The organism is Geodermatophilus sp. CPCC 206100, assembly GCF_048569675.1.
Lineage (GTDB): Bacteria > Actinomycetota > Actinomycetes > Mycobacteriales > Geodermatophilaceae > Geodermatophilus.
This window is the reverse complement of record NZ_JAQISV010000047.1, coordinates 1-52,356: the sequence shown is the minus strand read 5'-3', so window position 1 is coordinate 52,356 and position 52,356 is coordinate 1. Positions and strand designations below refer to the sequence as shown.

Here is a 52,356-nt window from a genome sequence, read left to right as displayed (position 1 = left end):
TCATTCCGAACCCGGAAGCTAAGCCTCTCAGCGCCGATGGTACTGCCCTGGAGACGGGGTGGGAGAGTAGGACGCCGCCGGACAACCACTCGCGAAACGGGGGTCGGAGCCACGCGCTCCGGCCCCCGTTTCCGTGTTTCCTGCACCTCTCCCGGCACCGCTGGGGGCCCTGACGCGTGTCCGGGTCCCTGCGGTCGATGCCGCAGCAGACGATCAGCACCAGGCGGTGGCGGTGCCGGTCGGTCAGCGGCGCGGGCGGGGCTCCTTCGAGGTCGCGCCGACGTTGTCGGCGAGCCAGGTGTTGAGCGCGGCGACGTCCCGCCAGCTCGCACGGACCTCCTCCAGTGCCCGGCGGTCGTGCAACCAGTCCGCCGGCTCCCAGCGCCGGCTGGCGTGCAGCGCCTTGTGGCGGAGCAGGTCGAGGCGGGCGTCGTCGGCGGAGTAGCCGGACGGCACCCGCGTGAGCCGCTCGCCCCCGATCTCCCAGCCGGCCGCGGCCAGCCGGTCCACCTCCGCCTGCAACCGGGGGCCCTGCACGTCGTCGGCGACCGCGCGGCGATAGCGGGCCACCTGGTCGGACTCGAGCCGCCAGGCGCCCCCGGCCACCATCAGCCCGTCGGCCGACACCTGCACGTACCAGGCGCCGCTGCCGCGGCCCTCAGGGTGGACGACGGCACCCTGATGGGTCTTGTACGGCGTCTTGTCGGAGGAGAACCGCACGTCCCGGTACGGGCGGAACAGCTTCGCCGGGCCGAACTCCCCGGCGAGCTCGTCCACCAGGGCCTGGAGCGGTGCCTTCACGAGACTGTCGTAGGCGTCCCGGTGGCGGGTCCAGTAGGTCTTGCTGTTGTCGGCCTCCAGGCCCTCGTAGAACACCAGGCCCTCGTCCGGGAACCCCTCGAACGTCACGCGTCCTCCTCCAGCAGCGTGTGCCAGCGCGCCTCGCGCAGCGGTGCCGTCCCCGTGTCGAGCGTGCGCACCCAGCCGTCCGGCGCCCAGCCGGCCGACTCGTAGAAGCCTGCCGAGACCCGGTCCTCGTCGAGCAGCCAGGTCTGCAGGCGGGCGACGCCGCCGGCGCGGGCCAGGTCGGCGACCGCGGCCAGCAGCCGGCTCCCGTGGCCGCGACGACCCCAGCGCGGCTCGACCAGCAGGGCGGCCACCTCGGTCGTCGGGCCGGCGGGGTGCGCTCCGGCGCCGGCGGCGACCTCCGGCGGGCCGTAGGCGGCGAAGCCGACGACGGTGTCGCGCTCCACGGCCACGAGGACGCCGTGCGCGGGCGTCGGAGGCGCGGTCACCGCGGCCAGCCAGGAGGCGGTGACGGCGTCCTCGTCCCACTCGTCGAGGACCACGGCCGGCAGGACGGCGCGGTACGCCGTCCGCCAGGTGACGGTCTGCACCCGGGCGATCGCCGCGGCGTCGGCCTCGCGCGCCGGGCGCACCGACACCTCCGCGGTACCGGGCAGGCGCGGGAACGGGGAGGTCGGGTCCACGCGGGGCAGCGTAGGGGCCGGCGCGGACCTGTCGGACCCGCCCGGCAGGATCGACTGCCGTGACCGCTCCCGTCGCCGATCGGCTGCCGGCCGGGCTGGCGCGCCGCATCGCCCTCGCCGCGCAGGGGTTCGCCGAGCCGCGGCCGAGCGGAGTCGTCGACGGCCGCCACCTGCGGCGGATGACCTCGCGCCTGGCCGTGGTGCAGATCGACTCGGTGAACGTCCTCTCCCGGTCGCACTACCTGCCCGCGTTCAGCCGGCTCGGCCCCTACCGGCGCCGGGCGCTCGACGACCTGGCCGGACGCCGGGGGGAGCTGTTCGAGTACTGGGCGCACGAGGCCTCGTTCCTGCCGGTCCGGCTGCACCCGCACCTGCGCTGGCGCATGGCCGCCGCCGAGGAGCACGCCTGGGGTTCGATGGTGCGCATCCAGCGCGAGCGGCCGGGCTACGTCGCGGAGGTCCTCGACCGCGTCCGCGAGGGCGGGCCGCTCAAGGCCAGCGACCTCGCTGAGCCGCGGCCCGACCGGCCCGGCAGCATGTGGAACTGGCACGCCGGCAAGGTGGCGCTCGAGTGGCTGTTCTACTCCGGCGTCCTCACCACCCGCGGCCGGACGGCGGGGTTCGAGCGCGTCTACGACCTCACCGAGCGGGTGCTCCCCGCAGCGGTGCTGCAGACCCCGACCCCCGAGCCGACCGACGCGGTGCGCGAGCTGGTCCGGACGGCGTCCCGCGCGCTGGGCGTGGCCACCGAGCGCGACCTGCGCGACTACTTCCGGCTCCGGCCGGCGCCCGCCCGCGCCGCGATCGCCGAGCTGGTCGAGGCCGGCGAGCTGCTGCCGGTGGAGGTCGCGGGCTGGGGCGCGCCGGCGTGGCTGCACCCCGAGGCGCGGCGTCCCCGCTGGGTCCGGGCGCGGGCACTGCTGAGCCCCTTCGACTCCCTGGTGTGGGAGCGGCCGCGGGTGGAGCGCATCTTCGGCTTCCGCTACCGGCTGGAGATCTACACCCCGGCGGCCAAGCGGGTGCACGGCTACTACGTGCTGCCGTTCCTGCTCGGCGACCGGCTGGTCGCCCGCGTCGACCTCAAGGCCGACCGGCAGGCCGGCGTGCTGCGGGTCCAGTCCGCCTCCGCCGAGGAGGGCGTAGACCGCACCGAGGTGGCGGCCGCGCTGGCCGCGGAGCTGGAGCTGATGGCCGGCTGGCTGGAGCTGGACGCGGTCGTCGTGACCGAGCGCGGTGATCTGGCCGCCGACCTGAGCGCCGCGCGGGGATGGCGGTGAGCTCCACCTACGCTGGGGCCGTTGTCAGCGAGCAGACGGAGTGGGTCGTGGGGACAGACGCAGGGCCGGTCGACACGCAGTACGAGGACCTGCTGCGCCGCGTGCTCGATCAGGGCTCGCCCAAGCAGGACCGCACCGGGACGGGCACGGTGAGCCTGTTCGGGGAACGGCTGCGCTACGACCTCTCCGAGCGCTTCCCGCTGGTCACGACCAAGCGGGTGCACTTCCCGTCGGTGGCCTACGAGCTGCTGTGGTTCCTGCGCGGCGACTCCAACGTCGCCTGGCTGCGCGACCACGGCGTCACCATCTGGGACGAGTGGGCCTCCCCCGAGGGGGAGCTGGGCCCGGTCTACGGCGTCCAGTGGCGTTCCTGGCCGACGCCCGGCGGGGAGCACGTCGACCAGATCAGCACCGTGCTGGAGACCCTGCGCACCGACCCGGACTCCCGCCGGATGATCGTGTCGGCCTGGAACGTCGCCGCCCTGCCGGACATGGCGCTGGCGCCGTGCCACGCGCTGTTCCAGTTCTACGTGGCCGACGGCCGGCTGTCCTGCCAGCTCTACCAGCGCAGCGCCGACCTCTTCCTCGGCGTGCCGTTCAACATCGCCAGCTACGCCCTGCTGACCCGCATGGTCGCCGACCAGGTGGGGCTCGCGCCCGGCGACTTCGTCTGGGTGGGCGGTGACTGCCACGTCTACAGCAACCACGTCGACCAGGTCCGCGAGCAGCTGTCCCGGGAGGTGCTGCCCTTCCCGCGGCTGGAGCTGGCGCCCGCGCCGTCGCTGTTCGACTACACCTTCGAGCACCTCACGCTGACCGACTACCGCCACCACCCGGCGATCCGCGGCGCGGTGGCCGTGTGAGTGAGCCGGCCAGGTGACCTCCGGGCGGAGCACCGTCGGACTGGTCTGGGCGCAGGCCTCCGGCGGCGTGATCGGCGCCGACGGCCGGCTGCCCTGGCACCTGCCCGAGGACCTCCGGCTGTTCCGGGCCCTCACCACGGGGACCACCGTCGTCATGGGCCGGCGGACCTGGGAGTCGCTGCCCGAGCGGTTCCGCCCGCTGCCGGGGCGGCGCAACGTCGTCCTGACCTCCGACCCGTCCTGGACGGCGGACGGCGCCACCCGGGCCGGGTCGGTCGCGGAGGTGCTGGCCGCGCAGGACGGCGAACTGTGGGTGATCGGCGGCGGGCAGGTCTACGCCGCGTTCCTGCCCTCGGCCGACCGGGCGGTGGTCACTGACATCGACACCACCGTCGCGGGGGACACCTGGGCGCCGGAGCTGGGCCCGGCGTGGCGGCGCGTGTCCCGCGACCCCCAGGAGGGCTGGTCGACGTCCACCACGGGGCTGCGTTACGCCGTGTCGGACCACCGACGCTCCACGACGGCGAGCCGCGGCGTCCCGGCTCGGTAGATTCTCCCCATGACCCGCGACCCCGCTCGGCCCTTCGGGCGCGTACTGACGGCGATGGTCACCCCGCTGGCCGACGACGGGTCGATCGACCTCGCCGGGGCCCAGGAACTGGCCGCCCACCTGGTCGACCGGGGTGGCCACGACGGCCTCGTCATCGCCGGCACGACGGGGGAGTCGCCGACCGTCAGCGACGCCGAGCAGCGCGCCGTCCTGGAGGCGGTGCTCGACGCGGTCGGGGACCGCGCCACCGTCGTCGCCGGCGTCGGGACCAACGACACCGCCCACTCCATCGACAAGGCCCGCGACGCCGAGCGGCTCGGCGCCCACGGCCTGATGGTCGTGACGCCCTACTACAACAAGCCGCCGCAGGCCGGTCTGCTGCGCCACTTCACGGCCGTGGCCGACTCGACGGACCTGCCGGTGATGCTCTACGACATCCCGCCGCGCGTCGTCGTCCCGATCGAGGTGGAGACCCTCGTCCGGGCGGCGGAGCACCCGCGGATCGTGGCGGTCAAGGACGCCAAGGGCGACCTGGGCGCGGTGGCCTGGACGATGGCCCGCACCGACCTCGCGTACTACAGCGGGGAGGACATGCTGAACCTCCCGCTGCTGGCGCTCGGCGCTGTCGGCGTCGTCAGCGTGGTCGGGCACGTGGTCGGTCCGCGGCTGGCCGAGCTGATCGCCGCGGTGGAGTCGGGGGACCTGGTGAAGGCGCGCTCGGTCAACGAGAGCCTGCTGCCGGTCTACACCGGCATCTTCCGCACCCAGGGCGTCATCCTGGTCAAGGCCGCGCTGCGCGAGTTGGGCCTGCCCTCGGGGCCGGTCCGGCCGCCCCTGGTCGACGCCACCCCCGAGCAGGTCGCCACCTTGCGCGCGGACCTCGCCGCCGGCGGGGTGGCTCTGTGACGGCTGGGGGCTCCCAGCCGCACCTGGACCTGCAGGCGCCGCCGCCGCTGCCGCGCGGCGGCCTGCGCGTCACGGCGCTGGGCGGGCTCGGGGAGATCGGCCGCAACATGGCCGTGCTCGAGTACGACGGCGCCCTGCTGGTGGTCGACTGCGGCGTGCTCTTCCCGGAGCCCGAGCAGCCCGGCGTCGACCTGATCCTCCCCGACTTCGGCGTGATCGAGCACCGGCTGGCCGACGTCGCCGCCGTGGTCCTCACCCACGGGCACGAGGACCACATCGGCGCCATCCCGTACCTGCTGCGGATGCGCGCGGACATCCCCCTGGTCGGCTCCCGGTTCACCCTCGCGCTGGTCAGGGCCAAGCTCCGGGAGCACCGGATCGACCCGGTGACGGTGGAGGTCGCGGCCGGCGACGACCACCGGGCGGGCGCCTTCTCCTGCGAGTTCCTCTCGGTCAACCACTCGATCCCCGACGCGCTGGCCGTCGCCGTCTCCACGCCGGCCGGGGTCCTGGTGCACACCGGGGACTTCAAGATGGACCAGCTGCCGCTGGACGGCGTCCTCACCGACCTGGGCGCGTTCGCGCGGCTGGGGCTGGAGGGCATCGACCTGCTGCTGGCCGACTCGACCAACGCCGAGGTCCCCGGCTTCGTCGTCCCCGAGCGGGCCATCGGGCCGGTGCTCGAGGACGTGTTCCGCCGGGCCACGCAGCGGCTGATCGTCTCCAGCTTCGCCAGCCACGTGCACCGGATCCAGCAGGTGCTCGACGCCGCCGAGACCCACGGCCGCAAGGTCGCCCTCGTCGGCCGGTCGATGGTCCGCAACATGGGCGTGGCCCGCGACCTCGGTCTGCTGCACGTCGCCCCGGGGCTGGTGGTCTCCCTCGACGAGGCGACGGCGATGCCGCCCGAGCAGGTCGTGCTGGTCAGCACCGGCTCGCAGGGGGAGCCGCTGTCGGCCCTGGGGCGCATGGCCCGCGGCGAGCACTCCCAGGTCACCATCGAGGCCGGCGACACCATCGTGCTCGCCTCGTCCCTGGTCCCCGGCAACGAGACCGCCGTCTACAAGGTCATCAACGGCCTGGCCCGGCTGGGCGCCACCGTCGTGCACAAGGAGACAGCGATGGTGCACGTCTCCGGGCACGCCCCGGCCGGCGAGCTGCGGACGTTGCTCAACGTCGCCAAGCCGCGGCACCTCATGCCGGTGCACGGGGAGTGGCGGCACCTGCGCGCCCACGCGGCCCTGGCCGAGCAGACCGGCATGGCGGCCGACCGGGTGCTGCTGGCCGAGAACGGCGTGGTCGTCGACCTCGTGGACGGCAAGGCCTCGATCGTGGGCAGCGTGCCGGTCGGCAACGTCTACGTCGACGGGCTCAACGTCGGGGACGTGGGGGAGGAGTCGCTGCAGGAGCGGCGCATCCTCGGCGACGAGGGCTTCGTGGCGCTCACCGTCGTCATCGAGCCCTCGACCGGCACCATCGTGCGGCCGGTGCACCTGTCCGCCCGCGGGTTCGCCGACGACCCGGCCGTGTTCGACCCGGCGCTGGCCCTGGTGGAGGACGCGCTGCGGCGCACGCTGGCGGACGGGGAGACCGACGCGCACCGGCTGTCGCAGGTCATCCGCCGGACCGTCGGCAAGTGGGTGTCGGACACCCACCGCCGCCGCCCCATGATCATCCCCACCGTCCTCGAGGTCTGAGCGGAGTGTGGGGGTGCAGGTTTCCTGCACTCCTACACTCCGCTACCGGACCTCGATGGGGGCGATGCCCTCCTCGGCGGGCAGGTCGAAGCCCCACACCTGCGCGTAGAACGACAGCTCGCCGTCCAGCGCCGCGCGGATGTTCTCCGCCCGCCGGAAGCCGTGCTGCTCGCCCGGGAACAGCCGGTAGGCGTGCGGCACCCCGCGTTCCCGCAGCGCCGCGACGATGGCCTCCGCCTGCTCGGCCGGCACGACGCGGTCCTCCTCGCCCTGGAAGACCGCGAGCGGGGTGTCGAAGGCGGCCACGTGCGACAGCGGGGAGCGCTCGGCGTAGACGTCGGCGCCCGCGGGCCAGGGGGCCACGAGCGAGTCCAGGTACCGCGACTCGAACTTGTGGGTGTCCGCGGCCAGCGCGGCCAGGTCGGCCACGCCGTAGTGGCTGGCGCCGGCGGAGAACACCCCGGGCCGCAGGCACAGCGCCGCCAGGGTCGTGTACCCGCCGGCCGACCCGCCCCGGATCGCCATGCGCGCCGGGTCCACCCGTCCGGTCGCGGCCAGGTGCCGGGCGCAGGCGACCACGTCGTCGAGGTCGACGACTCCCCAGTTGCCGCGCAGGGCCTCCCGGTAGCGCCGGCCGTAGCCGGTGGAGCCGCGGTAGTCGACGTCGGCGACGCAGAACCCGCGCGAGGTCCAGTACTGCACCTGGAGGCTGAGCACCGGGACCGCCGCGGCCGTGGGCCCGCCGTGGACGACGACCAGCAGCGGCGGCAGCCCGCCGGCGGGTGCCGCCGCCTCCGGGTTGGTGGGCGGGTAGACCAGTGCGTGCGCGGTCGCGATGCCGGTGCCCCGGTCCGGGGTCGGGAACGAGACGTGCTCGGGGCGGGAGAACCAGGCCGGGTCCAGGCCGAGGTCCCGAGCGGGCCGCAGCACCTCCGCGGCGCCGTCGCCGGCCGCGACCCGCAGCACCACCGGCTCGCTCGACGGGCTGCCGGCCACGCAGACCACGGCGTTCCCGGCGGCGGTCACGTACCGGAACGCGCTCGCCGGGACGTCGAGCTCGCGCAGGCCGCCCCCCGTCCCGAGCACGGCCAGCCGGTCGGCGCCCTCGCGCGCGACCGCCAGCACCACCCGGCCGTCGTCCAGCGGCGCGACACGGCGTCCGCCGAACCCCCACTGCGGGCCGGCGATGTCGGCCTGCAGGTCGAGCACCAGCTCGGCGGAACCGCCGGGCCGCCACCGGAACAGCGACCAGAACCCGGTGCGGTCGGCGCAGAACCACAGGGTGCCGTCGGCGGCCCAGACCGGCTGGACGACGGACTCCGCAACACCGTCGCCGGACCGGCCGCCGGCCACGACGGTCTCGGTGCCGTCGGCGGCGCGCACGACGAGCTGGGCGGCGTCCCACGGCATGTCCGGGTGGTCCCAGCGCAGCCAGGCGAGGAACGCACCGTCCGGGGAGCGGCGCGGGTCGGAGACGAAGTCGGGGCCGCTCACCAGCAGCTCGACGTCCCCGTCGGGGCCGATCCGCACGATCTCGTTCAGGACGTCGGCGGCCGCTCCGCCCGGGGGGTGGGTCTCGCGGACGGCGAGCAGGCCGCCGGCGTCCGGCGTCAGGTCGGCGTACCGGACGCCCGCGGCGAGCTCCGGCTCCGGGGTGACCGCGACCGGCTCGCCGGCCCCCGGGTCCAGCCGGTACAGCCGCTGGTCGGCGAACTCGGTGAACCACAGGACGCCCCCGGCCACGGTCCACGCCGCTCCGCCGTACTCGTGCACGCGGGTGCGGGCGTTCCACGGCGCGGGGAGGGCGTCGGACACCGCGCCGTCCGCGCCGCGGCGCACCAGCGCCGACCGGCCGCCCTCCTCGGGCCGCGACTCGGACCACCAGACCTCCGCGCCGTCGACGACCACCTCGCCCAGCCGTGCGGCGGTGCGCACGACGAGCTCCGAGGTGATCGGGGTGGGCCAGCTGCCGTGGGGGAGGGGCTGCGCGCTCGACACACGGGCACCGTAGGTGGCGGACACGATCGCCCGCCTGCCGTCGCGGCGGACCTGCGGCGCTTACGGTCTGACGCATGCCTGCTCGCACGACGACGACCCGCTCGTCGGGTCGGTCGCCGGCGCGCGGCCGCTCCGGATCCGGGTCGACCGCGTCCCGGAAGCGCCCGCCCGCGAAGCGTCCCGCGACCGGAGGGCGCAAGCCCGCGGCCCGCAAGCCCGCGCCGAAGAAGTCCGGCCCCGGTCTGTGGGGTGTCATCAGCGGTGGCTGGTCCCTGCTGGCCCGGGGCGCCGGCGGCCTGGCCCGCTCGGTCGCCCGGCCGGACGAGGCGGAGCCGCTGGCTCCCGAGCACCGCCGCGACGGGGTCGGCCTGGCGGTGCTCGGTCTCGCCGTCGTCCTGGGCGCGGCCGCGTGGACCAACGGGATCGGCCCGGTCGGTGCCGGGCTCGCCGACGGCGTGCGCTGGATCGTCGGCTCGCTGGTCCTGGTGCTGCCGGTCGTGCTGTTCGCCGGGGCGCTGCGACTGCTCCGCCGCGGCCCCCACCCGGAGGCCCGCGGCCGCCTGGTGATCGGCTGGCTGTGCCTTGTCGTGTCGGTGCTGGGCATCGCGCACGTCGTGGGGGAGCCGGCGGTACCCGCCGAGGGGCGCCCCGGCACCGGCGGGCTGATCGGCTGGGCGGCGGGCACGCCGCTCACCGCCGGCGTCGGCAGCATCGTCACCGTCGTCCTGCTCGTCCTCATGGCCTTCTTCGGGCTGCTCGTGCTCACCGCGACGCCGGTGCACCAGATCCCCGAGCGCCTGCGCGAGCTCGGCGACCGCCTCCTGGGCCAGTCGCACGACGACGACGGGTACGACGAGGACTGGGACGACGAGGACGACGAGCCGGTCGAGGCGCCCGCCCCGCGCGGCCGCCGGCGGTCCCTGTCGGACGACCTCATGGACACCGGGCCCGTCGACGGGCTCCCGGCCATCGACCACGGGGCCTACGACGAGGCGCCCGAGGCGGTGTACGTCGAGCCGGTCTCCGAGCCGCCCGCGCCGCGCCGGCCGGTGGTCGACCGCACCGCGCCCCCCGAGGACCTCGAGCCGATCACCGAGCCCGAGCAGCTGCGCATCGAGCCGGTGGAGGGCGAGTACACGCTGCCCTCGGTCAGCGTCCTGCGGCCCGGCGATCCGCCCAAGAAGGGCTCGGCGGCCAACGACGCGGCGATCGCGGCGATCACCGGCGTGCTCGAGCAGTTCAACGTCGACGCCGCCGTCACCAGCTTCACCCGCGGCCCGACGGTCACCCGCTACGAGATCGAGCTGGGCCCGGCGGTCAAGGTCGAGAAGATCACCGCGCTGACCAAGAACATGGCCTACGCGGTGGCCAACGACAACATCCGCATCCTGGCGCCGATCCCGGGCAAGTCCGCCGTCGGTGTCGAGGTGCCCAACGTCGACCGCGAGATGGTGAGCCTCGGCGACGTCCTGCGCTCGCAGGTGGCCAAGCAGGACCCGCACCCGATGCTGGTCGGACTCGGCAAGGACATCGAGGGCGGGTTCGTCTGCGCGAACCTGGCGAAGATGCCGCACCTGCTGGTGGCCGGTGCCACCGGTGCCGGCAAGTCCAGTTGCGTCAACTCGCTGCTGACCTCGCTGCTGCTGCGGGCGACGCCCGAGCAGCTGCGGATGATCCTGATCGACCCGAAGATGGTCGAGCTCACGCCCTACGACGGCATCCCGCACCTGATCACGCCGATCATCACCGACCCCAAGAAGGCGGCCACCGCGCTGGCCTGGCTGGTCGAGGAGATGGAGCAGCGCTACCAGGACATGCGGGCCACCGGCGTCCGGCACATCGACGACTTCAACCGCAAGGTGGAGCGCGGCGAGATCGTGGCGCCGCCGGGCAGCGAGCGGGTGTACCGGCCCTACCCGTACATCCTCGCGATCGTCGACGAGCTGGCCGACCTCATGATGGTCGCCCCCCGCGACGTCGAGGAGTCGATCGTCCGGATCACCCAGAAGGCGCGTGCGGCCGGCATCCACCTGGTGCTGGCCACGCAGCGGCCCTCGGTCGACGTCGTCACCGGCCTGATCAAGGCCAACGTGCCCTCGCGGCTGGCGTTCTCCACCTCCAGCCTCACCGACAGCCGGGTCATCCTCGACCAGCCGGGCGCGGAGAAGCTCATCGGCATGGGCGACGCCCTGTTCCTGCCGATCGGCCAGGGCAAGCCGATGCGCGTCCAGGGTGCCTACGTCTCCGACGGCGAGATCGAGGCCGTCGTCGAGTTCACCAAGCGGCAGGCCGAGCCGGAGTACCGCGAGGAGGTCTTCTCCGCCGCCGAGGGCGAGAAGAAGGAGATCGACGAGGACATCGGCGGGGACCTCGAGCTCCTGGTCCAGGCCGTGGAGCTCGTCGTCACCAGCCAGTTCGGCTCGACGTCGATGCTGCAGCGCAAGCTCCGGGTGGGCTTCGCCAAGGCCGGCCGGCTCATGGACCTCATGGAGAGCCGCGGCATCGTCGGGCCGTCGGAGGGCTCCAAGGCCCGCGACGTGCTGATCAAGCCCGACGAGCTGGAGTCGGTGCTGTTCACCCTGCGCGGCGGCACGCTCAGCGAGGCCTGACGCCCCACCCTCCGGGTGGAGCCGGGCGGGGAGGTCCGAGTCACTCGCGAGTTCCCGTCCGGTCGCGGCGGTCCGACTACGATGGGGCGGTGACAGCCCTGCCCGACCCGGCCCGCAAGGTGGCGGTGGTGACCCTCGGGTGCGCCCGCAACGAGGTCGACTCGGAGGAGCTGGCCGGCCGCCTGGCCGCCGGCGGCTACGAACTGGTCGAGGACGCCGACGACGCCGACGCGGTGCTCGTCAACACCTGCGGGTTCATCGAGTCGGCCAAGAAGGACTCCGTCGACGCGATCCTCGCCGCCACCGACTCCGGCGCCGAGGTGATCGCCGTCGGCTGCATGGCCGAGCGGTACGGCTCGGAGCTGGCCGGCGCGCTGCCGGAGGCGACGGTCCTCGGCTTCGACGACTACGCGGCGATCGGTGACCGGCTCGACGACGTCCTCACCGGGCGCCCGCTGGTGCCGCACGACCCGCGGGACCGGCGCACCCTGCTGCCGATCAGCCCGACCGCCCGCACCGCGGCGGTGGGCGCGGTCGACGCCCCCGCGATCCCCGGGCACGGGTGGCTGCAGCGCCGCCGGCTGGCGAGCGGCCCCTCGGCCGCCCTGAAGCTCGCGTCCGGCTGCGACCGGCGCTGCGCCTTCTGCGCCATCCCCACCTTCCGGGGCGCCTTCGTCTCCCGTCCCGCGGCCGAGGTCCTCGGCGAGGCGGAGTGGCTGGCCGGGCAGGGCGTCACCGAGCTGGTGCTGGTCAGCGAGAACTCCACGTCCTACGGCAAGGACCTCGGGGATCTGCGCCTGCTGGAGCAGCTGCTGCCCCGGCTGGCCGCTGTCGAGGGCATCGCCCGGGTCCGGGTGGCCTACCTGCAGCCGGCCGAGCTGCGGCCGGGGCTGCTGGAGGCCATCGCGACGACCGACGGCGTCGCCCGCTACTTCGACCTGTCGTTCCAGCACTCCTCGCCGGCCCTGCTGCGCCGGATGCGCCGGTTCGGCGGCACCGACGACTTCCTCGCGCTCATCGCGCGCGCCCGGGCGCTGGCGCCCACCGCCGGCTTCCGGACCAACGTGATCCTCGGCTTCCCCGGGGAGACCGAGGCCGACGTCGCCGAGCTCGAGCGGTTCCTCGTCGAGGGTCGGCTCGACGCGGTCGGGGTGTTCGGCTACTCCGACGAGGAGGGCACCGAGGCCGCCACGCTGCCGGACAAGCTGGACCAGGCGGAGGTCGACGCCCGGGTCCGGCGGATCACCGACCTGGTGGAGGAGCTCACCGCCCAGCGCGCCGAGGACCGGCTGGGCGAACGAGTCGAGGTGCTGCTCACCGAGGACCTCGCCGCCGAGGAGGGAGAGGGCACGTGGCTCGGCCACGCCGCCCACCAGGACCCCGAGGCGGACGGGACGACGACGCTGCGCGGGGTGCCGGCCGGTGCGGTCGCCGGTCAGGTGGTGACCGCCGAGGTCGTCGCCACCGAGGGCGTGGACCTGGTCGCGACCGCCCTGGTACCCGCGGTGAGCGCATGAGCGCTCCGGCGGACCCGGCCGCGACCCCGCCGCAGTCGGCGCGGGTGGTCAACCTCCCCAACGGCCTCACCGTGCTGCGGCTGGCCGTGGTGCCGGTGTTCGCCGTCCTGCTGCTCACCGACGGCGGCACGGACGAGGCGCAGCGCTACTGGGCCACGCTGTTCTTCGCGCTGGCCATCATCACCGACCGCTACGACGGGATGATCGCCCGGCGCAGGGGCCAGGTGACCGAGTTCGGCAAGCTCGCCGACCCCATCGCGGACAAGGCCCTGACCGGCACCGCGCTCATCGGGCTGTCGGTGCTGTCGCTGGTGGCCTGGTGGGTGACGCTGGCGATCCTGGTCCGCGAGGTGGGGGTCACCCTGCTGCGCTTCTGGGTGATCCGGCACGGGGTGATCGCGGCCAGCCGGGGCGGCAAGGCGAAGACCGTCGTCCAGGCGCTGGCGATCGGGCTCTACATCCTGCCGCTGGAGGGCGTGCTGGCCAGCGCGCGCTGGTGGGTCATGGCGGTGGCGCTGGTCCTCACCATCGTCACCGGCCTGGACTACGTCTACCGGGCCCTCACCCTGCGCCGGACCAGCGCCCGGGCGATGCGCGCGGCGGCCGCCCGCCGGGCCGCCGGGCCGACCGGCGGCGACCGCTCCGACGCGGCCGCCTGAAACAGGACCCCGTCCTCCCCACCCTTCGCAGGCTCAGGCCGGGACCCGGGACGGGGCCAGGAGCCGAGGCGGGCCCGGCTCGGGCGGCGGGAAGGGGCGTCGGGCCCCGGGCGTTACGCCGAGAGCGGACGCGCCAGGGATGGCGCGGTGCCCGTCGGTGGCGCCGCGTACCGTGAGCGCACGGCACCCTCCGGGAGCCGCCGCTTCCGCACAGGCAGGACAGGAGACGGCCATGACGCTGCTGCGCACAGAGCTCGGGACGACCCTGCGCGGCCACCGGCTGCGCCAGCGGCGGACGCTGCGCGACGTCTCCGGAGCCGCCCGGGTGAGCCTGGGCTACCTCTCCGAGGTCGAGCGGGGCCAGAAGGAGGCCTCCTCGGAGCTGCTCGCCTCCATCTGTGACGCCCTCGACCTCGAGCTAGCCGACCTCCTCGCCGAGGTCAGCCTCGGCCTGCGGGGTGACCGGGTGCGGGTCCGCCCGCTGGCCCCCGCGCAGGCCGATGCCCCGGCCGAGGAGCTGGCGGCCCAGGCGTCCGTCGAGCAGCCGGTCGCCGAGCCGGCGCTGGCTCTCGTCGGTGGACCGGCGGCCAGGTCCGCCGGGCGCCCGGGCGAGGCGGTCTCGCTGGCGGCCTGAGCCGCGCGCGTTCCGCGACACGGCGCCGGCGTCCTTGACGCGGGGCCACCGCGCTGCCAGACATGGCACCCATGGCGACGGTCGGATCGGTGCCCGCGCGACCCGCGGGGTGGACGCCGCACGCTCCGGCGCACCGGCCCGGCGCGCACACCCGCGCGGGCAACGCCATGAACCGGACCCGCGCCGGCCTGCTCGAGGGTGCGGCGCGGGCGATCGCCGGGAGCGGGCTGCGGCGCAGCACCATGCAGTCGGTCGCCGCCGCCGCGGGGGTGGCCAAGGCGACGCTGTACAACCACTTCCGCACCAAGGACGAGGTGGTCCGCGCGCTGCTGGCCGCGGAGCTGGACCGGCTGGCTGCCGTGGCCGCCGGCCTGCCCCCGGCCGCGGCGCTCGGTGCCCTGGCCGACGAGGTCGCCGGGCACCCCGTGCTGCGCCGGCTGGCCGCCGACGAGCCGGAGGCGCTGACCGCCCTGCTGGCCGCCGCACCGGATCGGTGGGGCGAGGTGACCGGGCGGCTGGCCGAGGCGCTGCGGACCGACGCCGCCACCGCCGAGGTGGTCGCCCGGTGGCTGGTCGGGGTCGTCCTGCAGCCGGGGGAGCCCGCGGGCCGGGCCGCCGCGGCCGGCCGCCTCGCCGCCCTGCTCGACGCCGTCGCACCGCCGTCCTGACCGCGCGGGCGGCGTACGGAGCGGCGTGGCATCGTGGCACTCCGACGCCGCCGCTCCCCGGTGACGGTCGGCTGCTGGCCACCAACGGAGGTCGCCATGCGGTACCTGTTCCGCCCGCCCGGCACCGACGGCCACGGGCTGCTGTCCCTGCCGTGGCACGAGCCGCTCGAGGAGTGGGACCCGGAGCTCCTGCTGGAGGTCCCGCAGCGGGGCATCTCGCGGCACGTCGTCCGGTTCGTGGCCGAGCAGGGGCAGGTCTTCGCCCTCAAGGAGATCGCCGAGCCGCTGGCCCGTCACGAGTACGCCCTCCTGGGGGAGTTCGAGGAGGAGGGGCTGCCGGCGGTCTCGGTCCTGGGCATCTGCGTCGACCGGCCACACGGCCAGGACGCGATCCTGGTGACCCGGTACCTCGAGTACTCGATGTCCTACCGGTACCTGTTCTCCCGGGCGCACGGCGAGCACTCGGCCGACCAGCTGCTCGACACGATGGTGGTGCTGCTCGTCCGGTTGCACCTGGCGGGGGTGTTCTGGGGGGACTGCTCGCTGTCCAACACCCTCTTCCGCCTCGACGCCGGCACCCTCGCCGCCTACCTGGTCGACGCCGAGACCGTCGAGCGGCACCCGCGGCTGACCCCCGGCCAGCGCAACTACGACGTCGACCTGGCCCGCGAGCGGGTGGGGGCCGAGCTGCTCGACCTGCAGTTCGGCGGCATGCTGCCTGCGGAGATCGACCCGATCGAGGTCGCCGACAGCCTGCCCCCGCGGTACCAGGCGCTGTGGGACGAGGTGACCCGCGAGGAGGTCTTCCGGCAGGACGAGCAGCGGTACCGGGTGGCCGAGCGGCTGCAGCGGCTCAACGACCTGGGGTTCGACGCCGGGGAGGTCGAGCTGGTCACCCTGCCGGACGGGGGCGTGAAGCTGCGGGTGGAGACCCGCGTCGCCGAGCCGGGGGGCAACCGGCGCCAGCTGTTCCGGATCACGGGGCTCGAGGTCCAGGAGAACCAAGCGCGGCGGCTGCTCAACGACGTCCGCGCCTTCCGCGCCTACCTCGAGCAGAAGAGCGGCGGCCCGGTCGCCGAGACCGTCGCCGGGTACCGGTGGCTGGCCGAGGTCTACCAGCCCGTGGTCGACGCGATCCCGACCGAGCTGGCCGGTCGGCTGGAGCCCGCCGAGGTCTTCCACGAGGTCCTGGAGCACCGGTGGTTCCTCTCGGAGAAGGCCGGTCGTGACGTCGGGACGACGGCGGCGGCGCGCTCCTACGTGGAGACCGTGCTGCCCCACACACCCAAGGAGATGACGACCCCGTCGGCCTTCCTCGGCGGGCGCGGCTGAGCCGGATCGGCAGCCGGACGTACCCGGGGTCGGGCGCGTCGAACGCGCACGTCAGAGACGGTAACGAGGCTGTTTCGTTCGAGTTGACAGCCCCTGTGGCCTGGGCCACGGTACGAAAACCGCGGTGACCGCAGGGTGACCGCTCGCCAACGGAGGCGATGACGGGTGTTGAACACAGGAAGGTCACCCTGGGAGCAGTCCGCTCCCACGGGGGTGATGGCGCGGGGACGGTCCCGCCGGGCGCTGGGGAGCGTGGCCGCCGGGTTCGTCCTGGCCGGCACGCTGGCGGCCTGCGGGGGTGGTGACTCCGGAGGGCCCCCGACACTGAACTGGTACATCAACCCGGACGCCGGGGGGCAGGCGGAGATCGCCGCGCGGTGTTCGGAGGCGTCGAACGGGGCGTACACGCTCTCGACGTCGATCCTGCCGCGGACGGCGGCCGGCCAGCGCGAGCAGCTGGTCCGCCGCCTGGCGGCCAACGACACCTCGATCGACATCATGAGCCTCGACCCGCCGCAGATCCCCGAGTTCGCGTCGGCCGGCTTCCTGGCCCCGGTGCCGGAGGACGTGGCCGAGCGGGTGACCGAGGGCGTCGTGCGGAGCGCGGTCGAGCAGTCCACCTGGGAGGACGAGCTGGTCGCCGTCCCCTTCTGGGCCAACACCCAGCTGCTGTGGTACCGCAAGTCGGTGGCCGAGGCCGCCGGCCTGGACATGACCCAGCCGGTCACGTGGGACCAGCTGATCGAGGCGGCGCAGGAGCAGGACGTGCTCATCGGTGCCCAGGGCGCCCGCGCGGAGTCGCTGACGGTGTGGATCAACGCGCTGATCGAGTCCGCCGGGGGGTCCATCATCGAGGAGAACTCCGAGGACCCCGAGCAGATCCAGCTCGGCCTCGACTCGGAGGCGGGCCAGCGGGCCGCGGAGATCATGAACGCGGTGGCCACGTCCGGCCAGGTCAGCCCGGCCTTCTCCACGGAGAACGAGGACGCCGGGGCCACCGGGTTCGAGGGCGAGGACGCCGGCTTCCTGGTCAACTGGCCGTTCATCTGGTCACGGGCCCTGGCCGCCGTCGAGGCGGGGACGATGGACCCGTCCGTGCCGGAGGACTACGGCTGGGCGCTCTACCCCCGGGTGGAGGCCGACGAGCCCAGCGCGCCGCCGCTGGGCGGGATCAGCCTCGCCATCAGTGACCTCACCGATGACCCCGCTCTCGCCTACGAGGCCGCCGAGTGCATCGTCTCGGAGGAGAACCAGGCCTACTACATGACCACCAACGGCAACCCCGCCGCACTGGCGTCGGTCTACGACGATCCCGAGGTGCTCGAGCTCTACCCGCAGGCGCCGGTGATCCTGGAGTCCCTGGACCTGGCGGCACCTCGGCCGCAGACCCCCTACTACAACGAGATCACCGTCGGCCTCCAGCGTGCGTACCACCCGCCGGCGTCGGTGTCCGCGGACACCGGCCAGGCGGCGGAAGAGCTCATCTCCGCGGTTCTGGCGAAGGAGCAGTTGCTGTGAGCATGCAGACGACGCTCGCCCCCGGCGAGACGAGCAAGGCCGCCGACGGTCCGGCACCGGGGATCAGTGACCGGTCCCGCTCGGAGCGGAAGCTGGGCTGGATGCTCGCCGGACCGGCGTTCGCAGTGATGCTCCTGGTCACCGCCTACCCGATCGCCCAGGCGATCTACGACTCGCTGTTCGACTTCCGGCTGACCGACCCGGAGAACCGGTCGTTCGCCGGGCTGGGCAACTACGCGGTCATCCTCAGCGACACGCTGTGGTGGCGGTCGCTGGGGGTGACGCTGCTCATCACCTTCATCACCGTGGCCGTGGAGCTCGTCCTCGGCTTCGCCCTGGCGCTGGTGATGTCCAAGGCGCTGGCGGCGGTCCGGCCGCTGGTCCGCGCGGCCATCCTCATCCCGTACGCGGTCATCACCGTCGTCTCGGCGTTCGCCTGGCAGTTCGCCTTCGACATCGACTCCGGTTTCGTGAACTCGTGGTTCGCGTGGCTGCCGGGCATCTCGGGCGACACCGACTGGTTCGGCGGCTTCGGCTCCTCGCTGCTGGTCGTCTGCCTGGCCGAGATCTGGAAGACCACGCCGTTCATCTCGCTGCTGCTGCTCGCCGGGCTGGCGCAGGTGCCCGAGGTGCTGCAGGAGGCGGCGAAGGTCGACGGCGCGACCCGGTGGCAGCGGCTGTGGCGGGTGACCATCCCGAACATGAAGGCGGCGATCATGGTCGCCCTGCTGTTCCGGACCCTGGACGCGTTCCGGATCTTCGACAGCATCTTCATCATGACCGGCGGGGCGAACAACACCGAGTCGGTGTCGTTCCTGGCCTACCGGCAGACCATCGCCCGGCTCGAGATCGGGCTGGGATCGGCGGTGTCGGTGTTGCTCTTCCTGGCGGTGGTGCTCATCGCCTTCATCTTCATCAAGGGCTTCAAGGTCGACCTGGCCCAGGCGAGGGGTGAGTGATGTCGGGTCGCAGCAAGGCCTGGTGGATCATCGGGTCGATCCTGATCATCGTCTACTGCCTGTTCCCCATCGCCTGGATCGTGTCGGTCTCCTTCAAGGCGCCCAGCGACCTGGCCAACGGGTCGTTCCTGCCGACCCAGCCGACCTGGGAGAACTACTCCCTGATCCTCACCGGCGGGGCCAGTGATCTGTTCCTGCCGGCGCTGCGCAACTCCTTCGGCATCTGCCTGATCGCCACCGCGATCTCGTGTCTGCTGTCGATGTTCGCGGCCTACGCCATCGCCCGGCTCGACTTCCCGGGGAAGAAGCTGATCCTGTCCACCGCCCTGGGCGTGGCCATCTTCCCGGTGATCTCGATCGTGACGCCGCTGTTCAACCTGTGGCGCAACATCGGCCTCTACGACACCTGGCCCGGGCTGATCATCCCCTACCTGTCGCTCACCCTGCCGATCTCCATCTGGACCATGTCGGCGTTCTTCCGCGAGATCCCGTGGGAGATGGAGCAGGCGGCCCAGGTGGACGGCGCGACGACCTGGCAGGCCTTCCGCAAGGTGATCGTCCCGCTCGCCGCACCCGGGGTCTTCACCACGGCGATCATCGCGTTCTTCATCGCCTGGAACGACTTCATCTACGGCATCTCGCTCACCTCGACCAGCGCGGCCCGGCCGGTGCCGGCAGCGCTGGGCCTCTTCACCGGCGCCTCGCAGTTCGAGGAGCCGACCGGGGCCATCTCCGCGGCGGCGGTCATCGTCACCATCCCCGTCGTGGTCCTGGTCCTCCTCTTCCAGCGGCGCATCGTCGCCGGCCTCACCAACGGCGCGGTCAAGGGCTGACACCGGTGCTGCGCACCCCACCCACCCAGCGAGGGGACATCTGAGATGGCATCGATCGAGATGCGGAACATCGTCAAGCAGTACGGCGACGGCTACCCGGCCGTGAACGACGTCAGCTTGGACATCGCCGACGGGGAGTTCATGATCCTGGTCGGGCCCTCCGGCTGCGGGAAGTCGACCCTGCTCCGGATGATCGTCGGCCTGGAGGACATCACCAGCGGCGACATGGTCATCGGCGGCAAGCGCGTGAACGACCTCGCGCCCCGCGACCGCAACCTGTCGATGGTCTTCCAGAACTACGCGCTCTACCCGCACATGACCGTCTACGAGAACATCGCGTTCCCGTTGCGGCTGGCCAAGATGCCCGACGACGAGGTGCGCCGCCGCGTCACCGAGGCATCCGACGTGCTCGAGCTCAAGGACCACCTCGAGCGCAAGCCGGCCAACCTCTCCGGTGGCCAGCGCCAGCGCGTCGCGATGGGGCGGGCCATCGTGCGCCAGGCGGAGGCGTTCCTCTTCGACGAGCCGCTGTCGAACCTCGACGCCAAGCTGCGCGGCCAGATGCGCACCGAGATCTCCCGCCTGCAGCGTCGGCTGGGCATCACCACCGTCTACGTCACCCACGACCAGACAGAGGCGATGACCCTCGGCGACCGGGTCTGCGTCCTGCGCAAGGGCAAGATCCAGCAGGTCGCCTCGCCGCGCGAGCTCTACGAGCAGCCGGTCAACCTGTTCGTCGCCGGCTTCATCGGCTCCCCGCCGATGAACTTCCTGCCGGCCACCCTGGAGGGCTCGAACCTCTCGACGCCCTTCGGTCCGATCCAGCTCGACGAGGCACGGGCGGCCAAGGTGCGCGGGCGTGACCTGCTGCTGATCGGCATCCGGCCGGAGTACTTCGAGGACGCCTCACTGGTCGACGAGGCGAAGCGCCCGCACGGGTCGGTCTTCCGGGCCCGGGTGGACGTCACCGAGTGGCTGGGCGACTCGCAGTACGCCTACATCCCCTACGAGGCGCCGGAGCAGATCCGCAACCAGCTGCGCGAGCTGTCCCGCGAACTGGACGCCGAGGAGCTGCGCACCCAGGCGATCGTCTCCATCGACGCGACCAGCCGGATCCGGGAGGGCCGCGAGGCCGAGTTCTGGCTGGACACCCGCAAGGCGCACGTCTTCGATCCGCAGACCGGCGAGAACCTCACCCGGGACGCCGAGGCCGGTGCCCGGCTGACGCAGATGGCCACCGAGGACCGGGAGGAGCAGGTCCAGGAGGCGCAGGGGCACTCGACGCAGGGGCACGCGACTGGCGGCTCGCACCGGGCCGGCGCCGCCTGAGCGAGGGCCCCGTCCCCACGGGGTCGGGGCGGGGGCGTCACCGGGGCAGGGACCGGGTCAGCACGAGCCGGTCCTGCCCCGGTCCCGCCCGGTCGCGGGACAGGTGCGCGCCCGCACCCAGGGCGGTGGCGAACGCGACGGCGGCGTCGTCGTCGGGACGTGCCGTGGTCTGGACGACGCGCGCGCCGGTGCTCCGGGCGAGGTCGTCGAACCAGGCCACCAGCCGCCGCCCCAGCCCGGCGCGCCGGCGGTCGGACCGCACCGCGAGCAGGTGCACGTAGCCCAGCCGGTCGGCGGTGACCACGCCCAGCAGGTAGCCGACGTCCTCGCCGTCGACGCGGGCCAGCACGCCGAAGCCGCCGAACTGGTCGAACCACACCGGGTCGTGCAGGGCGCGGGTGTCGGTGGCCCAGAAGCGGTCGTGGGCGGCCAGGAGCCGGGCCCGGACGACGGTCGCCGACAGCTCGGCGAACCCGACCAGGTCCACCCGGTCGGTCACCGGCGGGCCGCGGCCAGCTCGTCGCGGGTCGGCGGGTCGGCGCCCACCCGGGTGCAGTTCAGGGCCGCCACGAGCGCGGCGTCGTCGACGATCCGGAGCAGGGCCTCCTCGGGCAGCTCCTGCAGCGCCGCCCGGGTCGGGACCCCGGCAGCGAGCAGGCCCGCGAACAGGCCGGCGGCCAGGGAGTCGCCGGCGCCCACGGTGTCGACGACGTCCACCCGCGGCGGCTGCCGGTGCACCAGCGGGCGACCGGGCCGGGCGATCCGCAGGGGCGCGCCGCCGTCGGTCAGCACCACCAGCGCCGCGCCGCGGTCAGCCCAGCGCTGCGCGGTCGCGTCGAGGTCGTCGGCGGCGTCCGGCTCCAGCCAGGCGAGGTCCTCGGCGCTGACCTTCACGACGTCGGCCCGCGCGAGCAGCCGCTCCAGGCGGGCACGGACCTCGGCGCGGCCGTTGCCCAGTGCGGAGCCAACCGGCCCCTCGGCGAGCATCGGGCGGATGTTGGGATCGACGCTGACCAGCGCCCGACCGCCGTCCGCCACGCGCTCGACCAGCCGCGCGATGGCGTCGCACCCGGGCGGGGTCCAGCTGGAGATGGAGCCGACGTGCAGGATCGCCGTCCCCGCGGGGAGGACCGCGGCCAGCTCCTCGTCGGTCCACTGCCAGTCGGCCGAGCCGAGCACGTGGAAGCCGTAGTCGGGGGAGCCGTCGGGACCCAGGCCCACCACCGCGAGGCTCACCGGTTCGGCGGCCGGCACGAAGCCGGCCGGGTCGACCCCGGACAGCTCGGCGTGCCGGCGCAGCGCGGGCGCGAGCGGACCGGTGCCCAGCCGGGCGAGCAGCCGGACGGGGACGCCGAGGCGGCCCGCCGCGACGGCGACGTTGAGCGCGTTGCCCCCGGGCCGGGCGACGTAGCGGGGGGCGGTGCCCTCGGGGCCGGCGTCCGCGGCCGGATCGGGGAGCAGGTCGACGACCAGTTCGCCCAGGACGCTCAGCACCGGGGTCTCGGTGGACACCCGGAGACCCTAACGGGGGAAGCCGGGGGGCGTCCCTGGTGGCTCACGGACCGCAGCACCTGGGACGATGGAGGGTGACACCATCGCTGCGGCCCGCCGGCCGGGGGACGACCGGTGGATGATCCGCGCCGAGCAGGAGGACCGATGCCCAACCCGTTCGTGAAGATGTGGAAGTACCTCACGGCCTCCGCCAACGCGAAGATCGACGAGAAGGCCGACCCGAAGATCCAGATCGCCCAGGCGATCGAGGCCGAGCAGCAGCGGCACCAGGCGCTGGCCAACCAGGCCGCGGCGGTCCTGGGCAACCAGCGGCAGCTGGAGATGCGGCTGAACCGGCAGCTCGGTGAGGTGGAGAAGCTGCAGGCCTCGGCCCGGCAGGCGCTGGTCCTGGCCGACCAGACCCGCGCGCGCGGGGACGGGGGCAAGGCCGGCGAGTACGAGAACGCCGCCCAGGCCTTCGCCACCCAGCTGGTCGCGGCGGAGCAGGCGATGGAGGACCTCAAGCGCAGCCACGACGAGGCGCTGCAGGCCGCCGAGCAGGCCCGCGGTGCCGTCGAGCAGAGCCGGATGCGGCTGCAGACGACGCTGGCCGAGCGCACCAAGCTGATGAGCCAGCTGGAGCAGGCCAAGATGCAGGAGCACGTGGCCTCGTCGCTCAAGCAGGTCAACGAGCTCTCAGCACCCGGTAACACCCCGAGCCTGTCGGAGGTCCGGGACAAGATCGAGGCGCGTTACGCCAACGCGCTGGGCCAGGCCGAGCTGGCGCAGACGTCGGTCGAGGGCCGCATGCTCGAGGTGCAGAAGGCGACCCTGGACGTCGCCGGCGCCTCCCGCCTCGACCAGATCCGCGCCTCCATGGGGGGCCAGACGGCCGTCACCGGCGGTCCGGCCGCTCCGGCGCTCGAGAAGGGCACGCCGCCGGTCGAGACCCCGGCCGCGCAGCCGGTGGCCCAGCCGGCCGAGCGCCCGGAGCAGCAGGGCGCCTGACCCGACTGCGTCACGACGGGCCGGCCGCGGGTTCGCGGCCGGCCCGTCGTGCGCCCGGGTCAGCCCGGTGTGGCGATCGGCGGCGGGCGGCCTGGCTCGCCGGTGCGGGCCGCCGGGTCGATGCGGGAGCTGGTGGCCTGGCAGCGGGGGCACCAGTAGGTGACCCGCTCCTGCAGGTCCGGCCCCTGGTCGCCGAGCAGGATCGGGGTGCCGCAGCGGCGGCACGGGCGGCCCTTGCGGCCGTAGACCCAGTGGTCCTGGCCGCGGCGCAGGTCGCCGGTGGTGCTCTGCTCGGGGTGCTCGCGGTTGGCCAGCATCAGCGTGCGCGCCCGCTCGACCAGGGCGGGGAGGTCGGCGACGTCGGCCACGCGCGCCCACGGGTGGACGCCACAGACGAAGAGTGACTCGACCTTGTAGAGGTTGCCGATCCCGCAGAGGTTGCGCTGGTCCAGGATGGCGACGCCGACCTGCTCGTCGGGGTTGGCCCGGAGCCGGCGGAGGGCCTCCTCCAGGTCCCAGTCGGGGCCCAGGACGTCGGGCCCCAGGTGACCGACCAGCTGGTCCTCGTGCTCGGTGCGCACCATCGCGACGTCGTGCAGCCGGTACCCGACGCACTCCCACTGGTCGGTGGCCAGCACGGCCCGGACGGCGAACGCGGGGCCGCCGCGCCACTTCGCGCCGGGCCGGTAGATGTGCCAGCTGCCGTCCATCCGGAAGTGCGTGCGCAGGGTCCAGCCGTCGGCGAAGCGGATGAGCATGTGCTTGCCGCGGGGCACGACCTCGGAGACCGTCGCGCCGGCCAGGTCGGTCGCGGCCAGCTGGGGTACCCGCAGCTCTCCGCGGCGCAGCGTCGCCCCGCCGAGGGCGGTGTTCATCCGCTTCGCCGCCAGCCAGACGGTGTCTCCCTCGGGCACGCCGCCAGTGTCCCCTCCGGCCCGGTGGGCTGCTGTGAGACCGCTGACAGGCGGGATGACCACCGGGTCGGCCGGCGCTGAGCGGACCATGGCCGTGACGACGCTCCTCCGCAGCCGGCTCACCCGATCCGAGGTCGGGGGGCGGTCTCCCGAGCCGGTGACGGTCACGGTGGCGCGTGTGGTCCGCCCGCACCGCCGGCAGGCGTTCGAGCGGTGGGCGGCCGACGTCCTCGCGCTGGCCGCGACCTATCCCGGGAACCTGGGCGGCACGCTGCTCAAGCCCGGACTGGGCAGCTCCGAGTACCACCTCGTCTACCGGTTCAGGGACGACGCGTCGCTGGCGGCCTGGGAGCGTTCCGACGAGCGCCGGGACGCGCTGGAGCGGATGCAGGAGATGATCGACGAGGAGCGGTACGCGCGGGTGGCCGGGCTGGACAGCTTCTTCACCCGGCCGGCCGCGCCCGGGCCGCGCTGGCGCTCCACGGTGCTCACCACCGCCGCGGTCTTCCTCATCACCTCGACCCTGCAGCTGCTCGTGATGCCGCACGTGACGAGCTGGCCCTGGCCGGCTCGCCTGCTGATGTCGGCCTGCATCGTGGTCGTCCTGCTCGGCTACGTCGTGATGCCCACGCTGACCCGGTTGCTCGCCGGCTGGTTGCACCCCCGGCAGGACTGACGCCGGGAGCGCCGGTGCGCGCCGTCTGGCACGTCCGGGCCGCCGCGGCCAGGGGCTCGGGGGGCGGGGCTCCGGGGCTCGCGGCGAGGGGCTCGCGGGCCGGGGTCATGCGCGCAGGCGCAGGCCCCGGGGGGTGGCGGCGAAGCCCGCCGCCTGCAGGGCCGCCGACAGCGGCGTGGACTCGTGCACCGAGGCGCCATCGGCCTTCTGGACGACCATCCGGCCGAGCGCCCCGGCGGTGACCGCACTGGACAGCGCCGTGGCCGCCTCCTTGAGGACCGTCTCCTCCTCGGTCCACGACAGGAGCGTCTTGCCGCCCCGCTCCACGTAGAGCACGAGCTCTCCGTCCACGAGCACGACCAGGGCCCCGGCCTTGCGGCCGGCGCGGTGGCCGGTGGCCCGCCGTCCGGCCCCGGTGCCCTCGCCGACGTCCACCGCCTCCTCGGTGCCGGGGGTCCGGTCGGGCCACGGCAGCGCCGCGCCGTAGACGTTGGCCGGGTCGGTGGCGGCCAGCACGACCGCGCCGCCGGGCACGCGGTCGGGGGTGGCGAAACCACGCAGCCGGTCGACCGACCCGGGGGTGCCGAACTGCGCGGCGCCGAGGGTCTCGACGAAGTACCCCCGCCGCGCCCGCCCGTTCTCCTCGAACGCGCGCAGCACCGGGTAGACCGCGGAGAACCCCCCGGGGACCTGCTCGGCCATGACCGCGCCACGGGTCAGCACCCCGTGCCGCTCGAGCAGCGCCTCGGCGCGGGCGGTCGTCCGCTTCGTCGGGTTGGTCTCCCGGTCGGGCAGCCGCGACCACCGCCCGGCGACCGTCGGCGGGCCGCTCCTCGTCGGCATCGCCGGGCGCCCGAGCCGCGCCCGTCCGTAGCGGCTGCGGTCCAGCCGTGCTCGCGGGGCGGCCGGCTGGCGCTTGTGGGTGCCACCACCGGACAGCCGGGTGCGCAGCGGCGCGAGGGTGTCGTTGGTGAGCAGCCCCGCCCAGACGAGGTCCCACACCGCATCGACCAGCGCGGCGTCGTCGGTGGCGCCGACGAGGTCGGACAGGCCGCGGAAGAACACCGCCTGCCCTCCGGCGAGCCGCTCGAGCACGGCGGCCCCGACACCACCCTCCTCGGGCAGCTCCAGCACGTCGGGGAGCAGCAGCGGGGCCAGATCGGCCGGGACCAGGCTGACCCACCCGTCTCCGCCGGGGAGGCCGCCGGCCCCGGCCCACAGCACCTCGCCCGCACTGGTCAGCTCGTCGAGCATCGCGGGGGAGTAGTCCCGGACCCGGGTCGGCAGGACCAGCGACTCCAGCGCGCTCGCCGGCACCAGGGCCCCGGCCAGTTGCTCCACGACGGCCAGCACGCCGTCGGGCCCGCGCATCCGGCTGCCCACCGACTGCCACGACGGCGTGAACCGGGCCAGGGTGTCGATCGGGACGGGCTCGACCTCCTGGCGCAGCCGGGCCAGGCTGCGCCGGCGGATCGACCGGAGGACGTCGGCGTCACACCACTCCTGGCCGGTGCCGCCCGGTCGGAACTCACCGGTGACCAGCCGCCCGGTGCCGACCAGCCGCTGCACGGTCGCGGTGACGACGGCGACTCCGAGCCCCAGCCGTTGGGCCACCTCGCCGGGCTGGAAGGGGCCGTGGGTGCGGGCGTAGCGGCCGACGAGGTCGCCCAACGGGTCGGGCACCGGTTCGGTGAAGACCTCCGGCACGCCCACCGGGAGGGCGGTGCCCAGGGCGTCGCGCAGCCTCCCGGCGTCCTCGATGGCGACGTGGCGCTCCTCGCCGGCGATGCGGACCACGAGCGCCCGCCGGGCGGCGACCAGCTCGTCCAGCCACTCGCCGGGCACTCCGCGGGCCGCGGCGTCGACGGGGGTGAGGTCGCCCAGGATGCGCAGCAGATCGGCCGCGGCGTCGATGTCGCGGGGGTGTCGCTCGGTGGGCAGCCGCTGCAGCTCGGCCTCCACCTCGGCCAGCGCCTCGGCGTCCAGCAGTTCCCGCAGCTCCGAGCGGCCCAGGAGCTCGGCGAGCAGGCCGGTGTCCAGCGCCAGCGCCTGGGCCCGGCGCTCCGCGAGCGGCGCGTCGCCCTCGTAGAGGAACTGACCGACGTAGCCGAACAGCAGGGACTGGGCGAACGGCGAGGCCGACTGCGTCTGGACGTCCACCAGCCGGACCCGACGCGACCGCACGTCGCGCATCAGCTCGACCAGCCCCGGCACGTCGTAGACGTCCTGCAGCACCTCGCGGGCGGCCTCCAGGGTGATCGGGAAGCTGGCGAACTCGCTGGCCACCGACAGCAGCTGGGCCGCCCGCTGCCGCTGCTGCCACAGCGGGGTGCGACGGCGCGGGTCGCGGCGGGGGAGCAGGAGGGCGCGGGCGGCGCACTCGCGGAACCGGCTGGCGAACAGGGCGGAGCCACCGACCTCGGCGGTCACCTCGCGCTCGACGTCGTCCGGGTCGAGCACGGCGAGGTCGGCCTCGGGCGGTTCCCCGGTGGTGTCGGGCAGGCGGAGGACGATGCCGTCGTCGGAGTGCATGGAGGCCACGTCCACGCCGTAGCGCTCCCGCAGCCGCGCGGCCAGCACCAGCGCCCACGGGGCGTTCACCTGGGCGCCGAAGGGGGAGTGCACGACCAGGCGCCAGTCACCCAGCTCGTCGCGGAAGCGCTCGACGAGCAGCGTCCGGTCGTCGGGGAGGTGGCCGGTCGCCTGCTTCTGCTCGGTCAGGTAGGCCAGCAGGTTGGCCGCGCCCCACTCGTCCAGCCCCGCGGCGCGGGCCCGGTCGAGGCCGGCCTCGGACCCGGCCGAGCCGACCTCGCGGAGGAAGGCGCCGAGGGCCCGCCCCAGCTCCAGCGGGCGGCCGGGGGCGTCGCCGTGCCAGAACGGCATCTTGCCCGGCTGGCCGGGCGCGGGGGAGACCAGGACGCGGTCGTGGGTGATCTCCTCGATCCGCCACGACGACGAGCCCAGCAGGAAGACGTCGCCCACCCGGGACTCGTAGACCATCTCCTCGTCGAGCTCCCCGACGCGCCGCCCGCCGGAGCCCTCGCCGCCGACGAGGAAGACACCGAAGAGGCCGCGGTCGGGGATCGTCCCGCCGCTGGTGACCGCCAGTCGTTGCGCGCCGCTGCGGGCGGTGAGGGTGTCGGCGACGCGGTCCCACGTCAGCCGCGGGCGCAGCTCGGCGAAGGCGTCGGAGGGGTACCGCCCGGCCAGCATGTCGAGGACCGCGTGCAGCGCGGAGTCCGGCAGCGCCGCGAACGGTGCGGACCGGCGCACGAGTGCGGCCACCTCGTCGACGGTGCGCGGCCCCTCGGAGACGATGGCCACCACCTGCTGGGCGAGCACGTCCAGCGGGTTGCGCAGGTAGCGGATGGACTCGATCGCGCCCGCCTTCATCCGCTCGGCGACCAGCGCGCACTGCACCAGGTCGCCGCGGTACTTGGGGAAGAGCACCCCCCGGCTGACCGCGCCCACCTGGTGCCCGGCCCGCCCGACCCGCTGCAGACCCGAGGCGACCGTCGGCGGGGACTCGACCTGCACCACGAGGTCGACGGCGCCCATGTCGATGCCGAGCTCGAGGCTGGAGGTGGCCACCACGGCGGGCAGCCGGCCGGACTTCAGGGCCTCCTCGACGACCGCCCGCTGCTCCCGCGACACCGATCCGTGGTGCGCCGCGGCGACCGGCTGCACCCCCTCGGGCACGCCGCCGCCGGACCCGGCCTGCGCCATGAGCGCGGCGGCGTTGGTGCCCGGTGGGACCGTCTCCCCGGTGGCCCGCTCGTAGGCCAGCTCGTTGAGCCTGCTGGTGAGCCGTTCGGCCAGCCGCCGCGAGTTGGCGAAGACGATGGTGCTGCGGTGCGCCTCGACCAGGTCGAGGACCCGCTCCTCGACAGCCGGCCAGATCGACGTGCGGGGCTCGTTGCCCGCCGCGGACCCCGCGAACTCGCCGGTCGGCTGGCCGAGGGTGGCCATGTCCTCGACCGGGACGACGACCGAGAGGTCCCACTGCTTCACCGAGCCGGGCGCCACCACCTCCACCGGACGGCCGCCGGCGAGGAACGTGGCCACCTCCTCGATCGGCCGGACCGTGGCCGACAGCCCGATCCGCTGGGCCGGCCGCTGCAGCAGCTCGTCGAGCCGGTCGAGAGTGACCGCCATGTGCGCGCCGCGCTTGGTGTCGGCGACCGCGTGCACCTCGTCGACGATCACCGTCTCCACCCCGCGCAACGCCTCCCGAGCGGCGCTGGTGAGGAGCAGGAACAACGACTCCGGCGTGGTGATGAGGATGTCGGTGGGCCGCCGGGCGAAGGCACGCCGCTCGTCGGCCGGGGTGTCGCCGGAGCGGATGCCCACCTGGATCTCGGGCCGGGCCAGCCCCAGCCGGGCGGCGGCCTGGCCGATCCCGGCCAGGGGAGCCCGCAGGTTGCGCTCGACGTCGACGGCGAGGGCCTTGAGCGGGGACACGTACAGCACCCGGCAGCGGGCCCGCTCGTCGGCCGGCGGCGGCGTGCTGGCCAGCCGGTCCAGCGACCAGAGGAACGCGGCGAGGGTCTTGCCCGATCCGGTGGGCGCGACGACGAGGGCGTGACCGCCGCTGCTGATCGCCTGCCACGCCCCCTCCTGGGCGGCGGTGGGCTCGGCGAAGGCGCCGGTGAACCACGCCCGGGTGGGTTCCGAGAAGCGGTCGAGCGCGGTCACGGGACCAGTCTCCACAGGGGTACGACACTCCGCTGGCCTGCAGGGACCGGGGACGCGACAGTTCTCTCTCCGCTGACGGGAAGCGACCACCGGGAGAGGCGGTCCCGTCCGGCACACTGACGGCCATGCGCCGTTCCCTGTACGAGGCCGAGCACGAGGACTTCCGGGAGATGGTCCGGGCCTGGGCGGAGAAGACCATCGTCCCGTTCCACGCCCAGTGGGAGAAGGACGGCATCGTGCCCCGCGACGTGTGGACCTCCGCGGGGGCGCAGGGGCTGCTCGGCATCGACATCGAGGAGGAGCACGGCGGCGGCGGCGTCCGCGACTTCCGCTACATGGCGGTCGTCGACGAGGAGCTGATGCGGATCGGCGCCACCGGCGTCGGGTTCGCCCTGCACAACGACGTCGTCGGGCCCTACCTGCGCGACCTGGGGAGCGACGAGCAGAAGCAGCGGTGGCTGCCCGGCTTCTGCAGCGGCGAGGTGATCACCGCCATCGCGATGACCGAGCCCGCGGCCGGCAGCGACCTGCAGGGCATCCGGACGACGGCCCGGCGCGACGGCGACGCCTGGGTGCTGAACGGCTCCAAGACCTTCATCACCAACGGCATCAACGCCGACCTGGTCATCGTGGTGGCCCGCACCGATCCCGACGCCCCCGGGTCGAGGGGCCTGAGCCTCCTGGTCGTGGAGCGGGACATGCCCGGCTTCACGCGCGGCCGCAACCTCGAGAAGGTCGGGCTCAAGGCGCAGGACACCGCCGAGCTCTTCTTCGACGACGTCCGGGTCCCGGCCGGGAACCTCCTGGGCACGGAGAACCGGGGCTTCGCCCACCTCATGGAGAACCTCCCGCAGGAGCGGCTGTCCATCGCCGTCGGCGCGGTGGCCTCGGCCGAGGCGGTGCTGCGGCACACCGTCGACTACGTGACCGGCCGGACGGCGTTCGGCAAGCCGGTGAGCAGCTTCCAGAACACCCGCTTCGTCCTGGCGGAGTTGCAGACCGAGCTCACCGTCGCCCGCACCTTCATCGACGAGTGCATGCGCCAGCTCAACAGCGGTGACCTCACGCCGGTCGACGCGGCGATGGCCAAGTACTGGACGACCGAGCTGCAGAACAAGGTGGCCGACCGCTGCTTGCAGCTGCACGGCGGGTATGGCTACATGGACGAGTACTTCGTCTCCAAGGCCTGGCGCGACGCCCGCATCCAGCCCATCTACGGGGGGACGAACGAGATCATGCGGGAGATCGTCGGCCGCTCCATGGGCCTGTAGGCACGGCCGCCCGGTGACGACGGAGGCGGCGACCGCGCTGGACCCCGCGCGGGTCCAGCGCCGGACGCTCGGTGTGCTCAGCGGCGGGGTCGCGCTCGGCGGGCTCGGCGTCACGGTCGGCATCACCGTCGGGGGCCTCCTCGCCCGGGACGTCGCCGGCACCGACACCGCGGCCGGCCTCGGGCAGACCGCCGGGGTGCTCGGTGCGGCGGTGATCGCCGTGCCGCTGGCCGGCCTCAGCGACCGCGCCGGCCGGCGGGCGGGGCTGGCGGCCGGGTACGCCATCGCCCTCCTCGGTGCCGTGCTCACGGTCCTCGCGGCGGCGGTGTCCTCGCTGCCGCTGCTCCTGGTCGGCCTGTTCGCTTTCGGCGCCTCGACGGCCTGCGGCCTGCAGGCCCGGTATGCCGCCGCCGACCTGGCCGAGCCGGAGCACCGGGGGAGGGCGCTCTCGCTCGTGGTCTGGGCGACCACGGTCGGGTCGGTGCTCGGGCCCAACCTGGCCGGGCCGGGCGAGGTCCTCGGCCGGGCGCTGGGCCTGCCTCCGCTCGGCGGCGCCTTCACCATCTCCTTCGCCGTCTTCGCCGTCGTGGCGCTCGGGTTCCTGACCCTGCTCCGGCCGGACCCCCTGCTGCTCGCCCGCCGGCTGCGTGGCGCGGGTGCGGGTGCGGCGGTCCGTCCCCGGCGGGCGACCGCCGCGGCGGTGCGCGCGGTGTGGGCCGACCCACGCGGCCGGCTCGGCCTCACCGCCGTGGTCGTCTCCCACGCCGTGATGGTCGGCGTCATGGTGATGACGCCGGTGCACATGGGCCACGCCGGCGGAGCCGAGGGCACCACGCTGCGGGTCATCGGGCTGGTCATCAGCGTGCACGTCGCCGGCATGTACCTCTTCTCGCCGCTGGTCGGCCTGCTCGCCGACCGCGCCGGCCGCCGGGCGACCGTCGTCGTGGCCGCTGCGCTGCTGCTGGCCGCGGCCGGTCTGGCGGGGACCGCTCCGGCGGGTGCCGCGGTCCAGCTGGGCGTGGGGCTGCTGCTGCTGGGCCTCGGCTGGTCGTGCGGGCTCATCGCCGGCTCCACGCTGGTGACCGAGTCGGTGGGAGCGGACCAGCGGCCCACCGCGCAGGGCGGTACCGACCTCCTGATGGGGCTGGGGGCCGCCGTGGCCGGGGTGGCCGGGGGTCCGCTGCTCGCCGTCGGGGGCTACGGCCTGGTGGCGGCCGTCTCCGCCGCGCTGGTGGTGCCGCTGGTCGTGGTGCTGCTGCGGGCCGCCACACCGGCGGCTCAGCGGCCCCGGTAGTTGCGGTACAGGAGGACCAGGGAGACCAGCAGGCACAGGGCGATGCCGATCTCCAGGACGAGGTCCCACGTCGCCGACCCGGTGGTGGGGAACACCCCGACAGCGTAGGAGCGGACGCCTCGCCCGGGGCCGACGTCGGGCGCGTTACCGTCGAGGACGTGCGCCTGCAGGAGTTCTGGTCCCGGTTGTCCGCCCAGTTCGGCAGCATGCGGGCGGAGAGTGTCGCCCGCGACCACGTCTTCGCCACGCTGGGCGGGCGCACCGCCGTCGAGGCCATCGAGGCGGGGCTGCCCGTGCGACGGGTGTGGCTGGCGATCTGCGAGGAGTACGAGGTCCCGCGCAAGGAGCGCTGAGCCGGGCCGGGGCTCCCAGGAGTGCCGGTGGGGAGGAGACCGGGTGTGGCTCTCGGCGCGGTGGACCTGGGCTCGGTGGACCAGGGCGAGGAGTGGGCGCGGGCGCAGGCCCGAGTGCCCGAACTGGTCCGGGGCCTCACGTCCGAACAGGTCGAGCGGTGGGTCCCGGTCTGCCCCGACTGGACCGTGCGGGACCTGCTGTCGCACGTCGTCGGGCTCGACGCCGACGTGATGGCCGGGGACGAGCCCGACGACCACAACGCGGCCTGGACCCAGGCCCAGGTGGACGCCCGGCGCGGCCGGGACGTCCCGGGCATGGTCGTCATCCGCGAGCGGTTCGCCGGGCGCGTGGACGCCCGCGCGTCCGCTGCGGGTCTCGCGCCCGTCGCGCTGGTGGGGGACACCTGGGTGCACGGGGACCCTGACACGGCGGGTCCCGTGTTTGCGCGCCACGGACTTCGACCTGGCCCGCGCCACACTGAGCCGCCGCTCGGCCGGGCAGTTGCGCTCGTGGACGGTCGTCGGCGACGTGGACGCGTACCTCGACTGCTTCACCTTCCTCGGCCCCCTGCCGGGCACCGAGCTGGTCGAGTGACCGGGGCAGCTGGGACGGGTGGGGCCTGCGCACCGCCTGGGCGTGTCACGACTGGAGTCGAACACACGTTCGGGCTAGATTGGCGGGCGTACTCCACAGGCCGGGCGTTCCTCCACAGGTCCACCGGTTCCCCCGGAAGTGTCAGACCCCCGCCCTAGCGTCGACACCGACCCGCTTCCCGTGATCCGAAGGTGAACACCATGGCAACGCTCGACCGCGACAAGGCCCTCGACATGGCCCTCGCCCAGATCGACAAGCAGTTCGGCAAGGGCTCGGTCATGCGGCTGGGCGACAGCCCCGAAGTGGCGATGAAGGTCATCCCGACCGGCTCGATCGCCCTCGACATCGCCCTCGGCATCGGCGGCCTCCCGCGGGGCCGCGTCATCGAGGTGTACGGCCCCGAGGCCTCCGGCAAGACGACGGTCGCCCTGCACGCGGTGGCCAACGCGCAGGCGGGCGGTGGCATCGCGGCGTTCATCGACGCCGAGCACGCGCTCGACCCCGAGTACGCCCGGGCCATCGGCGTCGACACCGACGCCCTGCTGGTCAGCCAGCCCGACACCGGTGAGCAGGCGCTCGAGATCGCCGACATGCTGATCCGCTCCGGCGCCCTCGACGTCATCGTCATCGACTCCGTCGCGGCGCTCGTGCCGCGAGCGGAGATCGAGGGCGAGATGGGTGACAGCCACGTCGGTCTGCAGGCCCGGCTCATGAGCCAGGCGCTGCGGAAGATCACCGGTGCGCTGAACAACTCCGGCACCACCGCGATCTTCATCAACCAGCTGCGCGAGAAGGTCGGCGTCGTCTACGGCTCGCCGGAGGTCACCACCGGTGGCCGCGCGCTGAAGTTCTACTCGTCGGTGCGGCTCGACGTGCGCCGCATCGAGACGCTCAAGCAGGGCACCGAGGCCGTCGGCAGCCGGGTGCGGGTCAAGGTCGTCAAGAACAAGGTGGCTGCGCCGTTCAAGCAGGCCGAACTCGACCTCCTCTGGGGCACCGGGTTCAGCCGCGAGGGCGGCCTGATCGACGCCGGCGTCGAGCAGGGCTTCATCCGCAAGTCCGGTGCCTGGTACACGTACGAGGGCGACCAGCTCGGCCAGGGCAAGGAGAACGTCCGCACCTTCCTGCGGGACAACCCCGACCTCGCCGACGAGATCGAGAAGAAGGTCAAGGAGAAGCTGGGCATCGGCCCGCAGCTCGACGCGCCTGCACCGGCCGACCCGGTCGACTTCTGACCCGGTGAGCGGTTGGCCCCAGGCCCGGGACCGCTCCGGCCCCGGTGGCCGGCGCGGGCGGCGCTCCGGTCCGTCCCCTGACCCGGACGGTCCGGACGTCGCCCCCGGGAGCACCTCCGACGGCGACGATCCGGGCGATCCCGAGCAGGTCGCCCGATCCATCTGCCTGCGGGCGCTCACGGGCGCGCCCAAGACCCGCCAGCAGCTGGCCGATCTGCTCGCCAAGCGGGACGTCCCGGAGGACGCCGCCGAACGGGTCCTCGACCGGTTCGGCGAGGTCGGTCTCATCGACGATGCGGCCTTTGCCCGCGCCTGGGTGACGTCGCGGCAGGCCGGCCGCGGGCTGGCCCGGCGCGCCCTGAAGGCCGAGCTGCGGGCCAAGGGCGTCGACGGCGAGGTCGCCGAGGAGGCGGTCGCCCTGGTCGACGACGAGGACGAGTGGGCCGCGGCCCGCCGGTTGGTGGAACGGCGACTGCCCGGCATGCGCCGCCTCGACCGCGCCACCGCCGAGCGCCGTTTGGTGGGCATGCTGGCCCGCAAGGGCTACGGCTCCGGGCTGGCCGGCTGGGTGGTCCGGGAGGCCCTCGACCAGGAGTGGTCCGACGAGGACGAGGCCCCTGCGGGTCATGACCAGCAGGGGCTCGACGCCTGGCTGCCCTGACGGCCCGCCGGCTCGAGGGCCGGCGGGCAGGGGAGGAGTCGCTCGCCCGGGCACCGCCTCGGGCCCGCGTCGGGTGAGGGCCGACCTCAGGTCGGGTCGGGGTCGTTCGGTCCCTGCCGAGGGCCCTCGGTCAGCCCGACCTCGCTGACCCCGCCGTAGGGCTCGTGGCGCTTCCCGGCGTGGGCCTCGGCGTGCAGGCGCTCGCGCAGGTGCGGGTAGTGCGCCTCGAACGCCGGCCGCTCGGAGCGGATCTTCGGGATCTCGACGAAGTTGTGCCGCGGCGGCGGGGACGACGTCGCCCACTCCAGCGAGTTCCCGTGGCCCCAGGGGTCGTCCCGCACCGCCAGCGGGCCGTGCCGCCACGACCGGATCACGTTGAACAGGAACGGGATGACCGAGGCGCCGAGCACGAACGAGAAGATCGTCGAGATGGTGTTCAGCGTGGTGAAGCCGTCGGTGGGGAGGTAGTTCACGTAGCGGCGCGGCATGCCCTCGTTGCCCAGCCAGTGCTGGATCAGGAACGTGCCGTGGAAGCCGATGAAGGTCATCCAGAACTGGAGCTTGCCCAGCCGCTCGTCCATCATCCGGCCGCACATCTTCGGGAACCAGAACGCGATGCCGGCGTTGGCCGCGAAGACGACGGTGCCGAAGACCACGTAGTGGAAGTGGGCGACGACGAAGTAGCTGTCGTTGACGTGCCAGTCCAGCGGCGGGCTGGCCAGCAGGACGCCGGTCAGCCCACCGAGGAGGAAGGTCACCAGGAAGCCGATCGACCACAGCATCGGCGTCTCGAAGGTCAGCTGGCCCCGCCACATGGTGCCGATCCAGTTGAAGAACTTCAGCCCGGTCGGCACCGCGATGAGGTAGGTCAGGAACGCGAAGAACGGCAGCAGCACCGCGCCGGTGGCGTACATGTGGTGCGCCCAGACCGCCAGGGACAGGAACCCGATGGCGAGCGTCGCACCGATCATGCCCTTGTAGCCGAACAGCGGCTTGCGGCTGAACACCGGGATGATCTCGGTGACGATGCCGAAGAAAGGCAGCGCGATGATGTAGACCTCGGGGTGCCCGAAGAACCAGAACAGGTGCTGCCACAGCATCGACCCCCCGTTCTCCTCCGAGTACACGAGCGCACCGAGCTGCCGGTCGGCCAGCAGCCCGAACAGCGCCGCGGTGAGGATCGGGAAGGCGAAGAGCACCAGCAGGCTGGTGACCAGCGTGTTCCAGGTGAAGATCGGCATCCGGAACATCGTCATGCCGGGCGCCCGCAGGCAGACGATCGTCGTCATGAAGTTGACCGCGCCGAGGATGGTGCCCAGACCGCTGACGGCCAGGCCGGCGATCCACAGGTTGGCGCCGGCGCCGGGAGAGTGGACGACGTCCGAGAGCGGCGTGTAGGCGTACCACCCGAAGTCCGCCGCACCGCCGGGGGTGATGAACCCGGCCACCGCGGTGGTGCTGCCGAACAGGAACAGCCAGTAGGAGAAGGCGTTCAACCGCGGGAAGGCGACGTCCGGGGCACCGATCTGCAGCGGCATGATCAGGTTGCCGAACGCGAAGAACAGCGGCGTCGCGAAGAACAGCAGCATCACCGTGCCGTGCATGGTGAACAACTGGTTGTACTGCTCGGGGGAGAGGAACTGCAGCCCCGGCCGGGCCAGCTCGCCGCGCATGAGCATGGCCATGAAGCCGCCGAGGATGAACCAGACGAACGACGTGACCAGGTACATCAAGCCGATGGTCTTGTGGTCGGTCGTCCGCAGGAAGTTCGTGAGCCGGGACCCGCGACGGGGTGTCGGCAGGTCACTGGGACGACTGACGATCGGCTGCGGTGCCAGTGCGGTCATGCCGGGCTCCCGGAACGCTGACGAGCTCCATGGGTGGACGCGCTGCCCTCCATGGTGGCCCATCGGGGCCCGCGGGGGAACGGCGGGCGGGCCAGGCCCGGGTTCCGCCGCGGTCAGCCGGCGGTGCGGGCCACCGACGACCAGGCCGACACGTCGACGGCGACGCCGCCGGGGGCCTCGTCGTCGGGGACCAGCCAGTCCCCCTCGGACCCGCGCCCGTTCGCCAGCCACGTCTGGATCTGCAGGTCGAAGGCTCGCTCGGCCGAGGACGACGTACGGCTGACCGGGCCGAGGAAGGTGACGTCGTCCTCCGTACCCCCGGCGAACCGGAGCACGACCCGGCAGCGCGACCGGCGGTGGCGGGCCGGGGGGACCACCTCGCGCACCACGGCCGTCTCGGCATCCGCGGCGGCGGCGAAGTCGGGAGCGGCCGCCCGCATCCGCGTCACGAACTCCTGAGCGGCGTCCGTGCGGTTCTCGGGGTGGCGCACCAGGGCAGGCAGCGGCGGCACGGCGGGGCGGAGAGCGGTGTCCACACCGGAGTTCTCGGCACCCCGGACGCCGAACGGGACCGGGGGGCGCACCAGCGGTCCCACGCGCCCACCGCCGTCCCGGTCACACCGGGACGGCGCCGCCCCCGCCGCCCATCTGCACGTCGGCGGGCAGCTCGGCCTCCTCGGTGGCGGCCGTCTTGGCGCTGCGCCGCGTCCGGCGCTCCACGTAGCGCGCCAGGGTGGAGAGCAGGACGTTCACGACGATGTAGATGAGCCCGGCGGCGACGTAGAGCTGGAACGTGTACAGGCTGCCGAACTGGAAGTTGAAGAACTCCACCAGGCTGCGGGCGGTCCGCAGCAGCTCGACGTAGCCGACGATGAAGCCCAGCGACGAGTCCTTGAGCAGGACCACCAGCTGCGCGACGAGGACCGGCAGCATCCGGCGCACCGCCTGCGGCAGGAGGACCAGCGTCATCACCTGGGTCTTGCGCATGCCCAGGGCGGACGCCGCCTCGCGCTGGCCCCGGTCCACCGACAGGATCCCGGCGCGGAAGATCTCCGCCAGCACCGCCATGTTGTAGAGCGTCAGCCCGAGCACCAGCGCCCGGAACGCGGTCATCGGGACGCCCACCGTCGGCAGGAACAGCAGGCAGAAGAGGATCAGGATCAGCAGGGGGACGGCGCGGAAGAACTCGATGACCAGGCCCACGGGTGCCCGCACCCAGGCGTGGTCGGACAGCCGGCCGACGGCGAGCAGCGCACCCAGGACGGTGGCCAGGACCATCCCGACGGCGGCCACCGCCAGGGTGTTGACCAGCCCGTCCCACAGCGCCTGCGGCACGCCGGACGCCGGGTCGAACAGGATCGCCCACCGAGCGGGCTCGAGCTGGCCGTTCGTGCCCAGCCGCCACAGGGCCAGGCCCAGGAGGCCCAGGACCACCACGATGCCGACGATGGTGCCGATCCGCTGCCGGCGGCGCGCCCGCGGCCCGGGCAGGTCGAACAGGACGTTGGTGCTCATCGGACGATCGCCACCCTGGTCTCGATGATCCGGATGAGCCAGGCCGAGGGCAGCGTGATGACCAGGTAGCCGATCACCACGGCGGCGAAGACGGCCAGCAGCTGGTCGGCGTTGAGGTTCGCCAGGCGCTGCAGGGCGGCGGTGAGGTCGGTGACCGCGAAGCCGGCGGCGATCGAGGTGTTCTTCGCCAGGGCGATCCACACGTTGCCCAGCGGCGGCACGACGGTGCGGAAGGCCTGCGGCAGGACGATGGTGCGCAGCGTCTGGCCGAAGTCCAGGCCGAGCGCGCGGGCCGCCTCCGCCTGGCCCGGCGGGACGGCGTTGATGCCCGAGCGCAGCGCCTCGCACACGAAGGCGGCCGTGTAGAGCGACAGGGCGGCCACGGCCGTGATGAACCGGCTCGGGAACTGCAGGTCGACGTAGACCAGCCCGAAGAAGAGGAAGAAGAACACCACCGTCAGCGGCGTGTTCCGGAACACCTCGACGTAGAAGGTCGCCAGCCCGCGCAGCGGGGCGACGGGGCTCACCCGCATGCCGACGAGCACGGTGCCGAGCACGAGCGCGCACACGCCGCTGGCGACCGCGAGCGAGAGCGTCGTCAGGAACGCGCTCCACAACAGGTCGAAGTTGTCGCTCAGGAACTGCACCGCGGCCTCTCCACGTGAGGGACGAGCCGACGCCGCCGGGCGGGGGAGCCCGCCCGGCGGCGTCGCGGGAACTCAGTAGCGGTCGACCGCGGGCGGCTCGGGGGCCTCCTCGCCGGTGATCGCACCGGCGGTGCGGTCCCAGGCCTCGGCCCAGCGGCCGTCCTCGTAGGCGTCCTCGAGGACGTCGTTGATGAAGGTGCGGAACTCGGTGTCACCGAGGGACAGGCCGATGCCGTACGGCTCCTCGGTGAACGGGTTGCCGACCAGCTCGAAGCCCTCGGGGTTGCCCGCGACCAGCCCGGTGAGGATGACGTTGTCCGTCGTCACCGCCTGGACGTTGCCGTTGGCCAGGTCGTCGGCGCACTTGGAGTAGACGTCGTAGGTGACCAGGTTGGCCTGCGCGTAGTTGTCCCGGATGTTCTGCGCGGGGGTCGAGCCCTCGACCGAGCACACCGTCTTCCCGGCGAGGTCGTCCGGGCCCTGGATGCCCTCCGGGTTGCCCGCCGCGACCATGATGTCCTGGCCGGCGACGTAGTACGGCCCGGCGAAGTCGACGACCTGCTTGCGGGTGTCGTTGATCGTGTACGTGGCGACCACGATGTCCACCTGGCCGTTCTGGATGAACGGCTCGCGGTTGGCCGAGACCGTCTCGGTCCAGGTGATGTCCTCGGCCGCGATCCCCAGCTCACCGGCGACGATCTTGGCGATCTCGACGTCGAAGCCCTCGGGGTCCTGGGTCTGCGGGTTGAGCAGCCCGAACCCGGGCTGGTCGAACTTGGTCCCGACCGTGATCTGGCCGGCCTCGGCCAGTTCCGCCATCGTGGTGCCCGCGTCGAACTCGACGTCCTCGGCGACCTCGGCGGTGTTCTCGGCGGCGTCCTCGGCCTGCTGGCCGGCCTCGCTGGAACAGCCGGCGAGCACGAGGCCGGCGGCCCCGATGGCGGCGGCGTAGCGGGTGATGCGCATGTGTGCGTTCCTTTCCGCCGGGCTCAGTGTTCGAGGATCTTCGAGAGGAAGTCCCTGGCCCGGTCCGACTGGGGGTTGGTGAAGAAGGTCTCGGGGTCGGCGGACTCGACGATGCGGCCGCCGTCCATGAACACGACCCGGTTGGCGGCCCGGCGGGCGAAGCCCATCTCGTGGGTGACGACGATCATCGTCATGCCGTCGCGCGCCAGCGACGTCATGACGTCGAGGACCTCGTTGATCATCTCGGGGTCGAGGGCGGACGTCGGCTCGTCGAAGAGCATGACCTTGGGGTCCATCGCCAGGGCTCGGGCGATCGCGACGCGCTGCTGCTGGCCGCCGGAGAGCTGCGCGGGGTACTTGTCGGCCTGCGCGCTGACGCCGACCCGCTCGAGCAGTTCCCGCGCCCGCCGCTCGGCGTCGGCCTTCGACTTCCCGCGCACCTTGGTCGGGCCGAGCGTGACGTTCTGCAGGATCGTCTTGTGGGCGAAGAGGTTGAAGCTCTGGAACACCATGCCGACGTCGCTGCGCAGCCGGGCCAGCGCCCGGCCCTCCTCGGGGAGCCGCTGGCCGTCGATGGTGATCTCGCCCTGCTGCACGCTCTCCAGCCGGTTGATCGTCCGGCACAGCGTCGACTTGCCCGAGCCCGAGGGGCCGATCACCACGACGACCTCGCCGCGGTCGATCGACAGGTCGATGTCCTGCAGCACGTGGAGTTCGCCGAACCACTTGTTGACGCCCGACAGGCGGACGAGAGGTTCTCCCTTCGCAAGGCTGGTCACCCGAGCGACCCTAGGGCCGGTGGACGACGCCGGGCGAACCACGCGATCACGAAGGCGTAACGAAGCCGCAGGCAGGGGCCGTGCGTCATCCTCCCGGTGGACACCGGCGGGTGCCGGGATCAGGCCGGACGAGTGGGACGGCGGCCCCCGTCCGGGCGCGCCGTACCCTCGGTCCGTCATGGGAACCGAGCTGGGCGCAGCCACACGCACCTACCGGGTGCGCACCTACGGCTGCCAGATGAACGTGCACGACTCCGAGCGGCTGTCCGGGCTCCTGGAGGCCGCGGGCTACGCGCCCGCCGCCGAGGGGGACGACGCCGACGTGGTCGTCCTCAACACCTGCGCGGTGCGGGAGAACGCCGACAACCGCCTCTACGGCAACCTGGGGCACCTGCGGCCGGTGAAGGACGCCCACCCCGGCATGCAGATCGCCGTCGGCGGCTGCCTGGCGCAGAAGGACCGCGGCGAGATCGTCCGCCGCGCGCCCTGGGTGGACGTCGTGTTCGGCACCCACAACGTCGGCTCGCTCCCCGCCCTGCTGGAACGGGCCCGGCACAACGCCGAGGCGCAGGTGGAGATCAAGGAGGCCCTCGAGGTCTTCCCCTCCACCCTGCCGGCGAAGCGGGACTCCGCCTACTCCGGCTGGGTCTCCATCAGCGTCGGGTGCAACAACACCTGCACGTTCTGCATCGTCCCGTCGCTGCGCGGCAGGGAGAAGGACCGCCGGCCGGGCGAGATCCTGGCCGAGGTCCAGGCACTGGTCGACCAGGGCGTCCTCGAGGTCACCCTGCTCGGGCAGAACGTCAACAGCTACGGCGCGGAGTTCGGCGACCGCGGCGCCTTCGCCGACCTGCTGCGTGCCGCCGGTCGGATCGAGGGCCTGGAGCGCATCCGGTTCACCAGCCCGCACCCGCGCGAGTTCACCGACGACGTCATCGCCGCGATGGCCGAGACGCCCGCGGTCTGCCACCAGCTGCACATGCCGCTGCAGTCGGGGTCGGACGACGTCCTGCGCCGGATGCGCCGCGCCTACCGGCAGGAGCGCTACCTCGGGATCCTCGACCGCGTGCGGGCGGCGATGCCCGACGCGGCGATCACCACCGACATCATCGTGGGCTTCCCCGGCGAGACCGAGGAGGACTTCGCGCAGACCCTCGACGTCGTCCGGCAGGCCCGCTTCTCCAGCGCCTTCACCTTCCAGTACTCCAAGCGCCCCGGGACCCCGGCCGCCGAGATGGACGGGCAGCTGCCCAAGGCCGTCGTCCAGGAGCGGTACGAGCGGCTGATCGCGCTGCAGGAGGAGATCAGCTGGGCGGAGAACCGGGCGCAGGTCGGCCGGACCGTGGAGCTGCTGGTCGCGGCCGGGGAGGGCAGCAAGGACGCCCGCACCGGGCGGCTGTCCGGTCGCGCCCGCGACGGGCGGCTGGTGCACTTCGCGGCGGCGGACGGCGTCCGGCCCGGTGACGTGGTGGAGACGGTGGTCACCCAGGCCGCGCCGCACCACCTGGTCGCCGACGGCCCGCTGCTCTCGCATCGCCGCACCCGGGCCGGGGACGCCGCCGAGGCCGGCACCCGACCCACGACGCCGGGCGTCCTGCTCGGCATGCCGCGGGTGGGCGTCCCCGCCTAGTCGAGCTGCAGCAGGAGGTCGGCCAGTTCCCGGGGCCGGTTCTGCGGCACGAGGTGGGTCGTCGCGACCTCTCGGTAGGACCACGCGTCGGACGACCGGGCGCGGGCGGCCGCGGCCTCGAACGCCGGGTTGTCCGGCACCCCGGGCTCCGTCGCGGTGGCCCGCACGTAGGTGCGGCCGAACGGCCACTCCTCCAGCGGCCGGGACAGCCGCACCGGCTCGGTGAAGCAGCCCACCGGGTGCGGGGTGCGGCGCGGCCGGGAGAACGCGGCCTCGGCCGGGTCCTCGTAGGGGCGTTCAGGGCCCTCGACCAGCCAGGGGGTGCCCAGCGTGCGCGGGGGCACCGGGACGCCGAGCAGCCCGTAGAGCGAGTCGCCGTCCCCCGGCACGAAGGCGTCGAGGTAGACCAGTGACCGCACCCGCTCGCCGATCGCGTCCAGCGCGCCGGTGACCACCATGCCGCCGTAGGAGAAGCCGACCAGCACCACCCCGTCCAGGTCCTCGTAGAGCACCTGGTGCACCACGTCGGTGACGTGCGTGGTGAGGTCGACTTGGGGACTGGCCAGGTGCGACCGCTCGCCGATGCCGGTCAGCGCCGGCGTGAACGCCTCGTGTCCGGCCGCGGACAGCAGCCGGCGCACGTGGCGGAAGCCGTGCGCGCCGCCCCAGGCGCCGTGCACGAGCACGTAGGTGGTCACCGGTGTCCTCAGCGGCGCGAGGCGGCCTTCTCGGCCTCGGCCAGCCACTCGCGGCGGGTGGTGACGTTGGCGCGGGCCTCCTCGATCCGCCGCGCGTCCCCGGCCGCCTCGGCCTTGGCCAGCTGGTCCTCGGCCTTGGCGACCGCCTGCCGCATCGAGGTCACCATCGGGTTCTCCGGGGCCACGCGGGCCCGGGTGGTGTCCGCGGCGCCCCGGACGCGCTGCTCGACGGCCTGCATGCGGTCCTCGAGCTGGCGCATGACGCCGCGGGGCACGTGGCCGATCGCGTCGTAGCGCTCCTGCAGCTTGCGCAGCGCGTTCTGCGCCCCGCGAAGGTCGGTCGAGGGGTCGAGCTTCTCGGCCTCGGCGAGGATCTCCTCCTTCGCCTGCTGGTTGGCCGTCTGCTCGCTGTTGCGCTGCTTGTCCGACTCGGCGCGGGCGGAGAAGAAGACGTCCTGCGCGGCGCGGAACTGCTTCCACAGGTCGTCGTCGCCGTCGCGGCCGGTGCGGGGCACGGCCTTCCAGCGGTCCATGAGCGAGCGCATCGCGGCGCTGGTCGGGCCCCAGTCGGTGGACGCCGACAGGCGCTCGGCCTCCTGGATGAGCTCCTGCTTGGCCGCCCGGGCCTCGCCTCGCTGCGCGTCGAGGGCGGCGAAGTGGGCGCCGCGGCGGCGGCCGAAGGCGTCGCGGGCGGCGGCGAACCGGGTCCACAGCGCCTCGTCGGTCTTGCGGTCGATGCCGCGGATGGTCTTCCACTCCTCGACGATGGCCTTGAGCCGGTCGCCGGCGGCCTTCCACGAGGTGGACTCCGCGGCGATCTGCTCGGCCTCGGCGGCCAGCGTCTCCTTGCGGGCGACCTGGGCCGCGCGCGCCGCGGCCTTCTCGGCCCGCGACTCGGCGGCTGCGGAGTCGGCCGTCTCGACCATCGCCCGCGCGCGGGCGGCCAGCCCCTCGAGGTCCCCGACCGCGGTGGCCGCCGGGATGGAGTCGGCGAGCGTCTGCGCCTTGGCCTTGATCTCGCTGGGGTTGCCGGTGTGCGCCCGGAGCCGCGCCTCGAGCAGGGACACCTCGGTGGCGAGGTCGTCGTAGCGGCGGGCGTAGTGGGCCAGCCCGGCGGCGGGGTCCCCGGCCTGCCAGGAGCCCACGACCCGCTCGCCCTCGGCGGTCCGGACGTAGACGGTGCCCTCGTCGTCCACCCGGCCCCAGTGGGTGGGGTCGGACGCCGGTGCCGCGTGCTCGGCCGGCGCGGCGGGCACCGGGGCGACGACCTCCGGCGTGGTGGCCTCCGGCGGGACGGTGCCCTCGGCGGCGGCGGCGGTCGGTTCCGGTGTGGCGGCCGGCGGTGCGGCGGCCGGCTCCGGTGCGACGTCCGCCTCGGGTGCGACGTCCGCCTCGGGTGCGGCTGCCGGCTCCGGTGCGGCGTCCTGCCCTGCGGCCTCCGCGGCCGGGAGGCTCCTCAGCTCGGCCGTCGGGTCGGCGAGTGCGGCGTCCGCGGGGGTGGGCGCTGCCGCCGTCCCGGCCTCCGGGGTGACCGCCTCGGATCCGGCCGTCTCCGGGGTGGGCAGCTGCTGCGAGGGGGTTCCGGCGTTCTCCGTGCTCGACACGTCCGGGAGTGTCCCACGTCGCATCCGGGACACTCGTGCCGTGAGCCCCGTCCCGCCCGGCCGCCGCCCCACGGAGGCCGGTTCCCCCGTGTCCGTCTCCTTCTGCCCGGGGCCGCCGCTGCTGCTGCCGGCGGTGGCCGGGCGCGCCGCTGCGGAGACCGCGGGACTGCGCGCGGCCTGCGCCGAGGCGGTCGAGGCGCTGCTCGCACCCGGGCCGGAGGTCGTCCTCGTCGTGGGTGGCGGTGGCTCGGGGCGGTACGGCGCCGGTGACGCCGGGGACCTGCGCGGCTTCGGGGTGGACCTGACCGTGCCCTTCGACGGGCCGGTCCACCCCGGCGGCCGGCACACCCCGCTCGCCCTCACGGTGGGGGCGTGGCTGCTCGACGAGGCCGGGTACGCCGGGACACGGCTGGGGGTGGGCCCCGACGAGCTCGCCGGGGCCCTCGCCGTCCTGCCCGGCCCGGTCGGCGTCCTGGCCATGGGCGATGGATCGGCGCGGCGCACGCTCAAGGCGCCCGGCTACCTGGACGAGGCCGCCGGACCGTTCGACGCCGCGGTCGCCGCCGCGCTGGCCGCCGGCGACGCCGCGGCCCTGGCCGCGCTCGACCCCGTGGAGGGGGAGCGGCTGCTCGCCGCGGGGGTCCCGACGTGGCGCGCGGTCGGCGCGGCGCTCGCCGGCCGCGAGGTGGGAGCCCGGCTGCACGCCTCCGAGGCGCCGTTCGGGGTGGGCTACCTGGTGGCCGACTGGCTGGTCGCGTGACCGGGCTGCCCCCGGTCGTCGCCCTGGTCGGACCCACGGCCACCGGGAAGACGGCGCTGGGCGTCGCGCTGGCCCGGCGCCTGGGTGGCGAGGTGGTCAACGCGGACTCCATGCAGCTCTACCGCGGCATGGACATCGGCACCGCCAAGCCCTCCGCCGAGGAGCGCGCCGGCGTGCCACACCACCTGCTCGACCTGTGGCACGTGCGCGAGCCGGCCTCGGTGGCCGAGTACCGGCGGCTCGCGCGCGCCGAGATCGACCGGCTGCGGACAGCAGGCGTGCTGCCGGTGCTGGTCGGCGGATCGGGGCTGTACGTGCGCGCCGTCCTGGACGAGCTGGACTTCCCGGGCACCGACCCCGCGGTGCGGGCGCGGCTGGAGGCCGAGCTCACCGAGGTGGGCGCCCCCGCTCTGCACGCCCGGCTGGCGGCGGTCGACCCGGGAGCGGCCGCCGCGGTCCTGCGGAGCAACGGACGGCGGATCGTGCGCGCCCTGGAGGTCGTCGAGCTCACCGGCGGCCCCTTCCGCGCCCGGCTGCCCGAGCCGCGGCCGCACTACCCGGCGCTCGTGATCGGGCTGGACCGGGAGCCCGCCGAGCTCGACGAGCGGGTGGCGCTGCGGGTGGACCGCATGTGGGCCGCGGGCCTCGTCGCGGAGGTGGCGGCGCTGGCCGCCGAGGGGCTGCGGGAGGGCCCCACGGCGTCCCGGGCGCTGGGCTACGCGCAGGTGCTGGCGCAGTTCGACGGCGAGCTGACCGCCGACGAGGCCCGCGAGCGCACCGTGACGGCCACCCGCCGCTTCGTGCGCCGCCAGCGCTCCTGGTTCCGCCGGGACGCCACGACCGCGTGGCTGGACGCCGCCCGCCCCGATCTGGCCGACGCGGCGGAGTCGCTCGTCGCCGCTCGTACGATCGGGCGGTGAACGCAGACCGGGTGCTCGTCGGCCACGGCACGGAGAACGACTTCGTCGTCCTGCCCGACCCCGAGGGCACGGCCTGGCCGGAGGACCGGCTGGACGCCGCGATGGTCCGCCGGCTGTGCGAGCGTCGCGCCGGGCTGGGCGGCGACGGCGTGCTGCGCGTCGTCCGCAGCGTGCACGTCCCCGACGCCGCCGCGGTCCTCGGCGAGGGCCTGGTCCGGTGCGAGTGGTTCATGGACCACCGCAACGCCGACGGCTCGCACGCGGAGATGTGCGGCAACGGCATCCGGCTGTTCCTGCACGTGCTCGTCACCGAGGGACTGCTCGACCGGGCGGCCTGCACCGACGGCGTGTGGATCGGCACCCGCGGGGGACCGCGGCGGGTCGGCGCGGCGGCCGACGGCGGCTACTGGGTCGACATGGGCCCGGCCCGGCCCTTCGGCCAGGGGGAGGCGTCTCTCGGCGGAACGGCGTTCCCCGGACGGGCGGTGTCGATGGGCAATCCGCACCTGGCCTGCCTGACCGCGGTCGACGTCGGCACCCTCGACCTCAGCACCGCGCCCGGCGTCGACGCCGATCTCTTCCCGGACGGCGTCAACGTCGAGTTCGTCAACGTCCTGGAGCCCGGCGCGCACATCCGGCTGCGGGTGTCCGAGCGCGGCGTGGGGGAGACCCGCTCGTGCGGCACCGGGGCGTGCGCGGCGGCCTGGGTGGCCCTGGAGGACGCCGGCGCGGCCACCGGGACGGTCACGGTCGACGTCCCCGGTGGCCGGCTCACCGTGCGGGTGGACGAGCGGACGACGGTGCTCAGCGGCCCCGCCGTCGTGGTGGCCACCGGCGAGCTCACCCCGGAGTGGCTCCGGGACCGGTGACGACTAGAGCCCCTGCCGGGTCCCGCCTGGGTCCTCGGCCCCCTGCAGGGTCCCGCCGCGAGCGTGCGAGCGGTGGCGGCAGGGGGTCCTCTTTCAATCGCGGGTGTTCTCCGACTCCTGCGGGGACTCGGGCATCATCGACTCACCGACCGTGCCGGGGCTGCCTTCGGGGTCGCCCCGCCCGCTGTCCTGGTCGGGCCCGCCGGTCATGGTGCCCAGGCCGCCGGACAGCGGGTTGCGCGGCGGGTTGAGGCCCTTCGGGTCGCGCGCCGGGTCCTCGAGCTCGTCGTCCGCGCCCAGGCTGCTGCTGCCGCTTCCGCTCATGACTGGCCTCCTCGTGGTCGGGTCGTCGTCCCGCCGTACCCGGCCGCGGCCGCCGCACGCCTGACCCGGGATGGTCCCGGGCCGTCCCGGTGTTGTACCGGGCGATGACAACTCAGATGCCTCTCCTGAAGGGGCGTGCCACGCTGGAGACGATGACGACAGCACAGGACCGCGCCGCGCTCGACGACGCCGACGACCGGGCCGCCGAGACGGCCCGCCCCGCCCCGGCCGGACAGTGGGACGAGCCCGACGACACGACCGGCTCCTACGAGCTCGAGGCGCGCGGTGCGCTGCGCCGCGTGGCCGGACTGTCCACCGAGCTCGCGGACGTCACCGAGGTCGAGTACCGCCGGCTGCGCCTCGAGCGTGTGGTGCTGGTCGGGGTCTGGACCGAGGGGACGCAGGCCGACGCCGACCGCTCGCTGGCGGAGCTGGCCGCGCTGGCCGAGACCGCCGGCTCGGAGGTGCTGGAGGCGGTGAGCCAGCGGCGGGACAAGCCCGACGCCGGCACGTACGTGGGGTCGGGCAAGGCCGCCGAGATCCGCGACATCGTCGCCGCCACCGGCGCCGACACGGTGATCTGCGACGGCGAGCTCACACCCGGCCAGCTCAACCAGCTGGAGAAGATCCTCAAGGTCAAGGTGGTCGACCGGACCGCGCTGATCCTCGACATCTTCGCCCAGCACGCCTCCAGCCGGGAGGGCAAGGCGCAGGTCGAGCTCGCCCAGATGCAGTACATGCTGCCGCGGCTGCGGGGCTGGGGTGAGTCGCTGTCCCGCCAGGCCGGTGGCCGCGTCGCCGGGGGTGGCGGCATCGGCACCCGCGGTCCGGGTGAGACGAAGATCGAGACCGACCGGCGGCGGATCCGCGCACGGGTCAGCAAGCTGCGCCGGGAGATCGCGGGCATGGCGACCGCGCGGGCGACCCAGCGGGCCAGCCGCGGGCGCAACGCCGTTCCCAGTGTGGCGATCGCCGGGTACACCAACGCCGGCAAGTCGAGCCTGCTCAACCGCCTGACCGGCGCGGGCGTGCTCGTGGAGAACGCGCTGTTCGCGACGCTGGACCCGACGGTGCGCCGGGCGCAGTCCCCCGACGGCCGGGAGTACACGCTCACCGACACCGTCGGGTTCGTGCGCCACCTGCCGCACCAGCTGGTCGACGCCTTCCGGTCGACCCTCGAGGAGGTGGCGGCGGCCGACCTGCTGATCCACGTCGTCGACGGTTCCGACCCCGACCCGCTCGGGCAGATCGACGCCGTCCACGTCGTCCTGCAGGAGATCGACGCCTCCGCGGTGCCGGAGCTCATCGTCGTCAACAAGGTCGACGCGATGACCGAGGACGACGTGCTCACGCTGCGGCAGGCCCTGCCGGGGGCGGTGTGGGTGTCGGCGCGCACGGGGGCAGGGATCGAGCAGCTGCAGGAGATCGTCGCCGCCCGGCTGCCGCACCCGGACGTGGACGTCGACGTCCTCGTGCCCTACGACCGTGGCGACCTCGTCGCCCGGGTGCACCGCGACGGCGAGGTGCTCAGCGAGACGCACGAGGCCGGCGGTACGCGGCTGAGCGCGCGTGTCGACGGCGGGCTGGCCGCCGCGTTGGAGCAGTTCAGCGCGCCGGTCGCCTGATCCCTGGCACCCGGGCGGCCGGACCGATCGGGGCTGGCCGCCGGGACGGGCCGGTACCGTGAGGCCGTGACCAGCGGCGCGGTGCGGCGGCGTCCCGGCGGGCAGGTCCCGCCGGGGGACGCCGCCGTGCCCGTGCGCCACGAACGGGTCGTCTCCACCGGCCGGCCGCCGTGGTGGCTGCTGGTCGTGGCCCTGGTGGTCACCGCCGGGATCACGGTGGACCTGCTCAGCCGGGGCACGCTGGAGCGGATGGACCTGCGGGTCTCCGAGGTGGTCAGCGCCTGGGACCTCAAGGACTCGGCCGCCTACTGGCCGGTCTGGGCGGTCACCCAGCTCGGTGGCCGCGGCTTCATCCTCATCGTGCTCGCGGTGCTGGTCGCGCACCTGGTCTGGCGGCGGCGCACCGTGGTGCCGCTGCTGCGGGTGCTGGTGGCGCTCGCGCTGCTCACCGCCGTCGTCTACGGCTTCAAGTACGGAACGGGTCGGACGGCGCCGGCCTACCCGGGGTCCTTCTTCTACCGGGACGGCGCGTCCTATCCCTCGGGGCACGTGGCCAACGCCGTCCTGATGTGGGGCGTTGCCCGCTGGCAGGCGGTCGAGTTCCGCCTCCCGCCCCGCGTGCAGCGCGGCTTCCGGCTGCTCAGCGTCGCCGGGCCCGTCGCCACGGGCGTCGCGATGGTGTCCCTCGACTTCCACTGGGTCACCGACGCGGTCGTCGGCGCCTCCGTCGGCATCCTCCTGTTGGGCGTGGTTCACGCACTGGACGCGGTCGTGCTGTCACGCTGGGTCCGTGCGCGAGCTGGCCGGCCGTCGGCGTAGCGGCGTCCAGGGGCGCCGCCCGGCCGCGGCGATCGCGCTCGCGGGGCTGGTCGTCCTCGGCTCCGGGGTGCCCGCCTCCGCCCAGACGGCCGCCGGACCGGTGACCCGCTGTCAGATCGCCGACCCGCGGCTGCCGGAGGTCTCCGGCCTGGTCGTCGTGGGCGATCGCATGCTCGCGATGAACGACGGCGGGGACCAGGTCGACGTCTACGAGCTCGACGGCGAGTGCCAGGTGCTGACCGTGCAGTCCGCGCCGCTCGACCCCTTCGACCCCGAGGACCTCGCGGTCGGCGCCGACGGGACGGTCTGGCTCGCCGACACCGGCGACAACAACGCCGCGCGGGAGACCGTCGCGCTCCTGGCGCTGCGTCCGGACGGCAGCTCGGAGGTCTACCGGCTCGCCTACCCCGACCGGCCCCGCGACGTCGAGGCCCTGCTGCTCGCCCCCGACGGCACCCCCTACCTGGTGTCCAAGGAGGTCCTCGGCGCCAGCAAGGTGTACCGGCCGGTGTCCGCCCTCGTGGGCTCGGGGACCGTCGGACTCACCGAGGTCGCCGGCGTGGAGTTCACCCTCACCGGTACCCCCGGGGGTCCGGTCGGTCGCGCGGGCCAGCTGATGGTCACGGGGGGAGCGGTCTCGGCCGACGGCCGGTACCTCGCGCTGCGGACCTACACCGACGCCTACGTCTGGCCCCTGTCGGGATCGGACGTCGCCGGTGCGCTGGCGGCCGAGCCCACCCGGATCGCCCTCCCGGAGGCGCCCCAGGGGGAGGCGATCAGTTTCACGGCCGACGCCACGGGACTGGTGGTGGCCGGGGAGGGCGTGCCCAGCGACGTCACCGTCGTGCCGCTCACCGCTCCGCCGGAGCCTGCTGCCGCGTCCGAGGCGGGCGCCGCGGCCGATCCGTTCCCCGGCGGCGGCACGGGCGTCTCCCCGATCGCCGCGGGAGTGGTCGCCGCCCTCATCGCCGCCGCCGTCGTCTGGATCGGCGGCCGGCTGCGGCGACGGGACTGAGCGCGGGGCCCGCGGCGCCCTCGGGGGGCTACGGGACCCGCGCCGGTGCGCGGTCCGGGGGTCAGACCCGGCGCAGCACCGTCACGACCCGGCCCAGGATCGTCGCCTCGTCACCGGGGATGGGCTCGTACGCCGGGTTGTGCGGCAGCAGCCAGACGTGCCCGTCGCGCCGCTTGTAGGTCTTCACCGTCGCCTCGCCGTCGAGCATCGCGGCGACGATCTCGCCGTTCTCGGCGGTCGGCTGCTGCCGCACGACCACCCAGTCGCCGTCGCAGATCGCGGCCTCGACCATCGAGTCACCGGCGACCTTGAGCATGAACAGCGTGCCCTCGCCGACGAGCTCCCGAGGGAGCGGGAAGACGTCCTCGACGGCCTGCTCGGCCAGCACCGGACCACCGGCGGCGATCCGGCCGACCAGTGGCACGTAGGTGGGGGCGGGCACCTCGTCGCCGGTCGCGGGCGCCGGCTGCGCGGTCTCGCCCTGCGTGTCGCCGGGGAGCCGGACGTCGAGCGCGCGGGGCCGGTTGGGGTCCCGGCGCAGCCAGCCCTTCTTCTGGAGGACCGTCAGCTGGTGCGCCACGGAGGAGGCGGAGGACAGCCCGACGGCCTCCCCGATCTCGCGGACCGAGGGCGGGTAGCCACGTCGTTCGATCGAGTCGCGGATCACCTCGAGCACCCGCCGCTGCCGCTGCGTCAGCCCGTCGCCGGCCTCACCGCGGTCGGGGAAGGTGCGCACCGACCCGCCGGTCGACGGGGGTGTGCTGCCGGCGTGGTCCCCGGTGCCGCGGCGCGACGCGTTCCCGCCCCGGGCGCCGCCCGACGTCCCGCTCGTGCTCGCCACGTCTCCTCCTCGCCGGCTGCGCTGCCGCAGCTCGTCCGTCCTCTGCGGGCCCGGGCGTGCGCCCGGCCGCATCGCAGGCCCGTCCCCCTGCCGCGGCGGGGGTGTCCCGGCGGACGGCGGTCGGTGCCTGTCGGGACGGTAGCGCCCCCGCAGCCGCATTTCAAACGTGTGTTCGAAGTGGGCGCGGTGTCGTGTCGCTTCTGTCGGCGCGGTGCGGTAGACATCCGCACAGACGTTCGAATCGAACAGGCGTTCGATACCGGCGGATCCGGAGGAGGGGTTGTCGTGGCGGGTGTGAGTCAGGCGGTGTTGGACTTCGACGACGCGGTGGAGGTCCCGTGGCGACCCCGCCTGCGGTCGGTCCCCGCGGTGCGCGCCGGGGGGACCGGAACGCCGCCACGGCCCGCCGCGGCCCGCCCGGCGCCGGGGCCGGCGCCGGTCGGCGCCCGTCGGCCGCCCGCTCCG

General features: G+C 74.1%; 47 protein-coding genes and 1 pseudogene. 31 read left to right on the top strand and 17 right to left on the bottom strand.

All coding sequences use genetic code 11. From position 1 onward, the window contains the following. Positions 1–243 precede the first annotated feature (243 nt). Positions 244–909 (bottom strand): DUF2461 domain-containing protein, encoded by a 666-nt coding sequence (locus PGN05_RS20395; protein WP_419754399.1) that lies wholly within the window; start codon positions 907–909, stop codon positions 244–246. After that, positions 906–1,490, bottom strand: coding sequence for an N-acetyltransferase family protein (locus tag PGN05_RS20390; protein ID WP_419754398.1), 585 nt, complete (start codon positions 1,488–1,490; stop codon positions 906–908). The genes PGN05_RS20395 and PGN05_RS20390 overlap by 4 nt, the downstream gene beginning before the upstream one ends. 59 nt (positions 1,491–1,549) lie before the next feature. Between PGN05_RS20390 and PGN05_RS20385 the strand changes: the two genes are divergently transcribed. Genes PGN05_RS20385 through PGN05_RS20365 form a run of 5 tightly spaced genes read left to right on the top strand, consistent with a single transcriptional unit; the run spans position 1,550 to position 6,783 of the window. Beyond that, complete coding sequence (locus tag PGN05_RS20385) at positions 1,550–2,767, top strand: winged helix-turn-helix domain-containing protein (protein ID WP_419754397.1); 1,218 nt, start codon at positions 1,550–1,552, stop codon at positions 2,765–2,767. Between the two features lie 47 nt (positions 2,768–2,814). Further along, complete coding sequence (locus PGN05_RS20380) at positions 2,815–3,630, top strand: thymidylate synthase (protein WP_419754396.1); 816 nt, start codon at positions 2,815–2,817, stop codon at positions 3,628–3,630. Positions 3,631–3,643: 13 nt separating this feature from the next. Beyond that, a complete protein-coding gene (locus tag PGN05_RS20375) occupies positions 3,644–4,180 on the top strand; it encodes a dihydrofolate reductase (protein ID WP_419754395.1) in 537 nt (178 codons plus the stop codon). Between the two features lie 9 nt (positions 4,181–4,189). Next, positions 4,190–5,086: a 4-hydroxy-tetrahydrodipicolinate synthase gene (dapA, locus tag PGN05_RS20370; RefSeq protein ID WP_419754394.1), complete on the top strand. Its 897-nt coding sequence runs from the start codon at positions 4,190–4,192 to the stop codon at positions 5,084–5,086. Then, complete coding sequence (locus PGN05_RS20365) at positions 5,083–6,783, top strand: ribonuclease J (RefSeq protein ID WP_419754393.1); 1,701 nt, start codon at positions 5,083–5,085, stop codon at positions 6,781–6,783. Before dapA ends, PGN05_RS20365 begins: the two co-directional genes overlap by 4 nt. A 42-nt stretch (positions 6,784–6,825) precedes the next feature. Here the strand turns inward: PGN05_RS20365 and PGN05_RS20360 are convergent, their stop codons facing one another. After that, complete coding sequence (locus PGN05_RS20360) at positions 6,826–8,781, bottom strand: prolyl oligopeptidase family serine peptidase (RefSeq protein ID WP_419754392.1); 1,956 nt, start codon at positions 8,779–8,781, stop codon at positions 6,826–6,828. A gap of 74 nt (positions 8,782–8,855) precedes the next feature. Here PGN05_RS20360 and PGN05_RS20355 point away from each other — a divergent pair, with 74 nt between their 5' ends. The 10 genes from PGN05_RS20355 to PGN05_RS20310 all read left to right on the top strand — a co-directional run bounded on the left by PGN05_RS20355 (position 8,856) and on the right by PGN05_RS20310 (position 20,839). Continuing rightward, positions 8,856–11,390: a DNA translocase FtsK 4TM domain-containing protein gene (locus PGN05_RS20355; RefSeq protein WP_419754391.1), complete on the top strand. Its 2,535-nt coding sequence runs from the start codon at positions 8,856–8,858 to the stop codon at positions 11,388–11,390. 89 nt (positions 11,391–11,479) lie between these two features. Further along, on the top strand, positions 11,480–12,907 hold the full coding sequence (gene rimO, locus PGN05_RS20350) for a 30S ribosomal protein S12 methylthiotransferase RimO (protein ID WP_419754390.1): 1,428 nt from the start codon (positions 11,480–11,482) through the stop codon (positions 12,905–12,907). Further along, positions 12,904–13,566 carry a CDP-diacylglycerol--glycerol-3-phosphate 3-phosphatidyltransferase gene (pgsA, locus tag PGN05_RS20345; RefSeq protein WP_419754389.1) on the top strand — a complete coding sequence of 221 codons (663 nt, stop codon included), beginning with the start codon at positions 12,904–12,906 and terminating at the stop codon, positions 13,564–13,566. Before rimO ends, pgsA begins: the two co-directional genes overlap by 4 nt. Before the next feature lie 232 nt (positions 13,567–13,798). Further along, on the top strand, positions 13,799–14,200 hold the full coding sequence (locus PGN05_RS20340) for a helix-turn-helix domain-containing protein (RefSeq protein WP_419754388.1): 402 nt from the start codon (positions 13,799–13,801) through the stop codon (positions 14,198–14,200). 89 nt (positions 14,201–14,289) lie between these two features. Next, entirely contained in the window at positions 14,290–14,868 is a 579-nt protein-coding gene (locus PGN05_RS20335; RefSeq protein WP_419754387.1) for a TetR/AcrR family transcriptional regulator, read from the top strand. Positions 14,869–14,964: 96 nt separating this feature from the next. Continuing rightward, positions 14,965–16,200, top strand: a complete 1,236-nt coding sequence (locus PGN05_RS20330) for a DUF4032 domain-containing protein (RefSeq protein ID WP_419754386.1) — start codon at positions 14,965–14,967, stop codon at positions 16,198–16,200. 216 nt (positions 16,201–16,416) lie between these two features. Continuing rightward, positions 16,417–17,718: an extracellular solute-binding protein gene (locus PGN05_RS20325; RefSeq protein WP_419754385.1), complete on the top strand. Its 1,302-nt coding sequence runs from the start codon at positions 16,417–16,419 to the stop codon at positions 17,716–17,718. A 2-nt stretch (positions 17,719–17,720) separates the two neighbouring features. Further along, positions 17,721–18,677 (top strand): carbohydrate ABC transporter permease, encoded by a 957-nt coding sequence (locus PGN05_RS20320; protein ID WP_419754400.1) that lies wholly within the window; start codon positions 17,721–17,723, stop codon positions 18,675–18,677. Beyond that, positions 18,677–19,510, top strand: coding sequence for a carbohydrate ABC transporter permease (locus PGN05_RS20315; protein WP_419754384.1), 834 nt, complete (start codon positions 18,677–18,679; stop codon positions 19,508–19,510). Before PGN05_RS20320 ends, PGN05_RS20315 begins: the two co-directional genes overlap by 1 nt. Positions 19,511–19,555: 45 nt before the next feature. Continuing rightward, entirely contained in the window at positions 19,556–20,839 is a 1,284-nt protein-coding gene (locus PGN05_RS20310; RefSeq protein ID WP_419754383.1) for an ABC transporter ATP-binding protein, read from the top strand. A gap of 37 nt (positions 20,840–20,876) precedes the next feature. Here PGN05_RS20310 and PGN05_RS20305 read toward each other — a convergent pair whose 3' ends face one another. Both PGN05_RS20305 and PGN05_RS20300 read right to left on the bottom strand, forming a co-directional pair. Then, positions 20,877–21,338 carry a GNAT family N-acetyltransferase gene (locus tag PGN05_RS20305; RefSeq protein WP_419754382.1) on the bottom strand — a complete coding sequence of 154 codons (462 nt, stop codon included), beginning with the start codon at positions 21,336–21,338 and terminating at the stop codon, positions 20,877–20,879. After that, on the bottom strand, positions 21,335–22,351 hold the full coding sequence (locus tag PGN05_RS20300; RefSeq protein WP_419754381.1) for a carbohydrate kinase family protein: 1,017 nt from the start codon (positions 22,349–22,351) through the stop codon (positions 21,335–21,337). The genes PGN05_RS20305 and PGN05_RS20300 overlap by 4 nt, the downstream gene beginning before the upstream one ends. Before the next feature lie 144 nt (positions 22,352–22,495). Here PGN05_RS20300 and PGN05_RS20295 point away from each other — a divergent pair, with 144 nt between their 5' ends. After that, the gene (locus PGN05_RS20295) at positions 22,496–23,338 is read left to right on the top strand and encodes a PspA/IM30 family protein (RefSeq protein ID WP_419754380.1); all 843 of its coding nucleotides are present in this window, start codon (positions 22,496–22,498) and stop codon (positions 23,336–23,338) included. 59 nt (positions 23,339–23,397) lie between these two features. On the opposite strand, the gene PGN05_RS20290 is transcribed toward PGN05_RS20295, so the two are convergent. After that, positions 23,398–24,252: a DNA-formamidopyrimidine glycosylase family protein gene (locus PGN05_RS20290; protein WP_419754379.1), complete on the bottom strand. Its 855-nt coding sequence runs from the start codon at positions 24,250–24,252 to the stop codon at positions 23,398–23,400. An 88-nt stretch (positions 24,253–24,340) separates the two neighbouring features. On the opposite strand from PGN05_RS20290, the gene PGN05_RS20285 reads away from it, so the two are divergent. Then, complete coding sequence (locus PGN05_RS20285) at positions 24,341–24,928, top strand: antibiotic biosynthesis monooxygenase (RefSeq protein ID WP_419754378.1); 588 nt, start codon at positions 24,341–24,343, stop codon at positions 24,926–24,928. A gap of 105 nt (positions 24,929–25,033) precedes the next feature. Here the strand turns inward: PGN05_RS20285 and PGN05_RS20280 are convergent, their stop codons facing one another. Further along, a complete protein-coding gene (locus tag PGN05_RS20280) occupies positions 25,034–29,623 on the bottom strand; it encodes an ATP-dependent helicase (RefSeq protein ID WP_419754377.1) in 4,590 nt (1,529 codons plus the stop codon). Positions 29,624–29,748: 125 nt separating this feature from the next. Between PGN05_RS20280 and PGN05_RS20275 the strand changes: the two genes are divergently transcribed. The 7 genes and pseudogenes from PGN05_RS20275 to PGN05_RS20245 all read left to right on the top strand — a co-directional run bounded on the left by PGN05_RS20275 (position 29,749) and on the right by PGN05_RS20245 (position 35,032). Further along, complete coding sequence (locus tag PGN05_RS20275) at positions 29,749–30,894, top strand: acyl-CoA dehydrogenase family protein (protein WP_419754376.1); 1,146 nt, start codon at positions 29,749–29,751, stop codon at positions 30,892–30,894. A gap of 13 nt (positions 30,895–30,907) precedes the next feature. Beyond that, positions 30,908–32,188, top strand: coding sequence for an MFS transporter (locus PGN05_RS20270; protein ID WP_419754375.1), 1,281 nt, complete (start codon positions 30,908–30,910; stop codon positions 32,186–32,188). 158 nt (positions 32,189–32,346) lie between these two features. Beyond that, entirely contained in the window at positions 32,347–32,541 is a 195-nt protein-coding gene (locus tag PGN05_RS20265) for a DUF3046 domain-containing protein (protein ID WP_419754374.1), read from the top strand. A 21-nt stretch (positions 32,542–32,562) separates the two neighbouring features. Further along, positions 32,563–32,928: pseudogene (locus tag PGN05_RS20260) on the top strand (maleylpyruvate isomerase N-terminal domain-containing protein); the annotation flags it as partial. 55 nt (positions 32,929–32,983) lie between these two features. Next, positions 32,984–33,136 (top strand): hypothetical protein, encoded by a 153-nt coding sequence (locus PGN05_RS20255; protein WP_419754401.1) that lies wholly within the window; start codon positions 32,984–32,986, stop codon positions 33,134–33,136. A 200-nt stretch (positions 33,137–33,336) separates the two neighbouring features. Then, positions 33,337–34,371 carry a recombinase RecA gene (recA, locus tag PGN05_RS20250; RefSeq protein ID WP_419754373.1) on the top strand — a complete coding sequence of 345 codons (1,035 nt, stop codon included), beginning with the start codon at positions 33,337–33,339 and terminating at the stop codon, positions 34,369–34,371. 4 nt (positions 34,372–34,375) lie between these two features. Beyond that, positions 34,376–35,032 carry a regulatory protein RecX gene (locus PGN05_RS20245; protein ID WP_419754372.1) on the top strand — a complete coding sequence of 219 codons (657 nt, stop codon included), beginning with the start codon at positions 34,376–34,378 and terminating at the stop codon, positions 35,030–35,032. An 86-nt stretch (positions 35,033–35,118) separates the two neighbouring features. Here the strand turns inward: PGN05_RS20245 and ctaD are convergent, their stop codons facing one another. From ctaD to PGN05_RS20215, 6 genes are all read right to left on the bottom strand, one after another. Next, on the bottom strand, positions 35,119–36,879 hold the full coding sequence (ctaD, locus tag PGN05_RS20240; RefSeq protein ID WP_419754371.1) for a cytochrome c oxidase subunit I: 1,761 nt from the start codon (positions 36,877–36,879) through the stop codon (positions 35,119–35,121). Between the two features lie 113 nt (positions 36,880–36,992). Further along, the gene (locus PGN05_RS20235; RefSeq protein ID WP_419754370.1) at positions 36,993–37,463 is read right to left on the bottom strand and encodes a hypothetical protein; all 471 of its coding nucleotides are present in this window, start codon (positions 37,461–37,463) and stop codon (positions 36,993–36,995) included. A 31-nt stretch (positions 37,464–37,494) separates the two neighbouring features. After that, positions 37,495–38,394: an amino acid ABC transporter permease gene (locus PGN05_RS20230; protein WP_419754369.1), complete on the bottom strand. Its 900-nt coding sequence runs from the start codon at positions 38,392–38,394 to the stop codon at positions 37,495–37,497. Further along, entirely contained in the window at positions 38,391–39,041 is a 651-nt protein-coding gene (locus PGN05_RS20225) for an amino acid ABC transporter permease (protein WP_419754368.1), read from the bottom strand. The genes PGN05_RS20230 and PGN05_RS20225 overlap by 4 nt, the downstream gene beginning before the upstream one ends. A gap of 72 nt (positions 39,042–39,113) precedes the next feature. Beyond that, positions 39,114–40,007 carry a glutamate ABC transporter substrate-binding protein gene (locus PGN05_RS20220; protein WP_419754367.1) on the bottom strand — a complete coding sequence of 298 codons (894 nt, stop codon included), beginning with the start codon at positions 40,005–40,007 and terminating at the stop codon, positions 39,114–39,116. Between the two features lie 23 nt (positions 40,008–40,030). Next, positions 40,031–40,786 carry an amino acid ABC transporter ATP-binding protein gene (locus tag PGN05_RS20215; protein WP_419754366.1) on the bottom strand — a complete coding sequence of 252 codons (756 nt, stop codon included), beginning with the start codon at positions 40,784–40,786 and terminating at the stop codon, positions 40,031–40,033. A 178-nt stretch (positions 40,787–40,964) separates the two neighbouring features. Between PGN05_RS20215 and miaB the strand changes: the two genes are divergently transcribed. Continuing rightward, the gene (gene miaB, locus PGN05_RS20210; RefSeq protein ID WP_419754365.1) at positions 40,965–42,416 is read left to right on the top strand and encodes a tRNA (N6-isopentenyl adenosine(37)-C2)-methylthiotransferase MiaB; all 1,452 of its coding nucleotides are present in this window, start codon (positions 40,965–40,967) and stop codon (positions 42,414–42,416) included. Here miaB and PGN05_RS20205 read toward each other — a convergent pair. Continuing rightward, positions 42,413–43,114 carry an alpha/beta fold hydrolase gene (locus PGN05_RS20205; protein ID WP_419754364.1) on the bottom strand — a complete coding sequence of 234 codons (702 nt, stop codon included), beginning with the start codon at positions 43,112–43,114 and terminating at the stop codon, positions 42,413–42,415. The genes miaB and PGN05_RS20205 overlap by 4 nt on opposite strands. Before the next feature lie 8 nt (positions 43,115–43,122). Continuing rightward, on the bottom strand, positions 43,123–44,718 hold the full coding sequence (locus PGN05_RS20200; RefSeq protein ID WP_419754363.1) for a DUF349 domain-containing protein: 1,596 nt from the start codon (positions 44,716–44,718) through the stop codon (positions 43,123–43,125). A gap of 40 nt (positions 44,719–44,758) precedes the next feature. Here PGN05_RS20200 and PGN05_RS20195 point away from each other — a divergent pair, with 40 nt between their 5' ends. Genes PGN05_RS20195 through dapF form a run of 3 tightly spaced genes read left to right on the top strand, consistent with a single transcriptional unit; the run spans position 44,759 to position 47,267 of the window. Further along, positions 44,759–45,478, top strand: a complete 720-nt coding sequence (locus tag PGN05_RS20195; RefSeq protein WP_419754362.1) for a hypothetical protein — start codon at positions 44,759–44,761, stop codon at positions 45,476–45,478. Continuing rightward, the gene (miaA, locus tag PGN05_RS20190; RefSeq protein ID WP_419754361.1) at positions 45,475–46,398 is read left to right on the top strand and encodes a tRNA (adenosine(37)-N6)-dimethylallyltransferase MiaA; all 924 of its coding nucleotides are present in this window, start codon (positions 45,475–45,477) and stop codon (positions 46,396–46,398) included. Before PGN05_RS20195 ends, miaA begins: the two co-directional genes overlap by 4 nt. Further along, complete coding sequence (dapF, locus tag PGN05_RS20185) at positions 46,395–47,267, top strand: diaminopimelate epimerase (protein WP_419754360.1); 873 nt, start codon at positions 46,395–46,397, stop codon at positions 47,265–47,267. The genes miaA and dapF overlap by 4 nt, the downstream gene beginning before the upstream one ends. A 93-nt stretch (positions 47,268–47,360) precedes the next feature. On the opposite strand, the gene PGN05_RS20180 is transcribed toward dapF, so the two are convergent. Further along, positions 47,361–47,591, bottom strand: a complete 231-nt coding sequence (locus PGN05_RS20180; protein ID WP_419754359.1) for a hypothetical protein — start codon at positions 47,589–47,591, stop codon at positions 47,361–47,363. A 152-nt stretch (positions 47,592–47,743) separates the two neighbouring features. On the opposite strand from PGN05_RS20180, the gene hflX reads away from it, so the two are divergent. From hflX to PGN05_RS20165, 3 genes are all read left to right on the top strand, one after another. Continuing rightward, positions 47,744–49,216 carry a GTPase HflX gene (gene hflX, locus PGN05_RS20175; RefSeq protein WP_419754358.1) on the top strand — a complete coding sequence of 491 codons (1,473 nt, stop codon included), beginning with the start codon at positions 47,744–47,746 and terminating at the stop codon, positions 49,214–49,216. A gap of 66 nt (positions 49,217–49,282) precedes the next feature. Continuing rightward, positions 49,283–50,035 carry a phosphatase PAP2 family protein gene (locus tag PGN05_RS20170; RefSeq protein ID WP_419754357.1) on the top strand — a complete coding sequence of 251 codons (753 nt, stop codon included), beginning with the start codon at positions 49,283–49,285 and terminating at the stop codon, positions 50,033–50,035. Further along, positions 50,007–51,050 (top strand): hypothetical protein, encoded by a 1,044-nt coding sequence (locus PGN05_RS20165; RefSeq protein WP_419754356.1) that lies wholly within the window; start codon positions 50,007–50,009, stop codon positions 51,048–51,050. The genes PGN05_RS20170 and PGN05_RS20165 overlap by 29 nt, the downstream gene beginning before the upstream one ends. Positions 51,051–51,111: 61 nt before the next feature. Here PGN05_RS20165 and lexA read toward each other — a convergent pair whose 3' ends face one another. Continuing rightward, positions 51,112–51,891 carry a transcriptional repressor LexA gene (gene lexA / locus PGN05_RS20160; protein WP_419754355.1) on the bottom strand — a complete coding sequence of 260 codons (780 nt, stop codon included), beginning with the start codon at positions 51,889–51,891 and terminating at the stop codon, positions 51,112–51,114. Positions 51,892–52,356 lie beyond the last annotated feature (465 nt).

What these genes read in the sequence shown, in the direction of transcription:
- dapA (WP_419754394.1), top strand. Translation starts at nt 4,190, where the DNA reads ATGACCCGCGACCCCGCTCGGCCCTTCGGGCGCGTACTGACGGCGATG.
- PGN05_RS20355 (WP_419754391.1), top strand. Translation starts at nt 8,856, where the DNA reads ATGCCTGCTCGCACGACGACGACCCGCTCGTCGGGTCGGTCGCCGGCG.
- pgsA (WP_419754389.1), top strand. Translation starts at nt 12,904, where the DNA reads ATGAGCGCTCCGGCGGACCCGGCCGCGACCCCGCCGCAGTCGGCGCGG.
- PGN05_RS20340 (WP_419754388.1), top strand. Translation starts at nt 13,799, where the DNA reads ATGACGCTGCTGCGCACAGAGCTCGGGACGACCCTGCGCGGCCACCGG.
- PGN05_RS20330 (WP_419754386.1), top strand. Translation starts at nt 14,965, where the DNA reads ATGCGGTACCTGTTCCGCCCGCCCGGCACCGACGGCCACGGGCTGCTG.
- PGN05_RS20325 (WP_419754385.1), top strand. Translation starts at nt 16,417, where the DNA reads ATGGCGCGGGGACGGTCCCGCCGGGCGCTGGGGAGCGTGGCCGCCGGG.
- PGN05_RS20320 (WP_419754400.1), top strand. Translation starts at nt 17,721, where the DNA reads ATGCAGACGACGCTCGCCCCCGGCGAGACGAGCAAGGCCGCCGACGGT.
- PGN05_RS20315 (WP_419754384.1), top strand. Translation starts at nt 18,677, where the DNA reads ATGTCGGGTCGCAGCAAGGCCTGGTGGATCATCGGGTCGATCCTGATC.
- PGN05_RS20310 (WP_419754383.1), top strand. Translation starts at nt 19,556, where the DNA reads ATGGCATCGATCGAGATGCGGAACATCGTCAAGCAGTACGGCGACGGC.
- PGN05_RS20295 (WP_419754380.1), top strand. Translation starts at nt 22,496, where the DNA reads ATGCCCAACCCGTTCGTGAAGATGTGGAAGTACCTCACGGCCTCCGCC.
- PGN05_RS20285 (WP_419754378.1), top strand. Translation starts at nt 24,341, where the DNA reads ATGGCCGTGACGACGCTCCTCCGCAGCCGGCTCACCCGATCCGAGGTC.
- PGN05_RS20275 (WP_419754376.1), top strand. Translation starts at nt 29,749, where the DNA reads ATGCGCCGTTCCCTGTACGAGGCCGAGCACGAGGACTTCCGGGAGATG.
- recA (WP_419754373.1), top strand. Translation starts at nt 33,337, where the DNA reads ATGGCAACGCTCGACCGCGACAAGGCCCTCGACATGGCCCTCGCCCAG.
- ctaD (WP_419754371.1), bottom strand. Translation starts at nt 36,879, where the DNA reads ATGACCGCACTGGCACCGCAGCCGATCGTCAGTCGTCCCAGTGACCTG.
- PGN05_RS20230 (WP_419754369.1), bottom strand. Translation starts at nt 38,394, where the DNA reads ATGAGCACCAACGTCCTGTTCGACCTGCCCGGGCCGCGGGCGCGCCGC.
- PGN05_RS20220 (WP_419754367.1), bottom strand. Translation starts at nt 40,007, where the DNA reads ATGCGCATCACCCGCTACGCCGCCGCCATCGGGGCCGCCGGCCTCGTG.
- miaB (WP_419754365.1), top strand. Translation starts at nt 40,965, where the DNA reads ATGGGAACCGAGCTGGGCGCAGCCACACGCACCTACCGGGTGCGCACC.
- PGN05_RS20180 (WP_419754359.1), bottom strand. Translation starts at nt 47,591, where the DNA reads ATGAGCGGAAGCGGCAGCAGCAGCCTGGGCGCGGACGACGAGCTCGAG.
- hflX (WP_419754358.1), top strand. Translation starts at nt 47,744, where the DNA reads ATGACGACAGCACAGGACCGCGCCGCGCTCGACGACGCCGACGACCGG.